The organism is Streptomyces sp. NPDC030991, assembly GCF_055571235.1.
The window spans coordinates 1-47,957 of the sequence record NZ_JBVIFR010000036.1; the positions used below are offsets into that span (position 1 = coordinate 1).

Genomic DNA, 47,957 nt, shown 5'->3' on the forward strand with positions numbered 1-47,957 from the left:
CTGCCCGTCACGAGGACGCGGTTACCGGCGCCGGGAATACGGCGTGCCTCGATGAAACACTTCCCGCCCTCCCCCCCCCCCCCCCCTCCCCCCCCTCCTCCCCCCCCCCCCCCCCCCCCCCCCCCCCCCCGCCCGCTCATTTCGCACGTCCGACGGAAGGACCCCCGGTGGCCGCCTCCACCACGCTCGGCTCGTCGGCCGAGCCACCCCCGACACCTGGCTCGCCCGTGAGGCCCGACGGTCTCGGCAAGGCTCGTTCCAAGGTTCCGCTACTGCACCGGCTGGATGTGAAGGGTGCGCCGTACGCGTTCATCGCACCGTTCTTCGTCATCTTCGCGGCGTTCAGCTTCTACCCGCTGATCTACACCGCCTGGATCTCCCTGCATCAGGTCGAACTGTCCACGTTCGACGTCATGCAGTGGCGCGGCCTGGACAACTACACGGCGCTGCTCGGCGACGAGCGGTTCTGGAACGCGGTGCGCAACACCATCACCATCGGTGTGATCTCCACGGTTCCGCAGCTGCTCATGGCGCTGGGCATGGCGCATCTGCTCAACTACCGGATGCGTGCGTCGACCTTCTTCCGGGTCGCCGCCATCACCCCGTACGCCACCTCGGTCGGTGCCGCGGCGCTCGTCTTCACGATGCTGTTCGAGCGTGACTTCGGCATGATCAACTGGGCGCTCGGCCTCGTGGGCATCGACCCGGTCGACTGGGAGAACTCCACCGGTGCCTCCCAGACCGCCATATCCGCGATCGTGATCTGGCGCTGGACCGGCTACAACGCCCTGCTCTACCTGGCCGCCATGCAGGCCGTGCCGCTGGAGCGGTACGAGGCCGCTGCCATCGACGGGGCGAGCCGCTGGCAGCAGTTCCGCACTGTCACCGTTCCTGGCATCAAGGCGACGATCGTCTTCACCATCGTCCTGTCGACGATCGGCGCCACCCAGCTCTTCGGAGAGCCACTGATCTTCGGCCAAGGCCCCAACGGTGTCACCGGTGGCATCGACAACCAGTACCAGACGCTCGGTCTGCTGCTCTACGAAGAGGGCTGGAAGAACTACCAGATGGGCCGGGCGGCCACTGTGGCCTGGGCGATGTTCCTGCTGCTCGTTCTCGTCTTCGTCCTGCAGCGCGTCTTCTCGCGCCTGCGCAACCGCACGCACTGACCGGGGAGTTATGCCATGACCACCGATACCGCTCCGGTCCGCGGCGGCACGCGGGGGCGCACCAAGGTCGAGGGCTTCGCCCCGGCCCGCCCCAGGCGGCTGAGGCAGCGCGCGGGCCGACAGCACCACGCGGGACTCCTCACCTACATCCTGCTCGGATTCACCGCCCTGGTCTCGATCTTCCCGCTCTACTGGACACTGGTCGCGGCCTCCACCGACAGCAACCGGATCTCGCAGTCTCCACCACCCTTCCTGCCGGGGCCGAACCTCTTCAAGAACCTCTCCCGAGCCTGGACCGAGGCCGCCATGGGAAAGGCGATGATGAACTCGCTCATCGTCGCGGGCACCATTGCGCTGTCCACCGTGCTGTTCGCCACCCTGGCCGGGTTCGCATTCGCCAAGCTCCGCTTCAAGGGCCGCAACGCCCTTCTGATGATCGTCATTGGCACGATGATGGTGCCGCCGCAGCTCGGCGTGGTCCCGCTGTTCATGATGATGAGTGACCTCGGCTGGGGCCAGCAGTTGCCGTCGGTCATCTTCCCGACGCTGGTCAGCGCGGTCGGAGTGTTCTTCATGCGGCAGTATTTCGCCGAGGCGCTGCCCGACGAGCTCGTGGAGGCGGGCCGCGTCGACGGCGCGCACTCGCTGCGTATCTTCTGGTCCATCGTGATGCCGATCGCCCGCGCCCCCATGGCCGTCATCTTCATGATCACCTTCGTTCATGCCTGGAACGACTTCTTCTGGCCGTTCATCGCCCTGGACATGACCAACCCGACCGTGCCGGTCGCGCTCACGCAGCTGAGCGCCGGTTACGTTCGCGACCAGTCCCTGATCATGGCGGGCGCGCTGCTCGGCACGCTGCCGTTGCTGGCCATGTTCGTGGTCTTCGGCCGACAGATAGTCGGCGGCATCATGCAGGGCGCCGTCAAGGGCTGACCCCCGCACCGCCCCGCCTCGACTCGCTTCCCCCGAACCGCCCGTTCTCTCCGAGGAGCCCTTCATGTCATCCGCGCTCACGTTCCCCGCCGACTTCCTGTGGGGCACGGCGACCGCCTCGTACCAGATCGAGGGAGCCGCTCGGGAGGACGGCCGCACCCCGTCCATCTGGGACACCTATGCGCGTACCCCCGGCAAGGTCCTCAACGGTGACACCGGCGACATCGCCTGCGACCACTACCACCGTTGGGCCGAGGACGTCGACATCATGGCCGGCCTGGGCGTCAAGGCGTACCGCTTCTCGCTCGCCTGGCCCCGCGTTCAGCCGACCGGCCGAGGCCCGGCTCTGCAGAAGGGCCTCGACTTCTACCGGCGCCTGGCCGACGCCTTGCGTGAGAAGGGCATCAAGCCGGTCGCCACGCTCTACCACTGGGACCTCCCGCAGGAGCTGGAGGACCTGGGCGGCTGGCCCGCCCGCGAGACCGCCGAGCGGTTCGCCGCGTACGCGGCCCTCGCCGCCGAGGGCCTGCGCGACCACATCGACACCTGGACCACGCTGAATGAGCCCTGGTGCAGCGCCTTCCTCGGCTACGCGTCCGGCGTGCACGCACCGGGCCGCACCGAGCCGGTCGCCGCCCTGCGCGCCGCCCACCACCTCAACCTCGGCCACGGCCTCGCCGTCCAGGCGCTCCGGTCGGGGTTGCGATCGTCCGCCGAGGTGTCGGTGACGCTCAATGTGCATCACGTGCGTCCGCTCACGGACGCGCCCGGGGACACAGACGCCGCCCGGCGTATCGACGCGCTGGCCAACCGGGTCTTCACCGGCCCGATGCTGCGCGGCGACTACCCCGAGGACCTGTTGAAGGACACCGCGCCGCTCACCGACTGGTCCTTCGTCCAGGACGGCGATCTGACCGCGATCCACCAGCCGCTGGACTTCCTCGGAGTCAACTACTACTCGCCGACCCTGGTCTCCGAGGGCGACCCGGCACACGGCGACGACGGCCATGGCGCCAGCGCGCACAGCCCTTGGGTGGGCGCGGACCGCGTCGCGTTTCATTCCACACCGGGGGACAGGACCGCGATGGGCTGGACGATCGATGCCTCGGGCCTCGAGGAACTACTGCTCCGCCTCGACCGCGACCACCCCGGTCTGCCGATGGTGATCACCGAGAACGGCGCCGCGTTCCACGACTACGCGGACCCCGAGGGCAACGTCAACGACCCGCAACGTATTGCCTACGTCCGCGACCACCTGGCCGCTGTGCACCGGGCGATCTCCGCCGGCGCGGACGTCCGCGGCTACTTCCTGTGGTCACTGCTGGACAACTTCGAGTGGGGTTACGGCTACAGCAGGCGCTTCGGCATGGTCCATGTCGACTACCCGACCGGCACCCGCACCCCCAAGGCCAGCGCCCACTGGTACGCGAAGGTGGCTGCGACGGGGACGGTGCCGGCGTGAGTACTTGAGCAGGTCCTGCGGTCTCGCGACTGCGGCTGCATCGCGGGCGGCCTTGCTGCCAGGTTCGTTTGGCGGCTTGAACCGGATCAGTCGTGCCTGCGCAACGGCCGGCGGCGTCTTCTTGAAATGCATCACCCACATCGGGATGTACCTGTAAGGACGAAGATGATGTCGGCCTGCGCTCGACAATCAGTGTGCCGGTGTCGGCCTCGGGCACGCCCCGGGAGCTTCGTGACTACTGCAACCGTTGGCGGATGCGTTGCCGTGCCCAGAACGCTGAGACCGTGGGCACGATCGCGGGGCGTTCATCGCGGCCGGAGGCTCAGGAACCGGCCACGTTTGTGGGCGCGGTCCAGCCGGTAGCTCGGATCCATGCGGCCAGGTCCAGGGTGGCCGGCTCGATGGAGCGCACCACCGCGAGGTCCGTAGGGTTTTCCTCCGCCTTCGCGAACTGGCGGAACATCGCCCGGTCGAGGTCATTGGGAAGCACGCTCAACGGGAGGGTCTCGTACCGTGCCGGGAGCCCGGCGCGCGCGCCGAACGCCGCGGCGATCTGGGGGCCCGTCAGCTCGTCGCCGACGAGCTCGACGGCTCCGCCGGGCGCCTTCGCGATGTCGAGCAGGAGCGCGGCGGCGACCCGGCCGATGTCCCTGACCGAGATCATCTTCAGGGCGACGTCCTCCGGCAGCGGCAGCCTCAGCACGATCTCCCCATGCTCCAGGCTCGGTGCCATCACGCTCGCGAAATTCTCCATGAAGGCGGTCGCGCGAACCATCGTGGCCCTCAGGCCGGACTTCCTCAGGTGTTCCTCGATCCAGTGCTTCGAGTCGTGGTGCGGCACGCCCGACTCCCGGTCCGCTCCGAAGACCGAGTTGAACACGACGTGCGGGACGCCCGCCTTGGCCGCCGCGTCGACGAGCGCGGTACCGACGTGGATCTCCGCCTCGACCTCTTCGAGGTTGTTCGCCTCCGGGGTCATGAAGTAGAACCCCTCGACCGTTGCCAGCGCGGCGGCCAGCGACGCCGGGTCGTCGGCCCGGATGGCCGCCAGCTCGACGCCGCGGGCGGCCAGCGCCTGAGCCCGGTCGGACTGCGGGTTGCGGACCAGAGCCCGCACCCGCGCCTTGTGGTCCAGCAGCGCGTCGACCACCGCCCCGCCCTGTTGCCCCGTCGCGCCGAAGACTGCGATCGTGCCGGTCCTCTGTGTGTTCATCACTGCCACCCTTCATTAGTTCATGCCGTGAACGAAACTAGTTCACGGCATGAACTAAGGCAAGGGGTGGGTGTAGCGGGACCTCACGGTGTGATGGGTGGGTTCGAGGTGGGTGAAGAGAGGTCCGAGGTGTCCACGATGGCGGTGGCCACGCGCTCGAAGTCGCGCTGGTCGTCGGCGTCGAGGTTCCTCGCGATCTCGGGCAGGCGCTTGGTGATCTCGGCGTAAACGGCCTCGGCAAGCACCTTCCCCGTGGGCGTCGCACTGAGCATGACGATCCGCCGGTCCTGCGCCGAGCTTGCCCGGCCGACCAGATCACGCCGCGCGGTGCGATCGACCAGCTGGCTCAATGCGTTCTTGGTCATACCCAACGACGCGGCCAGGTCAGCCATCTGCCGCGGCTCGTTCCTGACTGCGCAGAGCAGCGTGGCCTGCGAGGAGGTCAGGTCGAACTCGGCGCAGATCTGCGCGTACTTGCGTTGAATCACGACCGAGAGCCAGAAGAGCTTGTCGCCATAGTCCACGCCGGCCTCCCCTGTCCGATAACGAACGATCAGCCTACTCGTCGCGGGTCGGCAGACCACGAACCGCTCCGGGTCTGCTGGAGGCTCGATTTCCTGAGGGATCGAGTCATGGCACCTCCGTCCTCCTACCCTGCTGAGCTTCGTGAGCGTGCGGTGCGCATGGGTGCGGAGATCCGCCCGAACTGCCCGACTGAGTGGGCCGTGATGAAGGCGGTCGCGGCCAAGCTTGGGATCGGCGCGGCGGAGACGGTGCGGACCTGGGTCCGCAAGACCGAGGTGGACGCCGGCAAGCCGGAGTAACGCCCGCGCGTATCCGCGTGATCTGTCCGATGCGCGCCGTGAGTGGAGCGAGCGGTACCGCCTGCCGGGCGGTTCGAACGCCGCGGCCGCGCCCTGGACTCCGACAGCCCGCCACGGCAGGAACTTGGCGAGATCATGAACGCGATCCTGTACCTGGGCCGTACCGGTTGCCGGCGGGCTTACCTGCGGCGCGACTTTCTGCTCGCGGGCGATGGCCTGGTGCCCGATGGCAGGACACGCGGGCGTTCCGCTCCTGCGCCACCGCGTCATCCTGATCGCCCACCTCCACCGCCGTTACACGGACCGGCCGACCACGGAACCCAGATGATCTACGCCTACGGAAACTTTGCCAGAGCCGCGTTCACATGTACGCCGGCAGCGGCGCGTTCACGGCGTGGCCGACCGAGTCCAGGTTCGACAGATCGACGAACGAAGGGCAATGCCTGCTGAGGATCATCTGAACCTGTCGGTGGGCTGGTTCGCCGATCCCGACTTCAGGCTTGCTGCGAAAGGGGGCGTCAGGTCGGGGAGGGGCTGGCGAGGGCGATGCGGACTGCCGCGAGCAGTTGTTGGTCGCTTGCTCCTGCCCGACGGCCGTTTTGGATGTAGGTGTGGGCGGCCTCTGCCAGTTGTGTCTCGTGGGAGCGTGTGGGGCGTGGAGCGACACGTGTTCCCGCTCCGCCGCGGCTGATGACGAGGTCGGCGGATTCGAGTTCCCGGTAGGCGCGAGCGATGGTGCCTGCTGCCAGGCCCAGGTCTGCTGCCAGCTGTCGTACGGCCGGGAGTCGGTCGTTCTCGGCCAGGTGTCCGCCGAGGATGAGGTCGGTCAGTTGCAGCCGCACTTGTTCGTACGGGGGCACGGGGCTGGAGGTGTCCACCCGTACTGTCGGTTGGTTCACGCGGCGGCGGTCTTCCGTGCGGCGGACAGGCGTGCCAGGCGGGCCAGGAGGTAGATGAGCGCGGCTGCGGATCCGGCGATCAGGAGGTAGGAGGTGACCTGGAAGGGCAGCAACCCGGGGGCGTTGCACGGGGCGGTGGTCACTACGTCGGCGTAGGCGTTGGCCAGCAGGGCGGAAGCGAGCAGCGATGAGGCCACCAGGCATCCCCATGCCAGGGTCACCGCTTCGGTCGAGGCCGCGCGCAGGGCGTTGTCCATCGTGCGCGATGTCGAACTCGCCGGAAGCGCGGGCCTGGCCGCGATCTCACGTGCGGCAAGCAGGCACACACCCCCTCCGCCGACGACCGAGACCAGTACGCCCAGGGCCGGCGACAGGGCCGCTCCTGGAATCTCCATGACGGAGTCGTTCGGGCAGGTGTAGCTGAGGAGGCTGCCGGTAGCGGTCATCCGGTCGGTCACTGTCATCAGGGCGGCAACCACTGCGGCCTGGGCCAGTAGGAGCAGCCCGAGCATCGGGCCGTAGCGCCGGGGAAGGTAGTCCCGCACGCGGCGAGGCGTCAGTTCCGCTGTGCGGATCGCCCCGTCGGGGCGTGTGATGAGGAGTTCACTGACCAGGACAGCGGCTAGAACGCAGGCGCCGAAGACGGGGCCGGCCAGCCAGGGGTCGGGGCCGCCGTACATGAGCACGACTGCGGTGATCAGGCCCACGACCAGGCCGACTCGTCGCCAGTTTGCCGCGCGCCGGTGATGTTGCTCGAGCACGCCCGCGAGTTGAGGCTCTCCGCGGCGCCCGGTGCACAGAACCACCAGCGTCCCTATGGCGAAGGGAGCCGCCAGGGTTGCGTTGAAAGGCAGGGACACTGGACCTCCAGCACTTGTATCAATTCCTTGATACAAGTTGTCGCACGAAGATCGATGTGTCAAGTGGTTGATACAAGTGCTGGAGGTCTCGGGTATCGCTGGCGCAACGCAACGGTCCGTACGGCCACTGCCGTAGCCGTAGCGCCGGTACCGATCAGATGCGGCACCGGGTGTGCAGGGCGATGGGTGCCTCGCTGCACGGGGTGGCCACGGTCATCGACAGTCAGTCCGTCAAGGCAAGAACCGGACCCACGCCAACAGCGGCTCGTGCACGCGGCTCTTGGTCTGGCCCCGGCCGGGGCACTACACCGTCGTTCAGCACCAGGCCCTCGTCGGGCAGAGCGCGCCGGACGGCCGACGTGAAGTCACCCTCTACTCACCCTCTACTCACGCTCCGATGGCAGTGCGGAGGATGAGGGCCGCGAAGTGACCTGCCACGCCCGCGGGACCCTGCCCGGCGGAGACGTACGCCGTGCGGTTGCGCGGTTTGCTCCGGACGGTGAAGGGCGGCTCTGGTGGAGCCGACCTCGAGGTGGCGACCGACGACGAACTCTTTGCAGCACTCGACAATGAACTCGGCAGGTAGGCATGGACAACGAGCAGAAACTTCGCGACTACCTCAAGCGGGCGACGGTCGATCTGCGGGCGAGTCGTCAGCGGGTGCAGGAGCTTGAGGAGCGCGCTCATGAACCGATCGCGATCGTGGGCATGGCGTGCCGGCTCCCGGGTGGCGTTGCTTCCCCGGCTGACCTGTGGGAGTTGCTGGGTGCCGGACGGGACGCGGTCGGTCCGTTTCCGGAGGGCCGTGGCTGGGACCTGGAGGGTCTCTACCATCCAGACCCCGGGCACCTGGGGACTTCGTACTGCCGCGAGGGCGGTTTCCTGTATGAGGCGGACTGGTTCGATGCCGAGTTCTTTGGCATCAGCCCCCGTGAGGCCGCGGCGATGGACCCTCAGCAGCGGCTGCTCCTTGAGTCGGCCTGGGAGGCCTTCGAGCATGCGGGTATCGACCCGACCGCGCTGCGGGGGACTCGTACCGGGGTGTACGCGGGTGTCATGTATGACGACTACGGGTCGCGGGCCCCGAAGGAGCCCGAGGATTTCGAGGGCTACCTGCTGACCGGCAGCGCCGGCAGCATCGCGTCGGGTCGGTTGTCCTACACCTTCGGTTTCGAGGGGCCGGCGGTGACGGTTGATACGGCGTGTTCGTCGTCGTTGGTCGCGCTGCACCTCGCCGCGCAGTCGCTGCGTCATGGGGAGTGTTCGATGGCGCTCGCCGGTGGTGTGACGGTGATGGCGACGCCGGGTACGTTCGTGGAGTTCTCCCGGCAGCGCGGGCTGGCGCCGGACGGGCGCTGTAAGGCGTTCTCCGCTTCGGCGGACGGTACGGGCTGGGCCGAGGGTGTCGGTCTGCTGGTGCTCGAGCGGTTGTCGGACGCGCGGCGCAACGGGCGCCGGGTGCTGGCGGTGCTGCGTGGCTCCGCGGTGAACCAGGATGGTGCGAGCAGTCAGCTGACCGCGCCGAACGGGCCGTCGCAGGAGCGGGTCATCCGGGCTGCGCTGGCCGACGCCCGGCTGTCGGCGTCCGAGGTGGATGTGGTGGAGGCGCACGGTACGGGCACCAAGCTGGGGGATCCGATTGAGACGCGGGCTCTGGTGTCCACGTACGGGCAGGGACGCGAGGAGCCGTTGTGGCTGGGCTCGCTGAAGTCGAACATCGGTCACACGCAGGCTGCGGCGGGTGTCGCGGGTGTCATCAAGATGGTTATGGCGATGCGTAACGGGGTCATGCCCGCGACGCTGCATGTGGACGAGCCGACCCCGGAGGCTGACTGGTCGGCGGGCACGGTGCAGCTGCTGACGCGGGCTCAGCAGTGGCCGGAGCTCGACCGTCCGCGGCGGGCGGGTGTGTCGTCGTTCGGGATCAGCGGGACCAACGCGCACGTCATCCTCGAAGAACCATCGGCACTTCCGGAGCAGCCGGAGTTGGCGGGCACTGCCGGCACGGACACCGCTGCCGAAGCGGCCGCCGAGGCCCCGCGGGCTCCCGGCGCCCCTGCCCGCGAGCTGCCCGCCGTACCCGTCCTGGTCTCCGCCCGCAGCGAGGCCGCCCTGCGCGCCCAGGCCGGCCGCCTGCGCGCCCACTTGATCTCCGAGCCCGGTCTCACCGTGACCGACGTCGCCTTCTCGCAGGCCACCACTCGCGCCCACCTGGAGCGCCGAGCCGCCGTCGTCGCTACCGACCGAAGCGCGCTGCTGGCCGGCCTGGCCGCGCTGTCCGCGGCCGAGCCCGCCGCCCACGTCTTCCAGGGCCGCCCCGGTGGAGACGAGACCGTGTTCGTTTTCCCGGGTCAGGGCGCCCAGTGGGAGCGGATGGCCGTCGAACTCCTCGACTCCGAGCCCGTGTTCGCCGAGGAGATCACCGCGTGCGGCGAGGCCCTCGCCCGCTACGTGGACTGGGACCTCGAGGACGTCCTGCGCGGCGCCCCCTGCGCGCCGACCCTGAAGCGCGTCGACGTCGTCCAGCCCGCACTCTTCTCCGTGATGGTGTCCCTGGCGAAGCTGTGGCGTTCCCACGGCGTCGAGCCCTCCGCCGTCGTCGGCCACTCCCAGGGCGAGATCGCCGCCGCCTACGTGGCGGGCGGCCTCAGCCTCGACGACGCCGCCCGTGTGGTCGCCCTGCGCAGCCGTGTCGTACGCGAACGCCTCACCGGGCACGGCGGGATGATGTCGGTCCTGCTGCCCGTGGATCGCGTCGAGAAGTATCTGGAGCGGTTCGACGGCCGGATCTCGGTAGCCGCCGTCAACAGCCCCGGCACCGTCGTGGTCGCGGGCGAGCCCGCCGCACTCGACGAGCTCCAGTCGGTCTGCGAGCAGGACGGGGCCCGCGCCCGCCGCATCCCCGTGGACTACGCCAGCCACTCCGTGCAGGTCGAGAGCGTCCAAAAGGAGCTGCTGCGGCACCTGGCCCCGATCACCCCGCGCAGCGGCACGATCCCCTTCTACTCCACCACCCGCGGCGAATTCCTCAACACCACAGAGCTCGACGCTGCGTACTGGTACCGCAACCTCCGCGGCCGGGTCGGCTTCGAGCCCGCTGTCCGCGCCCTCGTCGGCAACGGCGCGAAGCTCTTCGTCGAGCTCTCCCCGCACCCCGTCCTTACCATGGCCGTCGACGAGACCATCCAGGACCTCGACGCCACCGACCACGTCCGGTCCGTCGGCTCGCTGCGTCGCGGCGAGGGCGGCCCGGCCCGCTTCGCCACGTCCCTCGCCGAGGCCCACGTCGGCGGGGCCTCCATCGACTGGCACACCCTCTTCGCCGGTACGGGTGCAGAGCGCGTCCAGCTCCCCACCTACGCTTTCCAGCGCCAGCAACACTGGGTGGCCCCGAGTACCGGCACTGGCGACGCCACCGCCATCGGACTCGGCTGCCTCGACCATCCGCTGCTGTCCGCCACCGTCCAGGTCGGCGACCGTGACGAGTGGATCTTCACCGGTCGTCTCGCTCGTACCTCGCAGCCCTGGACCGAGGACCACGCCATCCTCGGTACGGTCCTGCTGCCCGGCGCTGCCCTGGTGGAGGCCGCCCTTACCACGGGCCGCCAGGCGGGCACGCCCGTACTCGACGATCTCGTGCTGGAGGCGCCGCTCGTCCTCGACGAGGACTCCGCCCGGCAGCTCCAGATCACCGTGGGGCGCCTCGGCGAGGACGGCCGCCGTGAACTCGTCGTCTACTCGCGCCCCGAGACCTCCGAGGAGGACGGGGACCGCCCGGTCACCCGTCACGCCCAAGGCTGGCTCACCGCCGACGCCGAACCGGCACCCGCGTTCCCGGCCGCCTGGCCGCCCACCGGAGCCCGGCCCGTCGCCGTGGACACCCTCTACGCCCGCCTCGCCGAGGCCGGTTACGACTACGGTCCGCTCTTCCAAGGCGTCCGCGCCGCCTGGAGGGTGGGCGCCGACATCTGCACCGAGATCTCCCTGCCGGAGGACGCGCGCACCGAGGGCTTCACCCTCCACCCGGCCCTCCTGGACTCCGCCCTGCACGGCGGCCTCCTCGACAAGGAGCCCGGCGCCACCGCCGATCTGCCGTTCTCCTGGTCCGGTGTCCGTGCTGGCCCCGCTGCCGGCGTCACGCGGGCCCGGGTGCGGATCAGCCCCGCCGGGGACTCCGCACTGCGCATCGCCCTCGCCGACGAGGACGGTACCCCGCTGCTGAGCGTGGAGACCATGGCCTTCAGACCCGTGGACCTGGCCCAGCTGGAGTCCGCCCAGCGCGGGGGCCGGAACTCCCTCTACCAGCTCGACTGGCTGCCCGTACCGGCCGCCGCTGGGGCCCCGGCCGCCGACCCCGCCGGTGTCGCCGTCCTCGGCGAGCTCGCCGCCGCCCCCGCGGAGTGGGACCGCCACCCCGACCTGACGGCCCTGGAGAAGGCCCTCGCCGAGGGCGCCCCGGTACCCGGGACGGTCCTCGCCGCCCTGGACGCCGACCCGGCGGCCGACGCGGCGAGCACCGCGGAGTCGGTGCACGCGAGCGCCGCCCGCGCCCTCGTTCTGCTCCAGCAATGGCTGGCGACGGAGGCCTTCGCCGACTCCCGGCTGGTCGTGGTCACCCGGAACGCCGTCACCGCAGGCAGCAGGGCGCCCGAGCTGGCGCAGGCCCCCGTGTGGGGGCTGGTGCGCAGCGCGCAATCCGAGCACTCGGGACGGTTCGGCCTCATAGACCTCGACTCCGACGGCGACCGGGCCGCCGGGAGCGAGGAGAACACCCTCGACTGGGCTGCGCTGACCTCCCTGGACGAGCCGCAGATCGCGGTCCGGGCGGGCGAACTCCTCGTACCCCGGCTGGGCCGTGCCGAGCTCTCCGCCCTCGCCGGGGACACCTGGCGGCTGGGCGTGACGCGCAAAGGCTCGCTGGAGGGCCTGGCGCCGATGTCCTCGGACGCCGACCGGCCGCTCGGTGTCAACGAGGTGCGGGTCGGGGTCCGGGCTGCGGGCCTGAACTTCCGCGACGTACTGATCGCCCTGGGCATGGACCCGGGTGAGGCCCCGCTCGGCAGCGAAGCCGCCGGCGTGGTCCTCGAAGTCGGCTCCGCCGTCACTGACCTGGCCCCCGGGGACCGGATCATGGGCCTGATCCCGGACTCCTTCGGACCCAGCGCGATCACCGATCGTCCCATGATCGTCCCCATGCCCGACGGGTTCACCTTCGCCCAAGCCGCAGCCATACCCATCGTCTACCTGACTGCCTACTACGGCCTCGTCGACCTGGCCAACCTGCGTGCCGGTGAGCGGCTGCTGGTCCACGCGGCCGCCGGTGGCGTCGGCATGGCCGCCGTACAGATTGCCCACCACCTCGGCGCCGAAGTCTTCGCCAACGCCTCCACACCGAAGTGGGACGCCGTCCGCGCCCTCGGCGTGACCGATGACCACCTCGCCAACTCGCGTGACCTCGCCTTCCGCGAACACATCATCACCGCGACGGACGGCAGCGGCGTAGACGTCGTACTCGACGCACTCGCAGGCGAGTTCGTCGACGCCACCCTCGACCTCCTTCCCCGCGACGGCCGCTTCATCGAAACGGGTAAGGCCGACATCCGAGACCCCGAGGTCATCGCCGAGCAGTACCCCGGAGTCCGCTATCGCTCCTACGACCTGTTCGAAGCGGGACCCGACCGCATCCAGGAGATGCTCCGCGAGATCGCCGCCCTCTTCGAACAGGGGACCCTCGCCCACACGCCTGTCCGCACCTGGGACGTACGCCGCGGACAAGACGCCTTCCGCTACCTCCACGAAGGCCGCGACACCGGCAAGATCGTCCTCACCGTCCCCACCCCCTTCGACCCCAACGGCACCATCCTCATCACCGGCGGCACCGGCGGCCTCGGCGCCCTCTTCGCCAAGCACTACGCGAAGACGTACGGAGCCAAGCACCTCCTGCTCCTCAGCCGCCGCGGCATGAACGCCCCCGGGGTCGCTGAACTCGCCGCGGAGCTCGCCGAACTCGGCGCCCAGGCCGACATCGTCGCCTGCGACGTCACCAACCACGCCCAACTCGCCAAATCCATAGGCGCGTTGGAATACCCCCTGACCGCCGTGGTCCACGCCGCGGGCGTGCTCGACGATGGACTGGTGGAGGGACTCACCCCCGAACGGCTCGACCGTGTGATGCGGCCCAAGGTGAACGCGGCCCTGCACCTGCATGAGCTGACGGCCGGTCTGGAACTCTCCTCCTTCGTCCTGTTCTCCTCCGTAGCCGCCCTCATCGGCAGCCCCGGCCAGGGCAACTACGCCGCAGCGAACGCCACCCTCGACGCCCTCGCCGCCCACCGCCGCGCCCTCGGCCTGCCCGCCACCTCCCTCGCCTGGGGCCTGTGGGCCGACGCCACCGGCATGACCGGCGAGCTCGACGCCGCCGAACTGGCCCGCGTGGAGCGCATGGGATTCGGCGGCATCTCCAACGAACTCGGCCCGGAACTCTTCGACCAGGCCCAGAAGTCGGACGCCGCACTCGTGGTGCCCGTACTCTTCGAGCAGGCCGCGTTGCGCGCCCAGGCCCGGGCCGGCCTGCTGCCCGGACTGCTGCGCAGGCTCGTCAAGGTGCCCGCCCGCCGCTCCGACTTCGGCGCCGGCTCGCTCGCCCAGACCCTGGCCGCGGTACCGCAGGAGGAACGGGAGCGCGTCGTACTGGACCTCGTACGCGGCCAGGTCGCGGCCGTGCTCGGACACTCCTCACCCGATGCCATCGAGCCCGAACGTGCCTTCAAGAGCCTCGGGTTCGACTCCCTTGCCGGTGTCGAACTGCGCAACCGCCTCACCCAGGCCACCGGGCTGCGCCTGCCCACCACCCTGGTGTTCGACCACCCGAACCCGACCGCCGTCACCCGCTACCTGGTCCCCCTGGCCACCGAAGGCGCCGCCACCGGACACCAGTCCTCCGAAGAGGACCGGATCCGCGAGGCCGTCGCCGCCATCCCGCTTGGCCGTCTGCGCTCCGCGGGCCTGCTCGACGCCCTCCTCGAACTCGCCGTCGGCGACCCGGAGGAGACCGGGCAGAGCGCCGAGGTCTCCGAGTCCATCGACGAGATGGACGTCGAGGCCCTCATCCGCATGACCCAGGAGGACGCGGCGTGAACGCCACACCCATCAGGGCCCGGGCGGCAGCCGCAGCACGACCGTACAAGGAGCGTTAGCACCCATGGCAGACCAGAAGGACCTCATCGTGGCGCTCCGCAAGTCTTTGAAGGAGACCGAGCGCCTCCGTCTCCAGAACCGGCGGCTCCTCGGCCAGTCCACGGAACCGCTGGCCATCGTGGGCATGAGCTGCCGCTACCCGGGCGGGGTCGCCTCGCCCGAGGAGCTGTGGCAGCTGGTCGCGGAAGGCCGCGACGCCATCACCCCGCTGCCGGACGACCGCGGCTGGGACCTGGCGAACCTGTACGACCCCGACCCCGAGCAACTCGGCAAGGTGTACGCCACCGGCGGCGGTTTCGTCGACGGCGTCGGTGACTTCGACGCGGGCTTCTTCGGGATCAGTCCTCGTGAGGCCCTCGCCATCGACCCGCAGCAGCGCCTCATCCTCGAGGCCGCCTGGGAAGCCCTTGAGGACGCGGGTATGGACCCCACCTCCCTGCGCGGTTCGAACACCGGTGTGTTCTGCGGCGCCCTGGCCTCTGACTACGGCGGCCAGATGCCGTCCGAGCTGGAGGGGTTCCGCCTCACGGGCAGCGCTGCCAGCGTCCTTTCGGGCAGGGTGTCGTACACCCTGGGCCTGGAGGGCCCGGCTGTCTCCGTGGACACAGCCTGCTCCTCCTCGCTCGTCGCCCTGCACCTGGCGGCGCAGTCCCTGCGCTCGGGGGAGTGCTCCCTGGCCCTCGCCGGCGGCGTCACGGTCATGTCCGGCCCGTTCCTGCTCACCGAGTTCAGCCGCCAGCGCGGCCTCGCCGCCGACGGGCGCTGCAAATCGTACGCGGCCGGAGCGGACGGTACGGGCTTCTCGGACGGCCTGGGTCTGCTGGTCCTGGAGCGCCTCTCGGACGCCCGCCGCAACGGCCGCCGCATCCTCGGTGTCATCCGGGGCAGCGCCGTCAATCAGGACGGTGCCTCCAACGGCCTCACCGCTCCCAACGGTCCCTCGCAGGAACGCGTCATCCGCCAGGCTCTCGCCAACGCCGGGCTCGAGGCCAAGGACGTCGACCTCGTCGACGGTCATGGTACGGGCACCCGGCTCGGTGACCCGATCGAGGCGCAGGCGCTGCTGGCCACCTACGGCCAGGGCCGCGAGAACGGTCCGCTGCGGCTGGGCTCCATCAAGTCCAACATCGGCCACACCTCCGCCGCCGCCGGCGTCGCCAGCGTGATCAAGATAGTCATGGCGATGCAGAACGACACCATGCCCGCGACCCTCCACGTGGATGCCCCGTCCCCGCAGGTGGACTGGTCGGCGGGTGAGGTGCGCCTGCTGGCCGAGGCCGAGCCCTGGCCGGCCGCCGAGAATCGTCTGCGCCGCGCGGGCGTCTCCTCCTTCGGCATCAGCGGCACGAACGCACACCTGATCATCGAGGAGCCCCCGGCCCGCCCGCCCGCCGAAACCACGGGGACCACCGGGACCGGGCAGAGCCCGGCCGAGCTGCCGGTGATCGTGACCGGCCGCGACGTGCCGGCGTTGCGTGCTCAGGCGGAACGCCTTCGGGGGCATCTGGCGGCCCGGCCCGAGTCTGGACTGTTGGACACCGCGTACTCCGCCGCGACCACCCGTGCTCACCTGGAGCACCGTGGTGTGGTTGTTGCTGGTGGTAGGGGGGAATTGCTTGCGGGGCTCGCGGCGCTGGCTGCCGGGGAGTCCGGAGCCGGTGTGCTGCGGGGGCGGCCGGTGGGTGGCAAGACCGCCTTCCTGTTCACTGGGCAGGGTGCGCAGCGCGCCGGGATGGGTCTGGAACTCGCTGCCGCCTACCCGGTGTTCGACGCCGCGCTCGACGGGGTGTGCCGGGAGCTTGATCCGCTCCTGGGCCGTTCGCTGCGCGAGCTGCTTGCCGCGGAGGACTCGACGCTGGATGCCACCGAATACACCCAGGCCGCGCTCTTTGCCATCGAGGTTGCTCTGTTCCGGCTCGTGGAATCCTTCGGGATCCGGGCTGACTACCTGATGGGGCATTCGGTCGGTGAGATCGCTGCCGCGCATGTCGCGGGTGTTCTCTCCCTCGCGGATGCGTGTGTGCTGGTTGCCGCGCGTGGCCGGCTGATGGGCGCACTGCCTGCCGGTGGTGGTATGGCCGCTGTGCAAGCCGAAGAGTCTGAAGTTGTCGAGGCTCTGGCCGGGTGTGAGGGCCGTCTGGAGATCGCCGCGGTCAACGGGCCTGGTTCGGTTGTGGTTTCCGGTGATCTCGATGTTCTGGACCGGTGGCTTCCGCGCTGGGAGGATCTCGGCCGTAAGATCACCCGCCTGCGGGTCGGTCATGCTTTTCATTCTCCGCGTATGGAACCGATGCTCACCGAGTTCCGGAAGGTCGCCGAAGCGCTGACTTTCAGTCGGCCGCGCATTGCGGTTGTCTCGAATGTCACTGGTGAGGTCGTTACCGATGCGCTGACCGACCCCGGCTACTGGGTCCAGCACATCCGCAACGCCGTCCGCTACCAGGACGGCGTACGCACCCTCCACCGCGAGGGCGTCACCTGCTACCTGGAACTCGGCCCCGACGGCATCCTCACTGCGCTCACGCGTCAGTGTCTCGATGGCGACGACAGTCTTGTTCTCGCCCCAGCGCTGCGCGCACGCCACTCCGAGACCAGTGCCTTCGCCACCTTCCTCGGGCACGCCCACACCGCTGGCGTCCCCATCGACTGGAACGCCTACTACGTCGGCACCGGCGCCCGCCCCATCGATCTTCCCACCTATGCCTTTCAACACGAGCGCTACTGGCTCTCGCCCGGCTCCGGCAGTGGCATGGGCGACGTCACGGGCGCCGGGCTCGGGCAGGTGGATCACCCGGTGCTCGCTGCCTGTGCTCAGATCGGTGACCGGGACGAGTGGCTCTTCACCGGCCGCATCTCCAGCGAGACGCTGCCCTGGGTGGAAGACCACGTCGTCCTCGGATCCGTCATCGTCCCCGGCACCGCGCTGGTGGAGCTGGCGCTTGCCGCGGGACACCGCGTCGGGACGCCCGTACTCGACGAGCTGGTCATGGAGGCGCCGCTTCTGCTGGACGGGAACACCGTCGTTCAGCTCCAGGTCGTCGTCGGGCAGAGTGCGCCGGACGGCCGACGTGAAGTCACCCTCTACTCACGCTCCGACGACAGTGCGGAGGGCGAGGGCCGCGAAGTGGCCTGCCTCGCTCGTGGAACCCTGTCCGCCGAGACGGAGCAGCCGGTGGTCTGGGCGGAGCGGTGGCCGCCTGCCGGGGCCGAGCCCTTCACGGCCGAGGCACTGTATGACCGCCTCGTCGGTATCGGATTCGACTACGGACCGGTCTTCCAGGGCGTGCAGGCCGCCTGGCGTGCCGAGGACGCGGTGTACGCCGAGGTTGCCCTGCCCGCGGGGTATGCCGAGACCGCGGGCGGATTCGGCATACACCCCGCTCTCTTCGATGCCTCTCTGCACAGCGGTCTGGACTGGCTGCTCCAGGGCGACGCACCCTCGGTAGGACTGCCGTTCTCGTGGGCGGGCATACGGCTCGGCGAGACTGGCCGGGCCTGGGAGCGAGTGCGGGTACGGATCGGCTCGGCCGGTGAGAACGCGCTCCGTGTCGACGTCGCAGGAGAGCAGGGCGAGCCCGTCGTCAGCGTGGCGGAACTCGCCTTCCGTCCAGTGGACCGGGAACAGTTGGAGGCGGCCCAGGGCGGTCGTCAGAACTCTCTGTTCCGGATCGATTGGACGGCCGTACCCGCCTCCCGTGAGGTGGCGAGGACCGAAGTCGCCGTGCTGGGCGGGGAGTACGGGGATCTGGCCGCGCTCGGCACCGCGGTGGCAACGAGGGAGCTGGCGCCGGAGTTGGTGGTCACGGTGGTGGAGTCCACCGGTGCCACGGCCCGAGAGGTCACCCAGTGGACCCTCGCTCTGCTTCAGCAGTGGCTGGCGATGGAGGTTTTCGCCGACTCTCGGCTGGTCGTGGTCACCCGGAACGCCATCACGACGGCCGAGGGCGAAGTCCCCGAGCTGGCACAGGCCCCGGTCTGGGGACTGGTCCGCAGCTCTCAGTCAGAACACCCTGACCGCTTCCTCCTTATCGACACCGAGGACGGCACCGACACCACCACCCTCGACTGGGCCGCTCTCGCCGGCCTCGACGAACCCCAGCTCGCCGTCCGTGCCGGAGGACCCCTGGCCCCCCGCCTCGCCCGCGCTGACACGGCCGCGGTCACCCCACGCCCCACCCTGGATCCGGAGGGCACGGTCCTGATCACCGGTGGCACGGATGGTCTGGGCGCGCTGTTCGCCAAGCACTATGCGAAAGCGTACGGGGCCAAGCATCTGCTGCTGCTGAGCCGCCGCGGCACCGCCGCGCCCGGGGTCGCGGAACTCGTCGCGGAGCTCGCCGAACTCGGCGCCCAGGCCGACGCCGCCGCCTGCGACGTCACCGACCGCGCTCAACTCGCGGCCCTCATCGGCTCGCTGACACGCCCGCTCACCGCCGTCGTCCACGCCGCCGGGATCCTCGACGACGCCACCATCGAAACCCTCACCCCCGAACGGCTCGACCGTGTGATGCGGCCCAAGGTGGACGCGGCCCTGCACCTGCATGAGCTGACGGCCGGTCTGGAACTCTCCTCCTTCGTCCTGTTCTCCTCCGTGGCCGCCCTCATCGGCAGCCCCGGCCAGGGCAACTACGCCGCAGCGAACGCCACCCTCGACGCCCTCGCCGCCCACCGCCGCGCCCTCGGCCTGCCCGCCACCTCCCTCGCCTGGGGCCTGTGGGCCGACGCCACCGGCATGGGCGGAACCCTCAACGAGGCCGAACTCGCCCTCCTCGCCCGCATGGGCTTCACCGCCCTCCCCACCGAACTCGGGCTCGGCCTCTTCGACCGGGCGCAGCAGACGGGTGCCGCCCTGCTGGCACCCGTTCTGTTCGACCAGTCGGCCCTGCGCGACCAGGCCCGCTCCGGACTGCTCCCCACCCTGCTGCGCGGACTCGTACGGATGCCCGCACGCCGCACCCAGGCCGCCAACGGCTCCTTCACCCAGCGTCTCGCCGGCGTCGCGGAGGAGGACCGTTCGCATCTCGTCCTGGAGCTGGTACGGACCCAGGCCGCCGCCGCACTCGGCCACACCTCAGCAGCCACGATCGACCCCGGCCGGGCCTTCAAGGATCTGGGCCTCGACTCGCTCGGCGCCGTCGAACTCCGCACCCGCCTCACCCAGGCCAGCGGCGTACGACTCCCCGCCACCCTCGTCTTCGACCACCCGACCCCCCAGGCAGTGGCCGAGTTCCTCCTCACCGAGACCGACGACACCCTCACCACCGCGGGCACCTTCGACGAGGTCCCGGTGTCCCTGGCGGCGGCCGTGCCGAGTGGTACGGAAAGCCGGTCCGGCCTGGGCACCCTGGGTACCCTGGTGCGCCACGCACACACCTCGGGTTCGATCCAGCACACGGTGCCGCTGCTGATCGAAGCCTCGCGCTTTCAGAGCTCCTTCGCCTCCGCGGCGGAGCTCGGGGACGCTCGTGGATACGTCGTCCAACTCGCATCCCGCCAGGCCGCGGACAGCGCCGACGACACGGACGGGAGACGGCTGAAGATCGTCTGCGTTCCGTCCTTCGTGGTCGGCTCGGGCCCGCACCAATTCATGCGGTTCGCGGCCCATTTCGAGGATCGGCGCGACGTCTACGTCTGCACGCTACCCGGATTCCGCGGCGGAGAGCCCGTACCGGCCAGCTGGGAAGCGGCCACCGAGGTCCTCGAGCAGGCTATCCGGCAGGCGGTGGGCGAGGACCCCTTCGTCCTCGTCGGACATTCCGTCGGAGGGGTGGTCGCCCGCTCCCTCGCGGCTCGGTTCGAGGCCTCCGGGGACTCCCCGGTGCCCGTCGTGATGATCGATACCGCTACCCCGGACGGCGAGGAGGAGACCAACCAGGTTTTCTCGATGGTGATGACGGAAATCCTGAGCCGCGAGGACAAGGCCATCGTCGTCGACGACGCCAACTGGCTCTCCATGGGCACGTACATGAGGCTCCTCGCAGAGCGCCCGGCTACCCGCATCACGTCCCGCAGCCTCCTCATCCGTGCCGGTGAACTCTTGGGTGACAGCGGGCAGCCCTGGCCGGCCTGGGAGATCGCGGACGATGAAGTAGAAGTCACTGCCGACCATTTCACCCTGATCGAGTCGGCCGCCGCGGACACGGCAGACGTTACGGAAAAATGGATCAGGGCATGAGCCCGCACTGCACCACGGGTCAGTCAACGCCGGCCTGCCAAACCGTCCACTCCATCTGCCTGGCGAAGGCTGAATCCGACACGTGGACGCGTCCGCTATGGCTGAAAAAACCGAAGGAGATCGAATGATTCCGCCCGAGAATTGGTGGCGCGCAAGTCAAGGGTACGCCTCGGAGATCCTTACTCTGCTTGCAGATGCGCCTGACCGAGATGCCCTCTATTGGCGTGGCGAAACATTCTCACGTGGTGACTTGGTCCGTTCCGTGACCGAAGTGTTCTTGGCACTGCGTAAGCGCGGGGTGGGCAAGGGTGACGTAGTAGCGGTTCTTGTCGCATCCAACAGCCCTGAGATGCTCATCGTGCGGTACGCGGTGAATCTCCTCGGCGGCGCCGTGTGCTATCTGCGCACTACCAATCCCGGCACCAGAAGCGCGGCCCTTCCTGTGAAACACCAGATCCAGATGGTGCAGGAAACCGAGGCCGTCACCGTCTACGCCGACGCCGAAGGTGCGGAGCGCGCGACAGAGCTCGCGGAGCGTACCGGGATACCGGTAACGCGACTTCACCACATGGGCCGCAAGGAAGCCGCCCTTGCCGACATCAACGATGTTCCGAAACCCGCGGCATGGGACTCGGGCGCGCTAGCCGTCATCAACTTCACGAGTGGCAGCACCGGACGGCCCAAGGGCATCCGATTGTCCGGCCGTGCGTGGGAAGCCACGATGCGCGCATGGATAGACATCGGCCGTCAACACGATTGTGCCTCGATCCTGCTGTCGACCCCGCTGAGTCACTCCGTCGGCGCGCTGGCAGACGCGGTCTTCGCCTTGGGCGGCACGATCCATCTCCAGGAGAGCTTCGACGCCGAGAAGTTCGTGGACGCCGTCTCCGCGGACAAGGAGATCTCGTGGTCGTTCATGGCGACGACCCACGTCTTCCAATTCGTCGACCATCTGCTTGAGCGGGGAATCCGTGACCCTGAAGGAGTGGCAGCAGCAGGTCTGTCCGGGCTAAAAACTATTGCCTATGGCGGTAGCCCCGCCGCACCCGCCAGAATCGCCCAGGCTTTTGATCTCCTCGGCCCAGTTCTGTCGCAGGGATATGGGACGAGTGAGTCCGGGCACATCACGAACCTGCCACACATGGATCACGGCGACCCGAAACTTGCGGGCACCGTCGGGCGGCCCTTCCCCGGGGCGGAAATCATGGTCTGCAACGCGGACTCGGGTGTGCAGCTGGCGGCAGGTGAGATCGGTCAGGTCCGCGTTCGCTCGGCCCAGATGATGGACGGTTACAACAAACTTCCAGAGTTGACCGCACAGGTCCTCCGGGACGGCTGGTATATCACGGGAGATATCGGATACATCGATGAGAGCGGGTATCTGACTCTCTTGGGGCGGGTGGCCGACGTCATCAAGGTGGGTGGCGTCAAAGTTCATCCCATCGTGCTCGAGGCAGAGATTCTTGCGCACCCGGGTGTCCGGCATGCCGCCGTATACGGCGTGCCGGACGAGGATGGCAGTGAGCATGTCCATGCAGCCCTGGAATGCGACCCGGGGGCGGTGGTCGACGTAGAGGAGATCCGCGCGGGAATTACTGATTCGCTGTCTCCGATCCATGCGCCAGAGAAGATGCACGTGTTGGACGCGCTGCCGATGAACAGCAACGGAAAGCCCGACAAGGTGCTCCTGCGATCGAAATACGTCTAGGGTATCCAGCGTGTTTGAACGCGGAGGAAACGCGTGCCGATACAAATGAGCTTTCAATGATCACCGACGTTGTGACCCGACATGCATCGATCATGCGCGTCAAGATCAACGGAACATATGGGAAGTTCAAGATGGAGGCGGCACCGGGCTCCACGCCCTGAGCGATGTGGCAGGTCATCGCCGGGTACTCGTAGGTATCCACGCCGTACTCACAGTTGCTGTACTCCCTCCCGAACGCCAGGCTCGGGGTGAGGTGCAGCGTGACGTAGACGTCCCGCACGGGCCGGGTGCTGAAGTTCGTGAAGCCGGTCCGGGGCTGCACCGTCCCGCCCGGCCTCACCGGGGTGTTGTGCGGCGCTGTGTCGAGCCGATCGACGATGACGCCCTCGTCCGACACGTTGACGGTCAGCTTCGTCGTGCCCAGGGACACCCCTTCCGCCTCGGTGAACACGCGGACCTCGCCGGAGAAGCCGGGCCGAGCGCCGGACAGCACCTTGAAGGTCAAGAGTGCCGCGCGGTATTCCGCACCAGGCTTGAGATCCTGACCGGGGCCCCAACCCGGCGCCGTCACAGGAGGCACGCGTGCTTCAATCCACGAACAACCCGTGGGCATGGGCCGACGACCCGCACGCAGGAATGTGGTGCCTGACCTTCACCCGAGGCATCACACCCGAGACCGTACTCAGCCGGTACGGAACACATGCACCGGCCGCACGACTGCTCACCCGCCAGCAGGCCGCCCAGCTCAACGACGGCCACCTGCCGGACGGATCAGTGCTGCGCGCGGGGACGCTGGGCGACTGGTCGTTCTGCTTCGAGGACTACGCAGTCATGGGCAAGATGCCAGGCATCCTCGCCGCACTGTCCCACGGCACGGAGACCATCAGCGTCCTGCGGGGCCAAGACGGCATGAACGGCTTCGCGCACTGGCAGGACACACACTGCACCGAACACTTCGAACCCGGCTGCTCACACACCCGACCGGATACACCACACCCCTGGTGGGATGCCGTACAGCAACGCCTCGACACCTCGAACGAGGGAAACCTGGGCCTCGTTTCCGTCCTGGAGGCCGTCACTCGCTATACCAGCGCCGCACTCGACGCCGGCACCCTCAACGGCCCGCTGCTCAGTCTGCGGCTCGACGAAGGAAGCCGTACCCCCGATCCACCAACCCGGCACAGCTCTAACGCCCCGCGACCACCGGGACGCATGCTGGGGCGGCCCCCGCTACCGACAACTCCACCACCGTCCGCCAGACGACGCGCCCGCGGTGTCCGTCTCAACCAACGCACCTACGACACCGACAGCGACAGTTCCCAGGACTCCTGAAATCGCAACTACCGCTTCAGCGCTCGGTAGCGCTTCTGAAGAGTGGTGATCCTGTCAGGATCAGCACGGCTGTTCAGCTCTGCCAGCAAGTCGTCGGGGCAGAGTTCGTAGAGGTCGCCCCACCAGCGGCGCCCCTTGTTGTCGAAGATCCGGTATCCGCCCGGCACTCCGCGCGCTACGTACCGCCGTTTGCTCACGCCGCCCCTCCCACTGTTGGTTTCCCTGGTCAGCAAAGCAGCCCGGTTCGCAGAGTACGACTGCATTGACCTACCACTCTCCCCAGCCTCCATGCCGGGCGTCGTCAGTGCGGGCGTGGTTCATGGCGCCCAGGTGGAGCACCCCTGTAAATACAGCAGCGCGGCGCCCGTCAGGCCAGCGCCCACCCCTGAGGGCGCCCGTACCGGGGAGGCATGGTCGGACCACAGCCAGCTCACCTCTCTGACCGTCGGCGGAAAGACGTCCGGCCAGTACGGCTCCACCGACCAGAGCGAACGTATCCGCCTGGGCGACACCTACTTGCACAACGGGCCCATCGGCCTCGCTGGGGCCTCAACTGCGGGCGTGGACACGGGATTTGTCCGCGAGCCCGGGGGCACGCTGAACTCCATGACCCGTAGCTGCAAAGCGTACTACTACCTCACCGACGCCATCGGCTCCGTCATCGGCGTGGCCGACGAGCCCGGTACGAAGGTGAACACGTACTCCTACAGCCCGCGCGGCGTCAGCCGCGCCACCACCAGCGAAGAAGTCGTCCAGCCCTACCAGTTCGCCCGGCCGGCATCGTCCGGATGTAGGAGAAGGCGCTGGTGATGTCGTTCGGTGCCATCGGAATGAGCGGCGCGGTGATGGTGTTCTCAGGCATGACAGCTCCTCACGTACGGGCCGCCCCGCTGTTCTCGGCGGCCTCGGAGCCGGTGCTCAAGTCGCGGCCCTGTGGGCAGAGTCCGGCCGCTGACGGGGTGCCATCTGACCGAGTCGTCGCAGATCAGTCGGCCGTGTCAGTGTTCGGTCGCATACTGACGGCCATGCAGATATCGGCGTACACACTCAAGCGGGCCTAGCACGAGGTGGCCGAGGGCTCTGAGCGGGCGGTTCGTAAGTTGATGTCCGTTCCAGGCTGGGTTACTGCTTCTTGCTGAAGGTGCGGACCAGGCGCTTCAGTTCGGCCGGCTCCAGCGCTTCCACCTCCCACTGCACCGGACGGCGGGGGCGAAGCCGTCCATCGAAATTCGAGACGCTGCCGCCTGCGTCCCGCGACGCCGCTTCTTCGCTCGGTCGACCGCTCCATCTCAGGGCCAGAGCAGAGCCAGTGTCCACCACAGTGCAAGGGCGAACAGGATGAGAAACAGCACTGCTTGAACGGCAACCGTGATCCAGAGCTGGTGCTGCCAGGCGAACCAGATGACCAGTACCGGCAAGGCCAGCGCCGCAGTCGCCACGGTCAAGGCCATAACCCACTCGCCAGGGCTCGTACGGGTGAAGTCCCCGCCGGACAGGCTCGCTGCCACAATCCGGCCGATCGCCAAGCCGCCGAGCAGATAGACCGCGAACCCCGTCGGGACCATCAAGGCCAAGTCTGTCCACTTGAATCTCACACAATGAGCGTGCTCCTGCCGACGGGAGCACGCCTGAGTAGCAATACCTAAATACTGCCGCGAGGCACGTGGCAGTCGCTCCTGTCGTCAGAGAGACGACCTCCTTCGGCATGCCGATGGGCATCGTCCTACTCGCGACGCCGGAAGACTGGCGCCACAGCGTCCTCACCGTGGACCGGGCACCGTTCCGTCAGCGGCCACCAGGGCCGTTACTCGATGCGGGAGATCGTGAACTCGATCCTTTACCAGTCCCGGACCGGCTGTCAGTGGGCTCTCCTGCCGAACGACCTGCCGCCGAAGAGCGCGACGTACTACTACTTTGCCGCCTGGCGGGGCGACGGCACCGACCAGCAGATCCATGAACTCCTGCGCTGTCAGGTGCGGGGAGAGGAACCGGAGGTTGGAGGACCCGACCCTGGTGATCCTTGACACCCAGAGTGTCCGTGCGGCCACCGGGGTTCCCGCACTCACGACCGGCAGGGATCCCGCGATCAGCGTTGCTGCCGTTGCCCGCCGAGCGGATGTCTCCCGCACCTTCCTCTACGACAACGCCGAGGCCAGAGTCGCAGTTGCCGCCGCGATGGACCAGGACGGCGAACGCCGATCCCGCTCGCTTGCCGAACAGGACGACGGACGCGAGGCGGCCTGGCGCGAACGCGCCCTGAACGCCGAGGAAGCCCTCAAGGCCGCTCACGCCGAGATCCTCACTCAGCGCACCAGAACCGGCGAACTCCTAGGCCGAATACGCGATTTGCAGGCCGAATGGACTGAGGAAGCCATGCAACGGATCACCACCGAGAACACCACCCTCAAGCAGCGCGTTCGTCAGCTCACCACCGACAACCGCACCCTCGACGAGCGACTCAAAGCTGCCCGATCCAGCCTCCGGTTCCAAGACCGGCGTGTCGCCGACCTCGAAGCGCAGCTCGCAGCTCTGCCTGGATGACTCGCGACGCCGTGTCCGAACCACACCGGTTCCCTGTCTGAACACGATGCATCGGGCGGGGCGAATGACGCGCTGGGTCTGCTGTTTCTGGGACGAAGAGTAGATCTGGTTCTACTTCGAACTCGACGCCGACGGTCAGGTACTCCGCCAAGTCGGGCTCCAAGAGCCTGGGCTGACTCCCCTTGCGGCAGCATCGCTTGACGAGTGGCGTAGAGCCCAGGATTCAGGCGGCCTGACGGAATGCGAGGCCAAGTACGGGATGACCGCCGAGCTGCCCTTCCAGGAATGGGAGGGACACGACCCCAGGTGGCTGTCGTCCGAGGACTTCGAAGGCGTCTGGACCGCTGCCCGCGAACAGATCGAGCGGCGTTCCCGCTGACCCTGCGAAACCCTGAACCGACTGGCTCCGGTGACCAAGTCGAGAGCCACCCTACGGACACCTCCAGAGGGTGGCCTGTCGCCGTCGCGGACATGTGGCTTTTGAATCGCCGCAGTTCAGAGTCGGTATCCGAGCTCCTGCGGTCGGTGAACCGGAGGAAGCCCACGACCTGCTGCGCCTGCTGCAACTGATCGCCGCCGGGGGACAGGATGAGCTGGTCCGGGAGGTCCACTGGTTCGCCCGCGAGATCGCCGCCCGCATCCCCTCGGAGAGCTGAGCACAAGACCGCGCCGGACCTGCGAATGGCGGGAACGTACCCCGGCAGTCCGCTCGGAGGGCAGGTTGCGGCCTCCCGGCCACACGTGTTGACGCTCCGCTGAGAGACCATCACAGCCCGGCGCGTACGACCCGAAGCTCGACGTCGACTTCATACCGCTGCGCGAGCAGGACCTGACGGTTGCGGGCTCGGCCAGGCCGCCTGACCGACTGCGAGCCTCCTTGTGTGAGCGCTGGCGGTACAGGCGAAGCGGCGCCGAAGCTCCCTGTAGCTTCGGACGCCCTTCGTGGCCGGCCTCGGGGCTGGTGACCGGGGGGACGTGGTAGGCGTGGCAAGTGACCAGCCGGTTCGCCGCGGTGCCGGAGATGTGAGCGCACTGTTCACCGGCTGGGGCGGCGAGCCGGCGACCTGCCGCGTTGGTGGGGTCAGGGGTTGGTGGTGACCTCGAAGCCTGCGCCGTAGACGTCGGCGGGGTCGGCGGCGTCGCGGGCTCGCAGGTCGGCGAGGATGTTGGCCGAGCTGGTGTAGACGTAGGGCGGGAAGCCGAGGATGCGTGCCTTGGTGATGCCGGCCCAGGGCCCTTCCGCGTGGAAGCCGTTGGCCTCGGACGGGTAGGCGGTGCCCGGCACGTGCCAGATGGTCGGGCCGCCGGAGTCTCCGGCCTCGTGGGGGGCGTGGGACTGGTAGATGCCGTTTGAGTTGTTCGTGATACGGCCGTACCAGACACCCATCTGGCCAGAGACCACAAGTTCGTTGTTGTCGAAGAGGCCGGCGCCCAGCAGACGCTCGTCGGCGCGTGCGGGGCTCAGGGCGTTCGGGCTGGGCGGTCCGCCGGGGACCTCCAGCTGCCCGGTCTGTTTCAGGGCCGGCCCCTGCGATGAGGGCGTGACCTCCGGGACCAGTTCAATGATCATGTAGTCCTTGGTCGGGTGTCCCGTCATCGAGCCTTCGGGGCTCTTGAAGTACCGTACGTACCCGATCGGGCCGAATGCGAAGTCCCCTCGGTCGTAGACGGGGTAGCTGTTCTCGTGGATCTCGCGATCGGCGATCGGACCGCCCCCGCAGTGGCCCGCCGAGATGGCGATCTTGCGCCCGTAGTCGTCCGTGCCCACCGTGCCGATCGTGCAGAAGGCGTCGGGATTGGACGGATCGGCTATCTGCATGGCGTTGTGGACGCGCTTGACCGCCTTGGCCCCGTCCTGCGCCTGGGCGATTCCGGCGCCGGTGCCTAGCGTCGCGATGGCGGCGAGGGCAGCCACGGACGCGGAGAGGACACGCAGGCGTCTGAGTCGGAACATGCACGATTCCTGTCTGTCTGGAGGCGAGAAGCCCTCGGTCGCGGGTCCCGGCCGGTCGGTCCGGGCAGCAGGGGAATGCTCGTACGGCGGACGTGGGTTCGGTGCCGCTTTGGGCGGCACTGGCGCATTCCCGCCCATACGGTGGCCTGGAACTTTGGCCGCCGCCACGGGTACTGGAGGCAGTCGTAATTGACCGGAAGAGGGCCGGGTGGCACGTTCGGATGCCTGCCGCAGTAGAGGCCGGATCCACTGCGGCGGAGCCTCTACGGTGATCACCGCGACCTGCGGCGGGGCATTCCGCCCGTCGGAGTGAGGTGTACGTAGGCACTGCGGCAGTGCTGGACGGGCGGGCTGGGCGTGAAGATCAAACCAGTGAGCGAACTCGGGAGCGGGGGCGCGCTCCGGTCGCCGCGCGCCTGGATGGTGCCCCTGTCCGCCCCGCCGTCGTCGTACACCGTGGCGGTCGAGCGGTATCTCACTGGTGCGGGCATCGCGAAGTCGTCCGCGCGGATCTACCGGGTCTCGCTGACGACGTGGGGGTGGGTACGGGCAGCGGGAGAAGGTGCTGACCACGTTGGCCGACGATATGGATCTGGAGATCCCCGAGGTCCTCACCGGCAGCTTCCACCCGTCGCGGCCTGGAGCGTCGGCGCTGCATCGACGGGCCCTTTACGCGGTGATCATGCAGGCATACGTGCACGGCGTCTCCGGTCGCCAGGCTGCGGGCCGTTGGCGTAGAGGCTGGGGGAATCCCGGTAAGTCCTCCACATAGGAGCCGGTGTGGGCGGGTGCGTCGGCAAGCATTCCGGCGATCTCGGGGTTGAGCTCGTTGCGGCGTCGGTGCAGCTCCTTGATCTTCTCGTGCAGTTCGGGATCGTCGTCATCGCGGACGTCGAAGATGTCCAGGCGCTCCTCCACCTCGAACTGAGCTGGACCTTTCCTCTCGCTCGCTCTCACCCGGTACCCGGCCAGGGTTGACACTGTTGGCTATGAGCATTAGCTTTTAGCTAGTCACGTTAGCTCATAGCTATTGCACTTAACGAGCAGGGAGATGTCATGGCTGAGCTTGTCTCCGTCCCGGGCGGCACCATCGCCTACGAGGCCGCTGGGGAAGGCCCGCTGGTCGTCCTGGCCCACGGCATGGGGGACAGTCGCGCGGCGTACAGGTTCGTCCTGCCGCGTCTGGTGGCGGCGGGGTATCGCGTGGCCGCGGTCGATCTGCGGGGCTGTGGTGAATCGAGCGCGCAATGGCCTTCCTACTCGCGCACCGACATCGCGGGCGATCTGCTCGCGGTGATCCGCCACATCGACAGCGGTCCGGCCGTCCTGGTGGGCCACTCGATCTCCGGCGGCGCCGCCACCATCGCGGCCGCCCAGGATCCCGATCTGGTCAGAAGCATCATCGAGCTGGGCCCCTTCACTCGCGCGCAGTCGATCAAGCTCGGCGACTTCCGCTCGAAGAGCTACCGCAAGGGCGCCTTCCGGCTGCTCGGCGCCAGCCTGTTCGGAAGGGTGGGGCTGTGGTCCCGCTATCTCGACCACGCCTACCCGGGCCGCAAGCCGGCCGACTGGACCGACCGGCTGGCCCGCATCGAGGAGATGCTGGGCGAACCTGGCCGGATGCGGGCGCTGCAGAAGATGGGGCAGTCGGCGCCGACTGACGCTGGCGCGCAGTTGGGCAACGTACGGTGCCCCGCCCTGATCGTGCAGGGCTCGCTGGACCCCGACTGGGTCGATCCGCGCGCCGAGGGCGAGGCGATCGTGGCTGCGATGCCGGCCGGTGTCGGAGAGCTCGCGGTGGTCGAGGGAGCTGGCCATTACCCGCACGACCAGTACCCTGAGGAGACGGTGTCTTTGATGCTGGCCTTCCTGGAAGCACACGCCCGTGCCTAGGGCGGGCCTCGATACGAGCGCCGTCGTCGCGGCGGGAGCAGCCCTCGCCGACGAGGTCGGTCTGTCGGGTCTGACCATGGGGCTGGTGGCCGACAGGCTCGGCGTACGGCCGCCGTCCCTGTACAAGCACGTCGGCTCCCTGCACGAGCTGCGGCACGGCATCTCCATCCTGGCCAAGCGTGAGTTCGCCCATCAGCTGGCCCGGGAGTCCGTCGGCCGTTCCGGCCCTGACGCGGTCCGGGCGTTCGCCGACAGCTACCGCCACTGGGCCCTGGAGCATCCCGGCCGCTACGCCGCCACCGTCCCCGCTCCGGTGGCCGGTGACGAGGAGGACCGCCGCGTCAGCGAAGAGGTGTTGCAGGTTCTGCTCGACGTCCTCGCCGGTTTCGGCCTGCCCGACGCGCGCGTGGTCGACTCCGCACGCGCCATGCGATCAGCACTCCACGGGTTCGTCACCCTTGAGGCCGCCGTCGGCTTCCAGATGCCCCGCGACGTCACGCGGAGTTTCCACTTCCTCGTCGACACCCTGATCGCCGGCTTCCAGGCCGACCCTCCTGACCGCGCCTCCGAAGGATGACATGGCCGCCACCGATCCCTCCCCATCCCCTCCACAGGCATCAAGCACCGTGAGGACCAGGACGCAACGGCCGGGGCACGACTATGTCCGCGGCGGCGTGCGCGTGGCCGCTGAGGTAATTGCCTGGGTGTGCACCCCCTGGGCCCTGTGGCCGCACTCCGTCCCGCTGGCGATCGGCGCCGTCCTGCTGCTGATCGGGCTGCCTGCCGTCTTCAGCACCCCGGGCGACCGGCCCGGCGCAGACGCGCCCGTCGCGGTGCCGGGCATCGTCACCATCTTGCTGGTCGTGCTCCATCTGGTGGCGGCGACAGCGTCTGCGTGGGCGCTGTGGGGGACGTGGATCGCCGCAACGGTGACCGTCCTGTGCCTGGTCGTGCCGTTTACCGAGCTACCGCGCTGGCGAGCTCTACTGAGCGCGCCCCGCGATCAGACTGAGCGCCCAGCGCGCAGGTGACCCCGCAGACCTGGGCTCTGTTCTGCGCTACGGGCGTGACCTGTGCCCTGCTTTGCACTGTGGGGACGAACTGTGGGGACGATTTGGGCCCCGGCCGGGCCATCGTCCCCCCAGCAAGTCTGGCACCGCTGGTAGGGCGCCACGCTTTCCGCGGGGCCGGGCCGCAGGGGTAGGGGGACCTGAGTAGAGCCCGTGTGGAGGCCGCTGATCTCCTTCCTCTGACGATGTCCTCGTCTGGTTCCCCGTCCGCGTTGACCTTGGGGTCAGGTCCTCAGGCAGGAACTCGGGATCCGGTTCCCAGTTCGCGTAGAAGTCTTCCCAGGGGGTCGTCGAGGACGACCTCGTTACTGAGGTCACCCACTTCCCAGAACTCGTCGTTCTCCACCTCGAGGCCGCATGCGGAGCAGGTGCGTGACAGTGGCGAGCACGACCTCGCGCTTCTTCGCCGCCAGGTGACCGTAGCGCTGCTGGAAGACCCCGCGCGCCTTGGCAAGCTTGCTCTCCAGCTGGATGCGGGCAGCCCGGACGCGCTCCTCGATCTTCCGGTTGTGCAGGGAAAGGGAGCTGCCCCAGTAAACGTCGGGAGCGATGTTCAGCTCTGTGAGCAGCGGGTCGATCAGGCGGAGGCATGTGGTGAAGACCGTCCGCACCTCGGCGACGTCATGGACACCGCTATGAGCGACGTCGTTGCGCGCGTTCGCGACCGGCTCGAGCGCCTGCTTGTCGATCGGTATCTTCTTGCGAAGGATCTGGTGCACCCGGGCATGGGCATCCACCAGCCCGATGGTCTTCGCCTGGCTCGCGGGGACGGAGGCATGCGCGGCGCCCACCTGCTCACCGACCGCGCCATCGGCGAGAAGCAGACCGGACTCCAGCACTCCCGCGCTCATGGACCGGCACGACAGCCCGCCGGCGTGCATACAACAGGACGACCGTGAGCGTATGCGGTGCAACGCCGGCACCCAGGAAAGGAGAGTGGTACATGCGAACCGACGTCAAGCTGGATCGTCTCAATGAGCGCCTGCTTGCAGAACTGCTGCAGGCAGCCGTCACGGACGCCGATCCGTTGGAGGTCATGCCACCCGTCGAAGGACTGAGCGGCTGGATACCTGAGCGCCGGACCGCGTTCGTACGGTTTCACCAGTCGCGTTCCCTCTCGGCCGACCCCGTGGAGGCGACCTTCGTCATCACCGTCGCAGGGCGGGTCGCAGGGGCTGCGCGCCTGTGCCCCCTGGGTGAGCCGGGTACCGCGGAGGCCGGCGTGTGGATCGGCCGGTCTCACCGCGGTACAGGTGTGGGCACCGCCGTTCTCGACCTCCTCCTGGACAGAGCCAGCACGGAGGGCTTCACCACGGTGTTTGTGAGCACTACGCCCGACAACGCAGCAGTGAGGTCTCTTCTATCCGCAAGGGGCGTCGACCTCGTACCCGACGGCAACGTACTCACGGCGCACATAGACCTCGGTGCCAGCTGGCAGAGCCCGTAGAGGGTTCTCGGCGGACAGGGGCTCCCGCCCGCGCCGAGCGCCATCGCCCTGGCCGCCGGTCAGTTGATGCCTCAACTCAGCCCGATCGGCCGGCTCGGTGCGCGGGAAAGCCGGTCCTGTCTACCCGCCCCTCTCGTCGCTGCCCGTCCACCGCGCCAACCGTCCACGGCGAGCGCCGGAGGTCCCCAGGACCCGCCGCCTCCTCCGCCGGCATTCCCGCCACTGCCGCTGCCGCTGCTGAATCCTCCCCGCCACCACCGCTGTTGCTGCTGGAGGAGGGCGGAGGGACGTTGGACGCTACTGAGGTGGTGATCATGCTCAGGGCGACGCCGGGGAGGAATCCGGAGGAGGTCGAGCGGGGCCGGACCACGGCCGTCGAACCGCCACCGCCCCGTCCCAGGTGTGCGCCGCATTCAGTGCCACCGCCCACGCGGTGTACAACTCCAGCCGTTCCGCATCCATCGGTCCGTCGTCGGTCAGTGCGGGCGGGTCGGCGAAATAGCGCTGGAACGCCTCCGTCTGCAGCCGCCGCTCGGCGCCCTGCGGGCTGCGGCTGAGCAGTTCCCAGGAGGGCAGCCACAGCGCGAGGCCGACTCCCACGGCGATCAGGCCCAGCAGGAGGACGATCCGGCCGGACGGCCGCCGGTCGCCGCCGAAGTAGGCGCCGAGGTAGGCGCCGACGGCCGTCGTGACGAATCCGAGCAGGGCGGCGGCGATGCCGACGGGGCGTGCGAGGCGGGCACGGTTCGCGGCGTGGTCGTCCCACAGGTCGCTGAAGGCCTGCCAGTCCGCCGGCTCGCGGTGAAGGATCTGCCAGCCCGACCTGAAGTAGGTGTCGCGCAGGCCCAACGTGACCGAGTCGCGCTCCGAGAAGATCGTGCCGAGGACGGAGCGGGCGACGCGACCGTCCTGCGGGTCTACCAGCTCGTCCGGCGCGTCGGCCGGCTCGCGCCGCCTTAGGACAGGATTCTCCGTCGTCCCCGCGATGATGATGCGTCCGTCGATCGCGGCACCGAGGAACCAGGCCACCAGATGGTGGCTCTCCACGCGTTCGGCGAGCAGGATTCCGCCCTTCGCCGGGGCCAGGCCTTCCGGAGGCACCGAAGACACAGGGGGGCCTGGCGGCAGAGTGGCGGGCGAAGATGCGTCGCGTCCGGCCGGGCGTATCCCCGGGCGTATCCCCGGGCGTTCCTGCGGCGGCCCGGTCGCGCCCCAGGGCGACTATCTCTGCGCCCACCCACATCGTGTCGACGCGTTCCACGTTCCTGGCCCACCGGAAGAGCGCGACGATGCCGCTCAGCACCAAGACCGCGAAAAGGATCGCGATCGAGGCACCGCTCACGGTTCGCCACGAACCGGGCACCACGTGACGACGCCGAAGCCCTGCCTGGGGGACGCGTAGGCGAACTCTGTGGTCCGCACTCGGAGGGACGAGACAGGGCATACCAGGCTGCCAACCAGCGCGCCGTGACTGCAAGCCGGAATGTTGCATCAGGTCAGGATCGAACGGGTATGCGGGTACTGGAGGTCGGGTCCGGCGGTTGTCGGCCGAACTGCTCAATCGCGCTTTGAAGCGGCGTCGGTCACAAGCTGCCACATCTCATAGTTTCCGCATTCTGCCGTGATCTCAGCCGTCGCCTGAGCCGCCGCGAAGAAGTCGTCGGCCAGCGGCGAGGTGCGCGACGCTGCCATCGCGACGAACACCTGGTCGGGCGCCAGATCCGGGACGGGCACGTACCTGATGTCCGGCCGTGAGTAGAACACGGTCTCCGAGCGCCCCACGAACGAGATGCCACGGCCGGCCGCGACGTGCTCGAGCTTCTCCTCCACCCCGCGCACCCGGAGCCCGGAGTCGGGGAGCGGACGCCTCGTGGGCTGCGTGCTCGGGTCGGCATGCCAGATCAGCGGTTCACCGGCCAGGTCCGCCTCGGTGACCTCCTCCTTGCCCGCCAGCGGGTGGCCCGCGGGCAGCGCCACCATGAGCGGCTCGGTATAGAGAGGGGTCAGGCGCAGGCCGGTCTCGTCGACCGGCAGCCGCACAAAACCGACGTCGACGCGGCCGTCGAGCAGCATAGGGACCTGGTCGTCCCATTCCATGCGCTGCACGTCCACGACCACGTCCGGATGGCGGCCACCGAACTCCCACGCCGCGGGGATGACCGGGATCCCAGCCCGGAAACCGACCACCAGTCGCCGGCCGCCACGGGCAGCCGCGGTCACCCGGCGCCCCATCGGCAGCACCATCGCGCGGCTCACCGTCGAGGCCGGCCACCAGGTCGTGCTCAGCAACTCGCGCGGCCCGGGGACGCTCGCGGACACGGTCGCGAGACTGGGGCCGCGGGCCTCCGCGGCGACGAGCGAGGAAGCCGCGGCGGCCGGTGACATCGTCGTGGTCACGGTGCCGGTCACGGCCTTCCCCGACGTTCCCGCCGCGCCACTGGCGGGAAAGACGGTCATCGACACGTGCAACTACGGCCCCGAGCGTGACGGGCACATCCCCGAGCTCGACGATGGGTCGCTCACCTCGAGCGAGCTGCTGCTGCGGTACGTCCCGGACGCCGGGCTCGTGAAGGTCTTCAACACCATCTACTTCAAGCACCTGCTGTCACTCGCCCGCCCGGCGGGGGCGGCCGACCGGTCGTACCTGCCGATCGCCGCGGACTCCGCGTCGGCGAAGGCGGCGGTCACCGACTTCATCGACTCCATCGGGTACGGCGTGGTGGACGCGGGAGCGCTGGCCGACAGCTGGCGGCAGGCGACGGGCACACCGGTGTGGGGCGCCCCTTATGGGCCCTATTCGGACGAGAAGGGCCGGCCCGCCGGCGACGACGTCATCCGCACGGCGCTGGCCACCGCGACGCGTTAACCGCGAGTCGACGCGGGCCGCAGTGTGACCCTGGCCGTGTCGTGACAGGCGCTGTCGCACGATGAGCACGTGAGCACGTGAACACGCGCACACGCGCACACGCGCACACGCGCACACGCGCACGACCAAGAGGGGCACATGACCGACCACCCGCCGCTGCTCGCTGTGACCGATGCGGAACTCGAAGACCTGCGCGCCCGGCTGCGCGCCACCCGGTGGCCCACCCGGTGGCCCGTCGATGGCTGGGAAGCGGGCGCCGACACCACTGAGATGCGACGCCTGGCGCAGTACTGGGCCACAGGCTATGACTGGCGCACCCACGAGGCACGGATCAACGCGCTGCCGCACCACACGGCCGCCATCGGCGGCACGCCCGTCCATTACCTCCGGTTCGACGGTGAGCGACCGGGCGCCCTGCCGATCGTGCTGACCCACGGCTGGCCCAGCACCTTCCTGGAGCTCACCGACCTCGCCCGGCGGCTCGCGGAGCCGTCGAAGCACGGCCGCGACGCGTCCGACGCGTTCACGGTCGTCGTCCCCTCGCTGCCCGGCTACGCCTTCTCGCCGCAACGCCCGGACCTCCCGCCGACGCTCCAGACCCACCAGATCTGGCACCGCCTCATGCGGGACGAGCTCGGCTTCGACCGGTACGCCGCCCACGGCGGGGATCTCGGCGCGGGGATCACCTCGCGCCTGGGTGAGGCCTACCCGAAGTCGCTGGTCGGCATCCACCTGCTCGCCGTCGCCGCACCCCAGTGGTACGAGGCCGCCGGCCTCACCCCGGACGAACAGGCCTACCTCGCCCAGGTCGCCACCTGGAGCGCGGAGGAGGGCGGCTACCAGCACCAGCAGAACACCCGGCCGCTCACCCTGGCCCACGCCCTGTCCGACTCTCCGACCGGCCTGCTGGCCTGGATCGTGGAGAAGTACCGCGCCTGGAGCGACTCGGGCGGCGACCTGTCGTCCCGGTTCACCGACGACTTCGTCCTCACCCAGGCGTCCCTGTACTGGTTCACCGGCACGATCTCGACGTCGTTCCGGCCCTACTACGAGTACGCCCGCGGCCTGACCCGGCGCGTCGAGAAGGTCGACGTGCCCACCGCCGTCGCCGTCTTCCCCGCCGACCTCACCCAGCCCCCGCGCTCCTGGGCCGAACGCACCTACAACATCACCCGGTACACGTCGATGCCGCGCGGCGGACACTTCGCCGCCCACGAAGAGCCCGAACTGCTCGCCGACGACATCACCGAGTTCTTCCGCCAACTGCGCTGAGACCGACCCGGCAGCAGTCCAGGAGCGGTCCGGCCGCGCTGCTCACGGCCGCACCGGCCGCGACCGCTGTGCACGGGCGCCGCCATACGCCGCCCTCAGGCCACCAGACCGCTGCGGTACGCGTGGACCACCGCCTGCACACGGTCCCGCAGGCCGAGCTTGGCCAGGAGGCGCGACACATACGTCTTGACGGTCTCCGGGCTGATCACCAGCGTTGCGGCGATCTCACCGTTCGACAGGCCCTGGGCGATCAGGCGCAGCACCTCGAGCTCGCGCGGCGTCAGCCCGGTGTCGGCAGCCGCGATTTCGACGGGGCGGATCCGCGCCGCGTACCGGCCGACGAGCCGCCGGGTCACCTCGGGCGCCAGCAGCGCATCCCCGGTCGCGACCGTGCGGATGCCGTTCAGGAGCTGCGCCGCCGGGGCGTCCTTGAGCAGGAACCCGCTGGCCCCCGCGCGCAGCGCCTCGTAGACGTACTCGTCGAGGTTGAACGTCGTCACCACGAGCAACTTGACGGGGCGCGCCACCCCGGCGCCGGCGAGCAGGCGGGTCGCCTCGATGCCGTCGAGCACCGGCATCCGGACGTCCATCACCACGATGTCCGGGTTCAGTCGCCCCGCGAGGTCGACGGCGGCCCGCCCGTCCTCGCACTCGCCGACCACCTCGAGGTCGGGCTGGGCGTCGATGATCGTCGCGAAGCCGGTGCGGATCAGCGCCTGGTCGTCGCAGACCAGGACCCGGATCGGCGCACTCATGACCGGCTCCCTGTGGGGATGCGCGCCAGGACGACGAATCCGCCGTCGGCCCCGCGGTCCGCGGCGAAGTCGCCACCCAGGGCGCCCACCCGTTCCCGCAGCCCGATGAGCCCCCGGCCGCTCCCGCCGGGCGAGCGCGGGCGGGCGCCGGCGCGGGCCTGCTCAGGTCCGGTCCCGGCAGTGCTGATCTCCACGGTGATCTCCCGCTCGTCGTAGCGCACGCCGACCGCCGTCGGGCTGCCGTGTGCGTGCTTGAGGGCGTTCGTCAGGGCCTCCTGCACCACCCGGTGGGCGACCAGCTCGGCGCTCCCGGCGGATTCCGACGGCGTGCCCTCCTCGGTGAGCTCTATCGGCTGCCCGGCCTGACGGGTCTGTTCGACGAGCGTGTGCAGGTCCCGGAGGAAGGGTGCTCGGGCCGAGCCGTCGTGGTCCGGGTCGAGCAGGTCCAGAAGGTTCCGGAGGTCGCCGATCGCCCGCCGGCCTGTGCCGGAGACCGCGTTCAGCGTCTCGTCGAGCCGGTCGGGGGAGTCTGTCAGGTACCTGGCAGCCTCCGTCTGCACGACCATCGCCGTCACGTGGTGCGTCACGACGTCGTGCAGTTCGCGGGCGATCCGCGTGCGTTCCGCGGAGCGGGTCTCCTCTACGACCCGCAGGCGCCGTTCGGTCTCGACGGCCCGGGTGGAGCGCAGCCAGGAGCCGACGGCGCACACGAGGACCAGCACCAGGTAGAACTCCAGGTATCCGTCCGCCCGCTCGGCTCCGCCGACCAGGTCTATCGCGAGCGCCAGCACCGCGTAGGCACCCGAGAGGAGGATCGAGACCGTGCGGCGACGGCGTTCCAGGTGGGCACCCGCGCTCAGCAGCGCGACAGCGAGGCCGGCGCCCGCGAGCGTGTGGTAGCCCCGGAGCTGGTCGAGGGCGAAGCCGAGGAACACCAGACGAGGCAGGCCGCCGGCCACCGCCGGCGAACGGCGAGCGGGAAGCACTGGAGGACGATCGCGACGACGACGAGCGCGTCGAAGGGACGGGTCGGCAGCGCGCCGACCTCCGTCCCCAGCCCGTGGTACGCCGGTACGAACGATGCGACCGCCGGCAGCAATGCGAGCGGCAGGTCCCGGACCGTGACGTCGAGCTGTCGCCATCGGTCCGGGACCCGCTGGAGTTCGCTCACCGGGAGAGCGTAGCGGCCACGTGCACCCGGGCCGGGCGGCGGACGGGGACCACGTGACCACGCCGGTAGGCCAGCCACATGAGCATGCCGGTGGCCAGCACGCCGAACACCACCGCGAAGACACTGCCCTCCGGTCCGAAGTCGCCGCCGGTGACCAGCGCGGGACCCGACATCGTCGCGTCCAGCAGGCCCTGCGGGGTGTCGCTGCCGGACACCTCGGTGCTGAAGATGGCGCTCGCGGCGATGTTCCAGCCGAAGTGCAGACCGATCGGCACCCACAGTTTGCGGGTGGCGATGTACGCGGCGGTCAGCATCCCGCCTGCCTCGATGGCGATGGCGATGGCACCCCACAGGGTGGCGTTGGCGTTGAGCAGGTGGATCAGGCCGAAGAGCGTGCCGGTCAGGACGAGAGCGATCCAGGTTCCGGTCCCTCGTTCGATGTGCCGGAACAGGACGCCGCGGAAGACCAGTTCCTCGGTCACGGCGGCGCCCGCCATGATTCCGAGCAGGCTGACGGCGCTCGACGGCGTGCCCAGGCCGTGGACCGTGTAGTCACCGAAGAAGGCGATGTTCGCGATGACTGTCCCGAACAGCGCGATGCCGAGCAGGGTGCCCCGGGTGATTCCGGCACCTGCTCTCTTCAGCGACACCTCGACGGAGGCCCGGTGCTCGGTTCGCCGCACCACCCAGCCGTAGACCAGGACCGCGACGATGGCCGTCAGCAGGCCGGCGACGAGCGCAAGCGCGGGGGTGTCCTTCACCGCGGCCGTGCCCAGATTGCCGAGGATCCAGACTGCCGCGACCGCCAAGAGTTGCCATATCAGACGCATGATGACTCCTTCGTGAGAAGCCGTGGCGGGAGCGCCGCAGGCCACCCCGAACGCTATGGATCCACCCGCCCGAAATCGTCACCGCACGGTGGACATTCGCAGGTAGCTCGCACGGGGGACAGGCGGGGACCCGCTAAACGCTCGGCAGTATGTTGTTCGCCTGCTGGATGAGGTCGTTCCCCCGGCCGGACGCGTAATGGCCAACGCGACGACGGCCACGCGCCGTTGAGGGTCGAAGCCGGTGAAAGCCGTGCAGCCGTGGGTGCCGCCCGCAGGAGTTCGGGACGGGCCGTGTGCCGTGTCGCGCCGTCCGGGTCGAGCAGCGCTTCGGTGAAGGTCAGCAGATCGCGCACGCTGGAGCGGACCGCCCCGGCCACGGGCATGCCGGGGATGCTGAACGGCGGCCGGGGGCGGCCGTGCCAGTACCCGGTGACGACCGTACGGCCGGAAAACGGGTTCGGTGCTGGCGGGCGGGTCAGGCGGCGGGCAACGCGCTGGCCAGCGAATTCAGGGCTCCGTGGAGAGCAGCGTGCAGGACCGCCGCGATCCGCCGGGCCCGCTCCTCGCCCGCGATGTCATACAGCACGGTGTGACCCGGCCCCGCTGGCCCGGGTCCGGTACGCGCCTCGCGCCGGTCCCGGAGGCGGTCGATGGCTTCGCTCACGGCGGCGGCCGCGGGCGCGCTGACGGTGTGACCGGGCGCCGCGGTGCCGGCGTCGGTCTTCACCGTCCAACGCTGCCCGCTGCGGGCGACGCAGACGAAGCTCCTACGGTCCGCCGGGCGGCCCGGCGGAGGTGCTCAGGAGGCGTTGACCGCGTTCCCCGAGGCGGTCTTGCCCTCACTGCGGTCGACCACGGCGATCACCTCGACCGGCGCACTGTGCAGCGCGACCCAACCGTCCTCGGGGGCATCGGACCCCTTGGTGAGGTACTTGGCCTTGATGCGGACGACCACGACGCCTCGCGGTCCCTGCCGACTGAACTGCCGTGCGATGTAATTCGCGGTCGTGAACTCCGGGAAACTCCTGCCCTTGGTGGCCTGCACCGCAGCCTGCTCAACAGTGGGCGCGGGGGTGGCGGAGTCGGAGGCGGCGCCGCCGGCCGAACTCTGCTGCTGCATCGCCCGAATCTTCGCCATATCGTCACCCCGGCACAGCGTGACCACCGTCTCACCGCCCTCCGCAACCGCGGCCTCCACGGCGCTCTCGGACGTGAGTGCCGGCAGCTGCTTCTCCACGGCGCTGAGGTCGTCCTCCGAGCTGTAGTCGGAGTCGCTCTCGGTGAGGGTCGTCGGGTTAGTGGCCAGTTCCATGCGCTGCACGGAGGTCGCGCCCGCCGCTGCAACGCCCCCGGCTGTGGTCTCGTCCCGCATGGCCCGCAGCGCGGGCACCGGGCCCGTCATCACCTGCCGGGCGGTGTCCTCCGCCTGGCGTTCGGCCCAGTCCGAGGGGTCGGACACGCGCAGGCCCGAACCGTTGTCCCTACCCGGCACGACACCCCGGCTCTGCTGAATGACATGGGTCAGCTCATGGGCGAGGGTGTGCTTGTCCCGGCCGTCCCACACCACGTGAGAGCCGGAGGTGTACGCCTTCGCGCCGATCTCCGCCGCCGAGTCCATGGCCGCGGAGTCGGTGTGGACGCGCACCCCGCCGAAGTCGGCACCGCCGTGCCGGGCCTCCATCTCCTCGCGCACCGGCGCGTCCAGCGACCGCCCCGACGAACGCAGCACCTCGTGCACGGCCGACCGGCTCTGCACGACCTGGTCGTGGCCGCAGCCCGCCGCGTGCACGTGCCGCTCCTCCTCCACGGCACGGCACACGGCCGCGTTGCCGACCGAGCGCTGAAGTGCCAGCATCCGCTGAGCCGGGGGGACGGGCACGGCGGCACGGCGGTCCTTGTCCTGTTCAGCGGCCCGCTGGGCAGGTGTTCGGTGTGCATGCACGACGATCCCCTTCACGCTGGACGACTGATCTTCCAGCTCTACCGGACCGCTCAGGGTGGCGGAAGGTCAGTGGGGGCAACCTCGGGGCAGTCGGTGAACTGCCCTCACGGTCACGGTGGATGCCCCCCGCGTGGGCGCCGGAGGCCGTTCCGGGGACCGCCGCACGCGCGTGAGAATCCCGGTCAAGAAACGCTTGAGGTGCGCAATCGGCAGTTCGGCAGGCGCCCGTTATAGGCGAAGAGTCCGCCGATACCACCAGGACCACACTGATCAGGACGGTCATGGACCTGCCCGATCCAGACTGGACGATGCCGAAGCTCCTCACATGGACTACTTCGCCACCCGCCGGGGCGGGGCAGACCGTCGTCGGCGGCGGCCACCTTGGCTTTGGCCACCTTGGCTTTGGTCACCTTGGCTTCGGCGAGCGCCCGGTAGAGCCAGGCGACGGTCCCGACGCAATCGCAGCCCCACCAGCAAGATCACGATCTACAGCTGGAGTATTAAACCGCCCTGCACAGACGCCTACGACGGGGCACGCAAGGTCGCTCAGCAGAACCATGCGAGACGGCAAAAGTCCTGAGCATCAACCAGTCAACCCCTGGTGATCCAGCGCAATCGCCTGGAACGGGACCTCGGGGAGCCGCTGTTCGCACGCGCGGAACGTGGGCGGGCCATGAAACTGCCCCCTTCGGCGAGGCTGTCACGGCAGCAGTCGGCAGCGTCATCATTGACCGGTGACCACATGGATGCGCTGCTACTGGGACGAGGAAGACACCTGGTTCTACTTCGAGGTCGACGCCGAAGGCTGGGTGATCCGGCAGGTCGAACTCGAAGGGCCTGAGCTGACCCCGATCGCAGCTGCCTCCCTCGCCGAATGGCAGCGGGCCTATGACGCAGGCCGCCCCGATGCGTACGACAGCAGGTTCGGGATCACAGCCGAGTTGCCCGTCCCGGAATGGGAAGGCCACGACCCCGAGCAACTTACCTCGGAGCAGTTCGAGAAAGTCTGGGGTCCTGCCCGTCGCCAGATCGCATCCCGGCCCCGCTGACCCCTGGGCCCCGCGGACGCTTCTTGGGTTCATCTCGACATGACCGCGCCCCTTCCCCGCACTGTCCGATCTGTTGACACCGCGCAGCTCCTGGATCTGTCCCAGGAGGCCGCCATGCACGGCTTCAGCCAGCGGCTCCCGGTCGACTGGCTTCAAGAGCACCTCGCCGCAGAGGCGACGCACTACCTGTTCCCTACGCTCGTGCGGCACCTCAGGCACCGTCCCGAGATGCCGCTGCAGTGGAGGTGCCAACAATTGCTGACCGTCAGGACCGGTGCACAGATCTGGGGTCTGCTCGACCTGGTCGGACCACAGTCAGCTCACGTCCCTCACGGTCGGCGGCAAGACGTCCACCGGCCAGTACGGCTCCACCGACCAGAGCGAACGTATCCGCCTGGGCGACACCTACTTCCACAACGGACCCATCGGCCTCGCCGGCGCGTCAACATCGGGCGTAGACACGGGATTTGTACGCGAGCCCGGGGCGCATTGAATTCCATGACCCGCAGCGGTAAGGCGTTCCACTACCTCACCGACGCCATCGGCTCCGTCATCGCCATGACCGACGAGTGCGGCACGAAGGTCAACACGTACTCCTACAGCCCGCGCGGCGTCAGCCGCGCCACCACCAGCGAAGAAGTCATCCAGCCCTACCAGTTCGCCGGCGGCTACCACGACGCCACCGGCCTTCACCACTACGCGGCCCGCTACTACGACCCCAACATCGGCCGCTTCACCCAGCCCGACCCCTCCGGCCAGGAACAGAACCCCTGCCTCTACGCCGCGGGCGACCCCGTCAACCGGATCGATCCCCATGGGTTGTTCGGCTTCAATAGCTTCATCGAGGGAGTGGGACACACCCTTGGCGCTGGGGCCGCGGCCTTCGGTACCGGTGCGGGTATCGCGACATGTGGCCCGACCCTAGGTGCTTGCGTGCTACAAGAGCCGCGTCACTGCTCGTAGTTCCGGCTCTGGCGCTCTCGGCGCTGGGGGGAACCGGTACGGCTTTCGCTGATGACCCGGCTCCCGAGCCGACCGAGGTCACCGAGACGGCGCCCCCGGCGGTGCCGGAGGAAGGCGACCTCGACGAGAACGGGGCCAGCGAGGACGCCCAGACTCCGACCGAAGCGGCACCGAAGCGGCACCGAAGGACCTGCAGGTTCCGCCCGTCGTGGCGTGTGAGGACGGCTATTTCTGGGAGTCCACCAAGAAGTACAAGGAGTACCAGAAGGGCGTAGGTGCCACGCAGGCCAACTGCAACGGCACCTCGCGCACCGCCAGGTCGACGTTCACCTCTGAGGTGTCCGGCACGGTCACCGTCGGTGTCAGCGGCAAGCTGAAGGCCAAGGCGTCCGTCGCGGTCGCCGAGATCGAGACGGAGTACGACTACAACCTCTCGGTCTCACTCACGGCCAAGATCGGCAACTCGGTCGCTGTGGACACACCGTCGAAGCGCACCACCAACGCCAGGTACGGGGTGTACCGGCTCAAGAGCGCTGGATACAGTCACTTTCATTACGCCAACTGCACCAAGGGCGTGAAGACCAACGCAACGCTCTACACGCCGCACCGCGTCGGCTGGTACATCTGGGAGTCCTGATGCCACACCGACGGCTCTTGCCCCTTGGCATCCTGGCCGCGGCAGCCGTGTCGCTGGCGACCGCCTGCTCGGCTGATCACACCGACGGGCAGCCGAAGGCCAAGACAGCTTCTCAAGTCAGCTCGTCCGCCTCGTCCTCTTCCTCTTCCGCCAAGGGAGATCAAACTCCGGTCACCGTTTTACCGGAGCTCGACCCGGGGGAGACCCTCGCCGGCCGACAGGGCGCCACGCACGGTAGCCGCACCTTCGCCTTTAGCAAAGGCGGTAAAAAGGGTGGCACCCTTATCGTCGCGGTGCGCTGCGAAGGCGAGGGGACGATGAAAGTCGCAGTCAAACCCGTGACGGCTGCCTTCCCTCTCGACTGCCTCGCCGGAGAAGTGACCACGACGTACAACCAGCTCGCTCTCGCGGGAGCGCAGAAGGCGGGCACGGTGTCGGTCACCGCGCCTACCAAGGTGACGTGGTCGATGACCATCGGGCGCGGCGAGCGTCCGGAGGGAGTGGACTAGCTCCCGGAGACTGTCATGAAGCGGCCTCTGCCGGGCTCCTGGGAAGAGGCCGGGCAGCGGCCGTCGAGTCCAAGCGCCGTGAGGCGCCGTCGAGCTCCGTTCCGCATACGCTTCACGCTCTGGCTGCGGACACTGCAGCACTCGGCAGAGGGAGTTCGGCCGCCTGCGGCATAAAGGGTTACCACGCCGTCGCCCGCCAGCTCGATACCCTGGCTGACTTCAGCGGCCGCCAGCTCGCAATCCACGCCTTCACCGACGCGGACAATCAGGACGCCCTGATGCTGCTACGGACCTCTCGCAACGAGTCTGGGTTGTCGCGCGACGGATGGTTTTGCCCACGTCGTAGCGCGGTGCCCGGTGTCTGTTTGTGGTCGGCTTGTCAGAGCGATTTGCGCGGCCGAAGCCAACCGCACCGCACCGGCTCCCCCCCGGCCCGGGTCCAGCGGTCGTTTCGGACCCTCCGCCAGTACCTGCCCCGCCCCGCCAGAGCGCCGAAACCCCACTGGCTCGGCCCCGGACGGCCACTCGGCGCCCCGCCCCGGGATGCGTGAACTCACGGGCAGCTCCAAATCGGCGGTGAGAGAAGCTATCCCACCACGTGCCGCTGACAACGGGCAGCCGCTACGGCGCAGCCCCATCGCCTGGTGCGCCTTTCGTCTCTGGCCTTGAGGACCACGCCGTGCTGATGCTCTTCGACGCCCGCCTCGACGGCATGGAAGACCCGCACAGCGATGTGCACCACGCGTTGGACATGGCGAACCTCGCCGCCGATGAGTGGTTCGAGCCGTTGCGAACCGAAGGCGCCCGCGACCGCGCCTTCCGCCACTGACCGGCCTGCCGCCCGCCACGCCCTGGGTCACAGCAATGCCGCACCGCCTGTCCCAGGCCCGCCTCGCCAGCCCGGGGCCGGCTCGCGTTGCGGGGGATCAGCGGGTTGGCTTCACCGCGTATCCCAACACCAGCAGACCAAGACCCACGACCAGCACGGTGGGCGAACGCAGATAACAGCTCGCCAGCACGGCCAGAGCATCCGCCCCCCAGAGCCGGGGAGCGCACACACTTCGCCGAAGCCACTCCGTCGACCTGCGGCTTCGGTAGGACAATGCATGGTGGTTATCACCGGTGCGGCGCGCTACCTGTTATCAGGGCAAGCGAAGCAGGGGCGATGTCACCACGTTCGGTTTCTGGTGGGCAGGATGCCGAGCGGCGGTCCTCGGCGATCACGGGCCGTATTTCGCGCGCCGCACGCGAGCCCTGCCTCCTACGATCAACTGGTACGACTGCTGAGGAGGGCGGGAATGCTTGAGGACGTCGCGGACGGGGCGGCGGCGACGCGGCTTGCCGAGGGCGCGTCGCTTCACCGCACGCTTGATGTCGCCGACCCCGCCGAGTGGCTCGCGCTGGACGCAGGAGTCCGGGAAATGGCCTGGTACCGCCCGGAGTTTTTGCCGGAGTGGGAGCACCTCACCCCACTGCCCGCCGATCTGACTCAGCTCGACGAGTCTCGGCTCGCGCTCGCCCTCTGCCACCGCGACGGGCGGATCCGGCAGGAGGCGTTGAGTCTGTCCGTCCGCTACCCCGGTCTGCTGCCGTTGGTCGTGATCCGCTGTGCCGACTGGGCGGGCCCGGTGCGCGCACACGCCCGGCAGCTGCTGCGCGGGGCCCTGAGCGTGGACTTGGCCCCCGGCCTCGCGTCGCTGATCCTTCGCGTCAGCCGTCGTGACAGAGGTGCCTTCGGCGTCGAAGTGCTCGGCGAGATCCTGCGCCGGGCATCCCACGCGCAGCTCACGGTTTGCTTCGCTGACCCTGACCGCGTCGTCCGGCGGTTCGCATACCGGCTGGCCATCGAGGGCCGGCTGCTCGGCCCCGCTGAGCTGGCCCGCACGGCTGCCACGGACCACGACACCGTGGTCCAGGACCTGTGTGCCACAGCGGCACTCACGGCTCTCGCGGGCGGAGATGCCTACGAGGGTGTGCTGCCTCTGCTGCTGTCCGCACGCAACCCGCGTACCCGTTCGGCCGGCGTCACCGCGCTGAGACGGGCGGGGCAGCCGGAGCAGGCGGAGTCGTTTCTCGGCGACCGTTCCGCGCTCGTACGGGCGTGTGCCCGGTATGTCGTACGACAGCATGGGGGTGACCCAGTGGCCTGGTACCGCAAGCGGTGCACGGCACCGGACGATCCTGAGTTGTCGCCCGGTGCGGTCATCGGGCTGGCCGAGTGCGGGAACCGCGCGGACGCCGGGCTCCTGCGGCCGCTGCTCGCGCATCCGGCGGCCGGAGTGCGGGCGCGGGCGGTGGCAGGGCTGCGGGAACTGGACTGCGCGGATGCGACGCAGTTGCGGCCGCTCCTCGACGACCCTGCCGCTGCAGTCGTCCGCGAGACCGCCACCGCCCTGCTGCCCTCGGCCAAGGAACTGCCCGCCGACTGGCTGTCGGAGCGCACCAGCTCTCAGCGGCCGCGACACGTCCGCGTCGGCGCCTTCCGGTTGCTCGACGCACGCGGCGGCATCGTAGCCCTACGCACAGCGGTCGGTCTGCTCGAGGACCCGGACATCAAACTGCGCACCTGGGCCGCGCAATCAGTACAACGCTGGTATCCGGCACCGGACGAGCCACGCGGCAACGCGGAAGCAGGTGAACTGCTCGACCGGAGCCGACACCTCTTCAGCGACCACGTGCTGCGCCGACGCAAGCGGGAAGCTGGAGTGGATAGATGACACTGCACCGCGGTCCGAACTCGCCGCTTGGTGGTCCTGATGACAGCACTCCTGCCTTGGTGACAACTATCGTGCTCCGGCTCATCAGAAGCCATCTCATTTGGATAGTTGGGTAGGCTGTCGGTCGTGCCGGGGATCGTTGAGCGGCTGGTGCCGGACGAGTTGTGGGATCTGTTCCAACGGGTGGCGCCGGCGGCGCCATCGCGGCCTCAAGGCGGTGGCCGACGTCGGCATGGTGACCGTGAAGTACTGGCCGCGATCGTCTTCGTTGCCATCTCGGGTTGTACCTGGCATCAGCTGCCCGCGGCATCGTTCGGGCCGTCGGGGGCGACAGCACACCGACGCTTCGCCGAGTGGACGAAGGCCAGGGTGTGGGCCAAGCTCCACCGCCTGGTCCTCGACGAGTTCGGCGTCCGCGGCGAGCTGGACTGGTCCCGCCGCGCGATCGACTCCGTCAGCATGCGGGCCCTGAAAAGGTGCCTCTATGGTTTTCGTCAAGCCGTTGCTGGTGTGGGTGGTTGGTAGAAGGTTCCGTCTCGGAGCATGGCGAAGAGGACGTCGATGCG

The 47,957-nt window shown here is 69.0% G+C and carries 34 protein-coding genes and 9 pseudogenes; 27 read left to right on the forward strand and 16 right to left on the reverse strand.

The annotated features are described in order from the left end of the window. The first annotated feature begins 167 nt into the window (after window positions 1-167). The 3 genes from ACZ45E_RS37750 (at window position 168) to ACZ45E_RS37760 (ending at window position 3,567) form a co-directional block, all read left to right on the forward strand. Window positions 168-1,169, forward strand: coding sequence for a carbohydrate ABC transporter permease (locus ACZ45E_RS37750; RefSeq protein ID WP_468230474.1), 1,002 nt, complete (start codon window positions 168-170; stop codon window positions 1,167-1,169). Window positions 1,170-1,184: 15 nt separating this feature from the next. After that, a complete protein-coding gene (locus ACZ45E_RS37755; RefSeq protein ID WP_468230477.1) occupies window positions 1,185-2,105 on the forward strand; it encodes a carbohydrate ABC transporter permease in 921 nt (306 codons plus the stop codon). 64 nt (window positions 2,106-2,169) lie between these two features. Continuing rightward, window positions 2,170-3,567 carry a GH1 family beta-glucosidase gene (locus tag ACZ45E_RS37760; protein ID WP_468230479.1) on the forward strand — a complete coding sequence of 466 codons (1,398 nt, stop codon included), beginning with the start codon at window positions 2,170-2,172 and terminating at the stop codon, window positions 3,565-3,567. A 322-nt stretch (window positions 3,568-3,889) separates the two neighbouring features. On the opposite strand, the gene ACZ45E_RS37765 is transcribed toward ACZ45E_RS37760, so the two are convergent. Both ACZ45E_RS37765 and ACZ45E_RS37770 read right to left on the reverse strand, forming a co-directional pair. Further along, on the reverse strand, window positions 3,890-4,780 hold the full coding sequence (locus tag ACZ45E_RS37765; RefSeq protein WP_468230482.1) for an NmrA/HSCARG family protein: 891 nt from the start codon (window positions 4,778-4,780) through the stop codon (window positions 3,890-3,892). A gap of 83 nt (window positions 4,781-4,863) precedes the next feature. Continuing rightward, complete coding sequence (locus ACZ45E_RS37770) at window positions 4,864-5,304, reverse strand: MarR family winged helix-turn-helix transcriptional regulator (protein ID WP_468230485.1); 441 nt, start codon at window positions 5,302-5,304, stop codon at window positions 4,864-4,866. Window positions 5,305-5,412: 108 nt separating this feature from the next. On the opposite strand from ACZ45E_RS37770, the pseudogene ACZ45E_RS37775 reads away from it, so the two are divergent. After that, window positions 5,413-5,595 (forward strand): annotated as a pseudogene (locus ACZ45E_RS37775) (IS3-like element ISMyma3 family transposase); the annotation flags it as partial. Window positions 5,596-6,122: 527 nt separating this feature from the next. On the opposite strand, the gene ACZ45E_RS37780 reads toward ACZ45E_RS37775, so the two are convergent. Together ACZ45E_RS37780 and ACZ45E_RS37785 are read right to left on the reverse strand one after the other, a co-directional pair. After that, the gene (locus ACZ45E_RS37780) at window positions 6,123-6,503 is read right to left on the reverse strand and encodes a GntR family transcriptional regulator (protein WP_468230488.1); all 381 of its coding nucleotides are present in this window, start codon (window positions 6,501-6,503) and stop codon (window positions 6,123-6,125) included. After that, window positions 6,500-7,264: a hypothetical protein gene (locus ACZ45E_RS37785; RefSeq protein WP_468230490.1), complete on the reverse strand. Its 765-nt coding sequence runs from the start codon at window positions 7,262-7,264 to the stop codon at window positions 6,500-6,502. Before ACZ45E_RS37785 ends, ACZ45E_RS37780 begins: the two co-directional genes overlap by 4 nt. Before the next feature lie 687 nt (window positions 7,265-7,951). On the opposite strand from ACZ45E_RS37785, the gene ACZ45E_RS37790 reads away from it, so the two are divergent. The 4 genes and pseudogenes from ACZ45E_RS37790 to ACZ45E_RS37805 all read left to right on the forward strand — a co-directional run bounded on the left by ACZ45E_RS37790 (window position 7,952) and on the right by ACZ45E_RS37805 (window position 23,775). Beyond that, on the forward strand, window positions 7,952-14,500 hold the full coding sequence (locus tag ACZ45E_RS37790; protein ID WP_468230491.1) for an SDR family NAD(P)-dependent oxidoreductase: 6,549 nt from the start codon (window positions 7,952-7,954) through the stop codon (window positions 14,498-14,500). Window positions 14,501-14,663: 163 nt separating this feature from the next. Next, window positions 14,664-20,735 (forward strand): annotated as a pseudogene (locus ACZ45E_RS37795) (type I polyketide synthase); the annotation flags it as partial. A gap of 124 nt (window positions 20,736-20,859) precedes the next feature. Beyond that, entirely contained in the window at window positions 20,860-22,443 is a 1,584-nt protein-coding gene (locus ACZ45E_RS37800) for a class I adenylate-forming enzyme family protein (protein WP_468230493.1), read from the forward strand. A gap of 582 nt (window positions 22,444-23,025) precedes the next feature. After that, on the forward strand, window positions 23,026-23,775 hold the full coding sequence (locus ACZ45E_RS37805) for a DUF6461 domain-containing protein (RefSeq protein ID WP_468230494.1): 750 nt from the start codon (window positions 23,026-23,028) through the stop codon (window positions 23,773-23,775). An 8-nt stretch (window positions 23,776-23,783) separates the two neighbouring features. On the opposite strand, the gene ACZ45E_RS37810 is transcribed toward ACZ45E_RS37805, so the two are convergent. Then, complete coding sequence (locus ACZ45E_RS37810) at window positions 23,784-23,972, reverse strand: hypothetical protein (RefSeq protein WP_468230496.1); 189 nt, start codon at window positions 23,970-23,972, stop codon at window positions 23,784-23,786. A gap of 178 nt (window positions 23,973-24,150) precedes the next feature. On the opposite strand from ACZ45E_RS37810, the pseudogene ACZ45E_RS37815 reads away from it, so the two are divergent. Beyond that, window positions 24,151-24,546 (forward strand): annotated as a pseudogene (locus tag ACZ45E_RS37815) (RHS repeat-associated core domain-containing protein); the annotation flags it as partial. 518 nt (window positions 24,547-25,064) lie between these two features. On the opposite strand, the gene ACZ45E_RS37820 reads toward ACZ45E_RS37815, so the two are convergent. Continuing rightward, window positions 25,065-25,370: a hypothetical protein gene (locus tag ACZ45E_RS37820; protein WP_468230499.1), complete on the reverse strand. Its 306-nt coding sequence runs from the start codon at window positions 25,368-25,370 to the stop codon at window positions 25,065-25,067. 180 nt (window positions 25,371-25,550) lie between these two features. Between ACZ45E_RS37820 and ACZ45E_RS37825 the strand changes: the two are divergent. From ACZ45E_RS37825 to ACZ45E_RS37835, 3 genes and pseudogenes are all read left to right on the forward strand, one after another. Continuing rightward, window positions 25,551-25,855: pseudogene (locus ACZ45E_RS37825) on the forward strand (transposase); the annotation flags it as partial. Between the two features lie 5 nt (window positions 25,856-25,860). Next, on the forward strand, window positions 25,861-26,316 hold the full coding sequence (locus ACZ45E_RS37830; RefSeq protein WP_468230546.1) for a hypothetical protein: 456 nt from the start codon (window positions 25,861-25,863) through the stop codon (window positions 26,314-26,316). Window positions 26,317-26,789: 473 nt separating this feature from the next. Then, complete coding sequence (locus tag ACZ45E_RS37835; RefSeq protein ID WP_468230501.1) at window positions 26,790-26,972, forward strand: hypothetical protein; 183 nt, start codon at window positions 26,790-26,792, stop codon at window positions 26,970-26,972. Between the two features lie 425 nt (window positions 26,973-27,397). Here ACZ45E_RS37835 and ACZ45E_RS37840 read toward each other — a convergent pair whose 3' ends face one another. Beyond that, window positions 27,398-28,270: a hypothetical protein gene (locus tag ACZ45E_RS37840; RefSeq protein ID WP_468230504.1), complete on the reverse strand. Its 873-nt coding sequence runs from the start codon at window positions 28,268-28,270 to the stop codon at window positions 27,398-27,400. A 586-nt stretch (window positions 28,271-28,856) separates the two neighbouring features. Between ACZ45E_RS37840 and ACZ45E_RS37845 the strand changes: the two are divergent. Then, window positions 28,857-28,931, forward strand: a pseudogene (locus ACZ45E_RS37845) (hypothetical protein); the annotation flags it as partial. A gap of 8 nt (window positions 28,932-28,939) precedes the next feature. Here ACZ45E_RS37845 and ACZ45E_RS37850 read toward each other — a convergent pair. Continuing rightward, the gene (locus ACZ45E_RS37850; RefSeq protein ID WP_468230552.1) at window positions 28,940-29,188 is read right to left on the reverse strand and encodes a hypothetical protein; all 249 of its coding nucleotides are present in this window, start codon (window positions 29,186-29,188) and stop codon (window positions 28,940-28,942) included. 138 nt (window positions 29,189-29,326) lie between these two features. Here ACZ45E_RS37850 and ACZ45E_RS37855 point away from each other — a divergent pair, with 138 nt between their 5' ends. The 3 genes from ACZ45E_RS37855 to ACZ45E_RS37865 are packed head-to-tail and all read left to right on the forward strand — an operon-like array spanning window position 29,327 to window position 31,194. Further along, complete coding sequence (locus ACZ45E_RS37855; protein ID WP_468230506.1) at window positions 29,327-30,163, forward strand: alpha/beta fold hydrolase; 837 nt, start codon at window positions 29,327-29,329, stop codon at window positions 30,161-30,163. Beyond that, entirely contained in the window at window positions 30,156-30,740 is a 585-nt protein-coding gene (locus ACZ45E_RS37860; RefSeq protein WP_468230509.1) for a TetR/AcrR family transcriptional regulator, read from the forward strand. The genes ACZ45E_RS37855 and ACZ45E_RS37860 overlap by 8 nt, the downstream gene beginning before the upstream one ends. A 1-nt stretch (window position 30,741) precedes the next feature. Then, window positions 30,742-31,194, forward strand: coding sequence for a hypothetical protein (locus ACZ45E_RS37865; protein WP_468230512.1), 453 nt, complete (start codon window positions 30,742-30,744; stop codon window positions 31,192-31,194). A 353-nt stretch (window positions 31,195-31,547) separates the two neighbouring features. Here the strand turns inward: ACZ45E_RS37865 and ACZ45E_RS37870 are convergent, their stop codons facing one another. Next, window positions 31,548-32,084, reverse strand: coding sequence for a hypothetical protein (locus tag ACZ45E_RS37870; protein WP_468230514.1), 537 nt, complete (start codon window positions 32,082-32,084; stop codon window positions 31,548-31,550). Between the two features lie 92 nt (window positions 32,085-32,176). On the opposite strand from ACZ45E_RS37870, the gene ACZ45E_RS37875 reads away from it, so the two are divergent. Next, window positions 32,177-32,680, forward strand: coding sequence for a GNAT family N-acetyltransferase (locus tag ACZ45E_RS37875; protein WP_468230517.1), 504 nt, complete (start codon window positions 32,177-32,179; stop codon window positions 32,678-32,680). Between the two features lie 318 nt (window positions 32,681-32,998). On the opposite strand, the gene ACZ45E_RS37880 is transcribed toward ACZ45E_RS37875, so the two are convergent. Both ACZ45E_RS37880 and ACZ45E_RS37885 read right to left on the reverse strand, forming a co-directional pair. Further along, window positions 32,999-33,781 (reverse strand): DUF2207 family protein, encoded by a 783-nt coding sequence (locus ACZ45E_RS37880; RefSeq protein WP_468230519.1) that lies wholly within the window; start codon window positions 33,779-33,781, stop codon window positions 32,999-33,001. A 456-nt stretch (window positions 33,782-34,237) separates the two neighbouring features. Next, on the reverse strand, window positions 34,238-34,924 hold the full coding sequence (locus ACZ45E_RS37885) for a LysR family substrate-binding domain-containing protein (RefSeq protein WP_468230521.1): 687 nt from the start codon (window positions 34,922-34,924) through the stop codon (window positions 34,238-34,240). Here ACZ45E_RS37885 and ACZ45E_RS37890 point away from each other — a divergent pair. Beyond that, the gene (locus tag ACZ45E_RS37890; RefSeq protein ID WP_468230523.1) at window positions 34,836-35,546 is read left to right on the forward strand and encodes an NADPH-dependent F420 reductase; all 711 of its coding nucleotides are present in this window, start codon (window positions 34,836-34,838) and stop codon (window positions 35,544-35,546) included. The genes ACZ45E_RS37885 and ACZ45E_RS37890 overlap by 89 nt on opposite strands. A gap of 138 nt (window positions 35,547-35,684) precedes the next feature. Continuing rightward, the gene (locus tag ACZ45E_RS37895) at window positions 35,685-36,818 is read left to right on the forward strand and encodes an epoxide hydrolase family protein (protein ID WP_468230526.1); all 1,134 of its coding nucleotides are present in this window, start codon (window positions 35,685-35,687) and stop codon (window positions 36,816-36,818) included. Between the two features lie 95 nt (window positions 36,819-36,913). Here ACZ45E_RS37895 and ACZ45E_RS37900 read toward each other — a convergent pair whose 3' ends face one another. The 5 genes and pseudogenes from ACZ45E_RS37900 to ACZ45E_RS37920 form a co-directional block, all read right to left on the reverse strand. Next, a complete protein-coding gene (locus ACZ45E_RS37900; protein WP_468230530.1) occupies window positions 36,914-37,573 on the reverse strand; it encodes a response regulator in 660 nt (219 codons plus the stop codon). Next, a pseudogene (locus tag ACZ45E_RS37905) lies at window positions 37,570-38,744 on the reverse strand (sensor histidine kinase). The gene ACZ45E_RS37900 and the pseudogene ACZ45E_RS37905 overlap by 4 nt, the downstream one beginning before the upstream one ends. Further along, window positions 38,741-39,574 carry a lysostaphin resistance A-like protein gene (locus tag ACZ45E_RS37910; protein ID WP_468230533.1) on the reverse strand — a complete coding sequence of 278 codons (834 nt, stop codon included), beginning with the start codon at window positions 39,572-39,574 and terminating at the stop codon, window positions 38,741-38,743. The pseudogene ACZ45E_RS37905 and the gene ACZ45E_RS37910 overlap by 4 nt, the downstream one beginning before the upstream one ends. A 475-nt stretch (window positions 39,575-40,049) precedes the next feature. Further along, window positions 40,050-40,301, reverse strand: a complete 252-nt coding sequence (locus ACZ45E_RS37915; RefSeq protein ID WP_468230535.1) for a hypothetical protein — start codon at window positions 40,299-40,301, stop codon at window positions 40,050-40,052. A gap of 72 nt (window positions 40,302-40,373) precedes the next feature. Further along, entirely contained in the window at window positions 40,374-41,516 is a 1,143-nt protein-coding gene (locus ACZ45E_RS37920; protein ID WP_468230538.1) for an eCIS core domain-containing protein, read from the reverse strand. A gap of 746 nt (window positions 41,517-42,262) precedes the next feature. Between ACZ45E_RS37920 and ACZ45E_RS37925 the strand changes: the two genes are divergently transcribed. The 8 genes and pseudogenes from ACZ45E_RS37925 to ACZ45E_RS37960 all read left to right on the forward strand — a co-directional run. Then, entirely contained in the window at window positions 42,263-42,565 is a 303-nt protein-coding gene (locus ACZ45E_RS37925) for a hypothetical protein (RefSeq protein WP_468230548.1), read from the forward strand. A 39-nt stretch (window positions 42,566-42,604) separates the two neighbouring features. After that, window positions 42,605-42,895: pseudogene (locus ACZ45E_RS37930) on the forward strand (hypothetical protein); the annotation flags it as partial. Continuing rightward, window positions 42,864-43,528, forward strand: a pseudogene (locus ACZ45E_RS37935) (RHS repeat-associated core domain-containing protein); the annotation flags it as partial. The pseudogenes ACZ45E_RS37930 and ACZ45E_RS37935, both read left to right, overlap by 32 nt. Before the next feature lie 208 nt (window positions 43,529-43,736). Continuing rightward, a complete protein-coding gene (locus ACZ45E_RS37940) occupies window positions 43,737-44,165 on the forward strand; it encodes a hypothetical protein (RefSeq protein ID WP_468230540.1) in 429 nt (142 codons plus the stop codon). Window positions 44,166-44,182: 17 nt separating this feature from the next. Then, window positions 44,183-44,674, forward strand: coding sequence for a hypothetical protein (locus ACZ45E_RS37945; protein WP_468230542.1), 492 nt, complete (start codon window positions 44,183-44,185; stop codon window positions 44,672-44,674). Window positions 44,675-45,353: 679 nt separating this feature from the next. After that, window positions 45,354-45,503 carry a hypothetical protein gene (locus ACZ45E_RS37950; RefSeq protein ID WP_468230544.1) on the forward strand — a complete coding sequence of 50 codons (150 nt, stop codon included), beginning with the start codon at window positions 45,354-45,356 and terminating at the stop codon, window positions 45,501-45,503. A gap of 592 nt (window positions 45,504-46,095) precedes the next feature. Continuing rightward, window positions 46,096-47,391 carry a hypothetical protein gene (locus tag ACZ45E_RS37955; protein ID WP_468230550.1) on the forward strand — a complete coding sequence of 432 codons (1,296 nt, stop codon included), beginning with the start codon at window positions 46,096-46,098 and terminating at the stop codon, window positions 47,389-47,391. A gap of 126 nt (window positions 47,392-47,517) precedes the next feature. After that, a pseudogene (locus ACZ45E_RS37960) lies at window positions 47,518-47,880 on the forward strand (transposase); the annotation flags it as partial. Window positions 47,881-47,957: the final 77 nt, after the last annotated feature.

Coding starts and splice junctions, on each gene's coding strand:
- ACZ45E_RS37755 (WP_468230477.1), top strand. CDS start 1,185: ATGACCACCGATACCGCTCCGGTCCGCGGCGGCACGCGGGGGCGCACC.
- ACZ45E_RS37760 (WP_468230479.1), top strand. CDS start 2,170: ATGTCATCCGCGCTCACGTTCCCCGCCGACTTCCTGTGGGGCACGGCG.
- ACZ45E_RS37765 (WP_468230482.1), bottom strand. CDS start 4,780: ATGAACACACAGAGGACCGGCACGATCGCAGTCTTCGGCGCGACGGGG.
- ACZ45E_RS37790 (WP_468230491.1), top strand. CDS start 7,952: ATGGACAACGAGCAGAAACTTCGCGACTACCTCAAGCGGGCGACGGTC.
- ACZ45E_RS37800 (WP_468230493.1), top strand. CDS start 20,860: ATGATTCCGCCCGAGAATTGGTGGCGCGCAAGTCAAGGGTACGCCTCG.
- ACZ45E_RS37840 (WP_468230504.1), bottom strand. CDS start 28,270: ATGTTCCGACTCAGACGCCTGCGTGTCCTCTCCGCGTCCGTGGCTGCC.
- ACZ45E_RS37855 (WP_468230506.1), top strand. CDS start 29,327: ATGGCTGAGCTTGTCTCCGTCCCGGGCGGCACCATCGCCTACGAGGCC.
- ACZ45E_RS37865 (WP_468230512.1), top strand. CDS start 30,742: ATGGCCGCCACCGATCCCTCCCCATCCCCTCCACAGGCATCAAGCACC.
- ACZ45E_RS37870 (WP_468230514.1), bottom strand. CDS start 32,084: ATGAGCGCGGGAGTGCTGGAGTCCGGTCTGCTTCTCGCCGATGGCGCG.
- ACZ45E_RS37875 (WP_468230517.1), top strand. CDS start 32,177: ATGCGAACCGACGTCAAGCTGGATCGTCTCAATGAGCGCCTGCTTGCA.
- ACZ45E_RS37890 (WP_468230523.1), top strand. CDS start 34,836: ATGACCGGGATCCCAGCCCGGAAACCGACCACCAGTCGCCGGCCGCCA.
- ACZ45E_RS37885 (WP_468230521.1), bottom strand. CDS start 34,924: ATGGTGCTGCCGATGGGGCGCCGGGTGACCGCGGCTGCCCGTGGCGGC.
- ACZ45E_RS37895 (WP_468230526.1), top strand. CDS start 35,685: ATGACCGACCACCCGCCGCTGCTCGCTGTGACCGATGCGGAACTCGAA.
- ACZ45E_RS37900 (WP_468230530.1), bottom strand. CDS start 37,573: ATGAGTGCGCCGATCCGGGTCCTGGTCTGCGACGACCAGGCGCTGATC.
- ACZ45E_RS37910 (WP_468230533.1), bottom strand. CDS start 39,574: ATGCGTCTGATATGGCAACTCTTGGCGGTCGCGGCAGTCTGGATCCTC.
- ACZ45E_RS37925 (WP_468230548.1), top strand. CDS start 42,263: ATGCGCTGCTACTGGGACGAGGAAGACACCTGGTTCTACTTCGAGGTC.
- ACZ45E_RS37955 (WP_468230550.1), top strand. CDS start 46,096: ATGGCCTGGTACCGCCCGGAGTTTTTGCCGGAGTGGGAGCACCTCACC.